This window comes from Bacillus sp. JJ1562 (genome assembly GCF_036962705.1).
Taxonomy (GTDB): domain Bacteria; phylum Bacillota; class Bacilli; order Bacillales; family Bacillaceae_L; genus Ferdinandcohnia.
Genome location: NZ_JBALOQ010000004.1, coordinates 85,056 through 142,726 on the forward strand (window position 1 = coordinate 85,056; position 57,671 = coordinate 142,726).

The window sequence follows — 57,671 nt, forward strand, 5'->3', positions numbered from 1 at the left end:
CCAGTTGAGTCTTCATAAAGTATCTTCTTAGGGCATTGTGCAATATTCATTCATTATAAATTGGGATCGCGTTGTTTGTGGTGGACGATTTTGAGCTTCATGTGAAGTTTTTGGACTCGAATTTTTCATTTACGCAAAAAAATAGTGCTTACCACCTAGGGTAAGCACCACTTCTACTTCTCTTTCTTATAGTTTTACAGTCCATCCAAAAACATCTTCTTTTGTACCGTTTTGAATGTTTGTAATGGTGTCATATAGTTTTTTCGATAAATCTCCTGTTTCACCATTGTTTATGTTCATTTTTTCATTATTATAGAAAAGTTCTCCAACTGGTGAAATAACAGCAGCTGTACCAGTTCCAAAGACTTCCTCAAGGACACCATCATTATAGGCCTCTTGGATTTCATGTATAGAAATTTTCCGTTCTGTTACAGGTATGTTCCAGTATTTTAAGAGTTCAATAATTGACTTACGAGTGATACCATCAAGAATACTACCGTTTAATGCAGGTGTAATAACCTCACCATTGATTTTAAAGAAGATATTCATGCTGCCCACTTCTTCAATATATTGTCTCTCTCTACCATCGAGCCATAATACTTGTGAATATCCATTTTCACCTGCAATTTCTGATGCTAATAAACTTGCAGCATAGTTACCTGCTGTTTTTGCATCACCTGTTCCGCCTGCAACAGCACGTACAAATTTATTTTCTACAGCAATTTTCACAGGATTGATACCTTCTTTATAATAAGAGCCCACTGGGGATAAGATAATCATAAGTTTATAGTTTTTTGCCGGATCGACGCCGAGATGTGCTTCCGTAGCAATCATAAATGGTCGAATATATAATGAAGTACCTGGAAGGTTTGGAACCCAGTCCCTATCGATTTCAATTAGCTTCTTCAAAGCATGAAGTGCAAATTCCTCATCAAACTGCGGCATGACTAAACGCTGGTTCGATTTATTGAATCGTTTCATGTTTTGATCCGGTCGGAATAACAAAATTTCCTCGTCTTTTGTACGATAGGCTTTTAATCCTTCAAATACGGATTGACCATAATGAAACACCGTTGCTGCAGGATCTAAAGGAATTGATTGATATGGAACAATACGAGCATCGTGCCAACCCTTGCCTTCCGTATAATCCCACATAAACATATGGTCAGTGAAGCTTGTTCCAAACACCAATTGATCAAATGGTGGCATTTCCTTCTTCTGAGTTGTAAGGGTGATGTCAAGTTTAAAATCTGTCGTCATGTTAATCCCAGCTTTCATTTAATATACATCTAAAAAAAATATTAATAATCGAAATCTTATATTATTCTGATAATAATATCAACTATTTTATCACAATCTTGTGATAAATGGTGTAAGCAATTTATACAATATTTAAAATTCAGTAGAGAAATTTTGGGAAAACAAAAGGCGAAGCTTACTCTGGTGCCTTTCGCAAGTTTTATTTATTTGCATAATAGCCTTTTACCATTTCGTCCATTACCCAATTTGTACGGGCACCAGATTCTCCATTGCTAGGGCAAACCCCGCTTTTGCCCGTCAATTCAGCTACAATGGTTTCCACAAGCGGTTGGTGAACATGCTGTGGGCGTTCAAAGCTCCACTCTTCTGTTCCGTTCTTAGTTGTCAACACGATTGGCTCATTTCCGAAAGTAGAGAACGTAATCTTCCCTTTGCTACCTACGATTTCATTGACGTCTTCATTTTGAAACGAGGTAAAACACCAATTGCCAAAACCATGGATTCCAGATTCAAATAAATAGGTACCCGTTACAATATCTTCTGCTTCGTAAAGCCCGCCATGATTTGAAGCAAAACCACGAACTTCCTTAATTGGCCCTAGCAAGAAATCTAAAATATCAAGTGTATGGCTCGCTAAATCGAAAAACAATCCACCACCAGAAAGCTCTGGCTGAACCCGCCATGGAAGATTGGTAGGGTCTTCTTTCGCTTTGCGGTATTGTGTAGTTGACACAAATCGTATTTCCCCTACTTCCCCATTTTCGAGTAACTCTTTTATTTTCAAAAATCTTTGTTGTGCTCTTCGATAGTATGCAACATATAATGGAACATTTGCCTCTTTACAAGCCTTATTCATTTCTAAACATTCCTCATAATTTCGAGCCATTGGCTTTTCAACATATACGGGTTTCCCCGCCTGTGCAGCCTTGAGTGTATAATCCTTATGGGATCCCGGTGGTGTTGCGATATAGATGGCGTCCACCTCTGAATCTTGGATTAGCTCGTCCGCGTTATCATACCATTTCGGTACATGATGTCTTTTGGCATAATCTTTCGCTAATTCACCAGTTCTTCGCATCACCGCTACCAACTCGGAATTCGCGATTTTCTGAAATGCTGGGCCACTCTTCACTTCTGTCACATTTCCACAACCAATAATCCCCCAACGAACCTTGTCATAGACCATAATCCGAACTCTCCCTATTGAGTATTCTTTATTTCAAATTATACCCCAAAAAGTTCAACTGGCACAAAAGGCCATCCAACAAGTGACTATGTCGAATGGCCTGAAGCTTCCCTTCTTATTTAACATTAAAACGTTGAGTGATTTCTAAAAGAGATTTGGACAGGTTATGCAGTCTTTTTCCTACCCCGTTGGTATTTTCCATTTGTTGAATTTGATTCTCACTAAAGGCTAGCATTTCTTCAGCGCTCGCTAATGTCTCCTGTGACACAGATGAGAATTGAGTAACAGATTGCTGTAGTTCTGGTACAATGCTTTCGAGTCCAGTTAGTTCTTCCTGCATAACTTCAATGTTTCCACTTACCTCGTAAATCCCTTGCATCAACTCATTAATCGAGATTTTTGAATCATTCGCTAATTGGAGATTGGAATTAATTTGGATCAGCATTTGGTCAAATTCCTTTGAAGCGAGTAAAGTAATAGATTCCATTTTTGTTATTGCATCTGTAATTTCATCAGTTGCTTTCGTTGACTGCTCGGCAAGCTTCTGAACCTCTTGTGCTACGACAGCAAATCCTTTTCCTGCTTCACCCGCACGTGCTGCTTCAATGGTTGCATTTAAGGCTAATAGTTTTGTTTGTTTCGCGATTTCCGTTACTAGTTCAACAAGTGATGTAATCTCAAGTGAATAGTCTTTAACTTCTCGAATGGTTTTTGTGAGACGATTGAAGTCACCTTCAAATGATTGAATTGTTGAAATCAACTGTCCCATGTTTTTTTCACCGCGTCCAGCCGAAAGATTCATATTCTTTGAGCTTCCAATGACAGTTTCCATGTTTGTCATAATATCCTCTATTCGATTTGACATCGTCTTAAAACCATGGACACTCTCTTCAGAGCTACTTGCAGTATGCTCCGCACCTTGTCTTACCGTATCAATCGCCGAGATTAATTGATGGCTAGATTCAAGCGCATCCGTAGATGAAACATTTAATTCATCACCTGTTGTTTCCAATTCTTTCGTTGAAGTCTTCAATTCATTTAGCATACTTCTCATTTGGTCAATCATCGCATTATAGCTCTTATGTAATGAAGTAATTTCTGGAATAGTTGTACGTATATCCACCGAGTGCTTGAGATTCCCTTCCCTTACTTCTTTCATCGTATTCCTTAATGCACTTAATGGCTTAACAATTGTTCGCACTAATAGGATAATCACGATCGTCATCACAATGATACTGACAGCAATCACAAGTAATGTAAAATAAGCCATTTGGTCGATTGGACCCGTATAGGATTTCGTCGGGATGAGGATTCCATAAATTCCACCTATCTCCTTAATATTAAGGAACGAGATCGTGTAATCTTCGCCATTAATCCTCTCATGAATGACACCATTTTTGCGATCAACTAGGTCAGTGATTGTTTTTTCTGAAATAGCTGGAATTGCATCTTTACTCACCTTGAAGGGAACTACTTCGGATTGTTGAATATAGAAAAACTCTGCCTGTATCCCATCTCCTTCAAGCTTCTTTTGCTGCATTCGAACATTACTGTCTAACTGTTGCATAAAATAATCGTCTTGACCTACATAAACAAAACTTAAACTTTCTGCAATAAATCCCATTAACTCTGCTTCACGTACTAATCGATTTTCAATTGTTTCAATTGTCATTTCTTTTGCCTTTATGTAGGAGGTTGTTCCAACCGCCACAACAGATATCACGAGTAAAGAAACAAACAGGATAAATAATCGGGTACTCAGATTAACTCTTTGTAAAAATCTCTGTACGAACCGTATTCTGCCATTATTCTCTTTATCTAGCATTTTCACTTTACGCAACTTTTTTCCCAAGTGCAGAACCCCCAAACTCCATGTCTTTTTACCTATATAATTAAAATTATAAACAAGCATTGTAAATCCTCTGTAAAGATTATGTAAAGGGATTATTTATTGACTCCGTACCTTTCCTTAATTAGTCGAATTTATTATGTGAACCTACTAATTTTCTTTGTACACCCTTATCTAAATTTTTTGATACTATTAATTTAAAACAAGAAGGGATTGATTACAGTGGTTTTGGATTTGGTGAATGTTACATTTCAGCGTGACAATACACTTATTCTAAGGAATATTAATTGGAAAGTTGAACAAGGGGAGCATTGGGTACTATACGGGCTGAATGGTTCCGGAAAAACAGCATTATTGGACTTAATCAATGCCTATCATTTCCCTACAAGTGGCGATGCTTCCGTTCTTGGATTTAAATTTGGAAAAGTGTATCTCGGTGAGGAGCTTCGAAAGAATATTGGCTTTGTATCCTCCTCTTTACAGCAAAAATTCTACCCAACTGATAACGCGTTTGAAGTGGTCTTAAGTGGAGCATTTGCCTCCATCGGCTTGTATGAAACACCAACAGATGAAATGCGGGAAAGAGCAATACGATTACTCGAGGAGCTTGGGTGTATCGGTTATGCAAACAGAGATTATGCAACTCTGTCTCAGGGTGAAAAACAACGAGTGTTAATTGCACGTGCATTAATGACAGATCCGTCAATTTTGATTTTGGACGAACCTACAAATGGATTAGATTTTATCGCAAGAGAACAATTATTAGATTCCATTGAAAGGCTCGCCAGTAACGGTGATTCTCCAACGATTATTTATGTCACCCATCATGTGGAAGAAATTCTTCCGGTGTTTACAAAAACATTGCTTTTAAAAAATGGTGATGTATTTGCTACAGGACAAACCAATCAAATCATTACTAGTGAAATTCTTTCAAACTTCTTCAATCTTCCGGTTCATGTTCATTGGGAAAATGACCGTCCTTTTCTCGTAAAAGGTAAGTAAAAAGTAGCCAGCCCGTTCTGAAACAAGGCTGGCTTTCATTCTATTCTTCTGAAATCAACTCTGAATCACCTGATAGTGGTGAAAACCTTGCATTAAAGAAGCGTAGAGTTGGAGGCTCATAATCCATACGTAAACCACTGATCTGGTCTCTTTTTTCATAGAGGGCCATCACCGAATCGGCTACGACATCCATATGATTATTCGTATACACTCTTCTTGGGATTGTTAATCGAACTAGCTCTAGTTTTGGTTTGTTATGCTCGCCTGTTTCCTTATTTCTGCCTGCTGAAACAATTCCTCTTTCCATTGCCCTAACACCAGAATCTAAATAAAGCGCTGCTGCCAATGCTTGTGCAGGAAACTCCTCCTGCTTTAAATGTGATAAAAATTTTCTTGCATCCAAATAAACAGCATGCCCCCCAATTGGTTGAACAACAGGAATTCCTGCTTCAATCAACTGTTGCCCAAGATAACGGACCTGCTGGATACGATGTTGGATGTAATGGTCATCAATAGATTCATAAATTCCTTGTGCCATTGCTTCCATATCACGCCCTGCCATCCCTCCATAGGACGGCATCCCCTCATATACAACCACCAATTCTCTTGATCTTGCGTAAAGCTCCTCATCATTCATCGCAAGGAATCCACCAATATTCACTAAACAATCTTTTTTTCCGCTCATTGTACAGCCATCTGAATAGGAAAGCATCTCTTTTAAAATATCCTTGATCCGATGATTTTCATAACCCGCTTCTCGTTCCCTAATAAAATAAGCATTCTCTACACAGCGTGTGGCATCGAACATGACATCAATCCCATGACTTTTACAGAGGTTATAAACCTCTCTCATGTTCTCCATACTAACCGGCTGTCCACCCGCCATATTAACTGTCACCGCAACGCATACATATGGAATCCGCTCTGCACCGGCTTCCTGAATAAGTGCCTGCAATTTAGATAGATCTACATTCCCTTTAAAAGGATGCTCCGTCGTTGAGTCATGTGCTTCATCAATAATGATATCAACAAATCTCGCTCCATTCAGCTCCTGATGGGCACGGGTTGTTGTAAAATACATATTTCCAGGAACGACATCACCTGGATTTATTTTTAGCTGGGATAAAATATTTTCCGCTCCTCGCCCTTGGTGTGTTGGCAAAACATATTTATACCCATAAATCTCCCTTACTGCTTGCTCAAGCCTTTTCCAGCTTTTACTCCCCGCATAAGCTTCATCTCCAACCATTAAGGCTCCCCATTGGCGGTCGCTCATTGCACTTGTCCCGCTATCTGTTAGGAGGTCAATATAGACATCTTGTGAATCAATTAAAAAGGTGTTGTAGCCAGCTCGCTCCAATGCTTCTTTTCTTTCCTCATACGTTAGCATCGCTAATGGTTCTACTGCCTTGATTTTATATGGCTCTGCCGTTCTTCTTTTCATCCGAACCCCTCCATTTATTTAGAAAATTCAATCTATATATATATAATGTAAGATATGTTCGGCATTCTTCTCAAGAATCTACGTTGCATGATAAAAGCTTTAAACCATTGAAAAACGCCTTCCTATAGGCATTAAGAAGGCGTCCTTTAATATTATTGAAATATAATTCAAATTAATCTGTTTCATTTTGCAATTTTCATTTCAAACAAACGTTTGTTTAGCGAACTAACCCAACAGCATCAGGCACTTGAAATTTCAATCAAACGTTTGATTAAACCGGTTCAGGTAGTCAATTTTTTAACTGTTATATATGTAAAAAATCCACTTTCACTATATTAGTCTATTTTCTCCAGCGCTAGCTTGCGAATAACCTCTTCATGCTGTGGAAATTCCTTTAGTAGTTCATCCTGAGTAAATAATTCAAAATCCTCAAATTCAAAGCCTGGCGAAACCATACATCCTACAAGTGAAAAGGTATTTTCTTTTTTAACCGAAGACCCGAATATTGAATTTTTAGGTACAAGAACTTGTGGAACCTCTCCTTTGTCAAGATTTAGCCCAAGCTGCATTTCTTTGTATTCTCCAGATTCGTCAATGATGTGGACAGTTAACGGACTACCACCGTGGTAATACCAGAGTTCGTCTGATTGTAATCGATGTAAATGGGATATATCCTCAGATCTCAGTAGAAAATATATACTTGTATACAATTTTCTTTGTTTATCTTGCTCCGTATCAATCATCTCATCTGAAGCAAAAGTTTGCTTATAAAACCCACCTTCTGGATGTGACTCGAGCCCGAGATTTGATATGTAAAACTGTGCGTCTTTTTCGTTCATTTTTTAAGCTCCTTCCAAAAAACTTAAGTACTATTGTACCCTAAATCAGATAAGAACCTGTATGATTTTAACCCTGATGCCGGGTTTTTTTCAAGCAAAATCTCGCACAAATAACCCTTCGTACACTTGATGAAGACCCTTTTACTCAAATCTCTATACGCACTTTGGTCTTCATAACATCGATGAAGACCTTTTGCTCAAAACCTGGACCGCGTTTAGGTCTTCATAACACCGATGATGACATTTTGCTCAAAACCTAGACCGCGTTTAGGTCTTCATAAAACCAATGATGACATTTTGCTCAAAAACTAGACCGCGTTTAGGTCTTCATAAAACCGATGAAGACCTTTTACCCTAGTACCTGAACGCACTTAGGTCTTCATAACACTGATGATGACATTTTACTCAAATACCAGATCGCTCTTAGGTCTTCATAACATCGATGAAGAATTTATAAAGGTAGTTAAGCACTACTTTCTGAAACAAAATACATACAAAACACACGAATGCAAAAACTACGGAGGAATGAATCTGAAAGGAGAATTGGATATGGGTCGTGGAAAAAGCTTTAACCATAAAGAAAAAGGACATCCTGGCAACTTTCCAAACAACAGCATCAGTGAGGAAAAAGACCATAGTCGACAAACTGAACAAATGGAAGGCATTGTCTCACATGAAGCCTTTAAAAACCGAGTAAAAGAGGACGAAATGCCTTAAGAAAATAAAAAAGGATCAAAACAATGCGTCTTGATCCTTTTTTAATTTATCCTAAAACCCTCTCAATTCGTTCGATTGCCCAATCTAGTTCCTCTTTTGTTACGATTAAAGGTGGAGCAAATCGGATGACCGTATCATGGGTTTCTTTACAAAGCAATCCTTCTTGCTTTAAAGCCTCACAATATGAACGAGCAGCTTCTGTTAGTTCAACTCCGATAAATAAACCGCGACCTCGAACCTCCTTGATCTTTGGATTTTTTATCTCTTTTAATCGGTCTAGAAAATAGTCACCAAGTTCAAGAGAACGTTGGGCGAGATTTTCCTCAATTAATACATTCATTGAAGCAATGGATACAGCGCAAGCCATTGGATTTCCACCAAATGTAGAGCCATGTGAACCTGGATTAAACACACCTAACACATCTTTATTTGCGACTACACAGGATATTGGAAAAACTCCTCCACCCAGCGCCTTACCTAATATATACATATCAGGCTCTACTTCATCCCATTCACACGCGAACATCTTTCCTGAACGGCAAAGTCCAGCTTGAATTTCGTCCGCAATAAAAAGAACATTATTTTGTTTACATGTCTCATAGGCTTGCTTTAGGAAACCTTCTGGTGGAATCATTATCCCAGCCTCTCCTTGAATCGGTTCAATCAGAAATGCAGCTGTATTTTCGGTGATTGCATTCTTTAACGCCTCAATATCACCATATGGAATAAGCTTAATTCCCGGTAGCATTGGACCAAACCCACGCTTATACTCGTCTTCAGATGATAACGATACCGCAGTCATTGTTCGACCATGGAAGTTTCCAATACAAGCGATAATTTCTGCCTGATTATCCTGAACTCCTTTTACATCATAAGCCCATCTACGTGCTGCCTTAATCGCTGTTTCAACAGCTTCTGCGCCAGTATTCATCGGAAGAGCCATCTCTTTATTTGTTATTTTACAAATTAATTCATACCATGGCCCTAACTGATCGTTATGAAATGCGCGTGATGTTAATGTTACACGGTCCGCCTGATCCTTTAAGGCTTGGATAATTTTAGGATGACGGTGTCCCTGGTTAACTGCTGAATAAGCACTTAACATATCCATGTATTTGTTGCCTTCTGGATCTTCAACCCATACACCTTCAGCTTTTGAAATCACAATCGGTAATGGGTGGTAGTTATTTGCACCGAATTTTTCTGTTTGTTCAATGATCGTTCTTGAGTCCGTTTTAGTTTGAGTCATCTATTTCATCCTCCTGTTCCAATTAGGAATTTTAATAAAGAAGTGCATCATGCCTATTATCTTATGCAAGATTCATGCCAAACATCTTGAAGAATCAACTTTTATATTACCTTTCTCCTTAAAAGTGCATTTCAATAAGGCTTTACATCTTTATAATAGAATGAAAAAGAAATTTTTATCGTAATGAAATTTCATTCGAACCACACAAAACGAAAAAATTATTTGCATCTAATGATTTTAATCTCTTTTTTCGCAAAAAATTTTTTCATTAATTGATTTGAATATGCAAAAATTGTATGCACCTTTATAATAGAAATAAGAAAAGGTGGCGATCATATGAAACAGATTGAGTTATTAAAAAACAAAGCGACTGAACAATTGGTAAATGAAGTTGACGTTGGCATACATGTTGTAGACGTAGATGGCACAACCATTATCTACAATCAAAAAATGGCTCAAATTGAAGGAATGAATCAAAATGACGTTCTAAACAAAAGGCTTGTTGATGTATTTTCGTTTCATAAAAATGAGGATAGTACGTTGCTTCAAGCCATTAAAAATGGTGAACCAATAAAAAATGCAAAACAGACATATTACAATAATCGTGGGCAGGAAATCACAACCATTAATAACACAATTCCAATTATGTATGGACGAAAGCGAATTGGGGCGATGGAAATTGCGCGCGATGTGACAAAACTAGAGAAACTCCTTCGTGAGAATATGAACCGAAAAAGTGATACACATTATACATTTGACAGCATCATAGGGCGCAGTACTACTATTTCAGAAGTAGTTGAGGCTAGCAAGCGAGCAACCCGGACAAGCTCATCTGTTCTCATCATTGGGGATACCGGTACTGGAAAAGAGCTTTTTGCCCAAAGCATTCACAATGGAAGCAGCAGGTCTTCTGCTCCATTTATATCTCAAAATTGCGCAGCTTTGCCAGATAATCTAATCGAAGGAATCCTGTTTGGTACAAAAAAAGGAGCTTTTACTGGTGCAATTGACCGCCCCGGCTTATTTGAGCAAGCAGAGGGTGGCACTTTACTTTTAGATGAAATAAACTCATTGAATCCAGCATTACAAGCAAAGCTTCTACGTATCATCCAAGAAAAAACACTCCGACGAGTTGGTGACACGAAGGATAAAAAAGTAGACGTACGGATCCTTGCAACGATGAATGAGGACCCCATTGATGCCATATCAGAAGGACGACTTCGCAAGGACTTATATTACAGACTAAGTGTTGTAACGCTTTTTATCCCTCCATTACGGAACCGTAAGGAAGACATCCGAGAGCTTGCGTACACATTTGTAGAAAAGTATAATCATCTGTTTGGGATGAATGTAACAAGGATTAATGATCAGGTTTTACAAATTCTAATGCAATATGACTGGCCGGGAAATGTTCGGGAGTTAGAGCATATCATTGAGGGAGCACTGAATGTCATTACATATGAGGATACCATTTCCTACAATCACCTCCCTATGCATTTTCGAAAAAAGACAAATTCTAAACCAGAAGCTACAAAAACTGAAAGCCAACTAAGCATACAACTAACAGATGTTCAACCTTTGGACAAATACATGGAGGAAGCCGAAACCCTATACTTAAAACAAATACTACAACAGTTTAACTTCAATATTACAAAATCTGCCGAAGTACTTGGGATGAGTCGCCAAAACCTCCAATATCGCTTAAAAAAATATGGAATTAAAAAACCAAACAAGAACCATAGGGACGGTTCTCCTGGTCCCATGCAGCCTTAGTTTATATTTAATCATTTACAATTCTACAATGACCAACATATTCCCACACCTATATACATTTATTGCTCGGGAAATGAGTAGAAATAAGTCGAAGATACAATCTAAGTTAGAGTATAAGGAGAATTTGAAAAGTAAATTGGTTAATACCATGTATGATAATACAAAGGCAGGTGTTTATAGGTGAAACAATATGTATGGTATGCAAGCTACGGCTCGAACATCAACACGGATCGATTTCTTTGTTACGTAAAGGGTGGTAGACCAAAGGGTTCTAATGAAACTGAGGTTGGGTGTAAGGACCCTTCATCCCCAATCGACGAAGGAATATTTACTATTCCTTACCCATTGTATTTTGCGAAAGAAGCAGGAAGATGGGATTCAAAGGGTGTTGCTTTTATTAACGGAATCAAAAATGATACAGCTGTAACCTACAGTAAAAAGTATTCGATCACATCTGAACAATTTCTTGATGTACTGCAACAGGAGAATAGTGGGATCCAGTTTGATATTGATTTAGAGCAGGTGAAAGAAACTGGGTCTATGATTTTCCGTGAAAGGGCTTGGTATGGAAGAATCCTGTATCTTCGCGACGATGGTGGCCATCCAATTTATACATTTACGGCCCCTTGGAATATGAATGATATCAAGTTTAATAAACCTTCCTACGAGTATTTGGAGACGATAATTACGGGGCTTAGGGAGTATTATTCGAAGGATGATATCTATCAGTATCTAAGAAACAAACCGGGTATAGAGGGAAAGTATACTGCTAAGGACCTCGCTAGTTTAATGTAGTAAAAATTCATATTTTTTAATAGAAGAAGGAGCTAGGGCATCCTTCTTTATTTTTGTCCAAATTCGATTCAATCAAATGTTTGTTTGAATTTTAATCTTACAGCCTCAACACATAATCAGTTCAATCAATCGTTTGTTTGAATTTCCAGCCTAACTCCCCCAACCGACTCCTACATTAATCAATCGTTTGTTTAAAAAATGAGTACCCACTTAATGTGGATACTCATTTTAATTGATTTATTTTAAGGAGTTTTCAATTGCTTGTTCAAACACAGAAATGATGTCCTCGTAGTGTTCGATCCCGACCGAGATTCGCACGAGTTCGTTTGTAATCCCCAATGCTTCCTGTGCTTCCGGTGGAAGTGCACGGTGTGAGGTCTTTAACGGATGTGATACAGTAGTTTCTATCCCAGCTAGAGTTGGAACAAGCTTTACCCAGCCGAGGGATCTGAAAAATTGGCTAACATCAACGGTTTTTGCAAGCTCTACGGATACCATTGCCCCAAATCCTGTAGCTTCTTCTTCAAATGGATAATACACTCTCGTAATATTCGGGTTGTTACGTAAAGCATCTGCAAGCTTACGTGCATTTGAGGATTGCACTTGCATCCGAACTGCTAGTGTTTTTAATCCTCGAGTCGTTAACCAGGCTTCAAAAGGGCTCACATTTGTACCAAGATTAACAACCTTTGCACGCGCTTTTGCAACAAGGTCCTCTCTTCCCACAACAACTCCAGCAGTTACATCACTATGTCCACCAATATATTTAGTAGCGCTATGAACGACTAGTTCTACACCAAGTTCGTATGGATTGCAATGGTATGGAGTCGCAAATGTATTGTCTATCACAGTGATCAAATCATTGCGTTTTGCGAGTTCTACAACTGCTTGTATATTTTCAACTCTTAAAAGTGGGTTCGTTATAGACTCAGTATAGAGTAATTTTGTATTTGGCTGAATCGCATTTTCCACTTGCTTAAGGTCAGCAAAAGAAACAAAGGTTGTTTCAATTCCAAGCTGTTGAAGCTCTTCATATAAAAGATGGAAGCTTCCACCATACACATCTTCTGCTGCGACAATATGGTCCCCACTCTTAACCACAGAAAGGATTCCCGCTAAAATCGCAGATAGTCCTGAAGAAGTCGCAATACCTGCAGGTGCACCTTCGATGGCTGCTACCATTTGACCAAGCTCATCGGGATTTGGATTTCCCGTACGCGAATATAAATAATTTCCTTCTCCTTGGAAATAACCCTCTAAATCTTCAAGGTTATCAAAAGTAAAAGCGGATGTTTGATAAATAGGTGTAACTTTGCTTCGAATTGGTAGCTTATCTTTTTTTACACTATGTATTAATTTTGTCTCAAACCTTTTTCCCAACATTTCCACCCTCTTTAATAATAATGTTATTATTCTGAACCCTATTATTAAGGTTGTCAAATAGAATCTTGCAAATCGAAAAACAATTCTGATATACGGTCTCTAAGAACCATTTGTGCTTTACGCGCCTCTACATTCAGTTCGTATAGATCCTCTGATAGATCCTCCCATGGTATTTCCGTATCTTCTTCCATCTCTCTAATTTCCTGTTCAATCCATGAAGAGTGCTTTCGATAAAATTCAGTTGCGATTTGCTCATCTTTAAATTCTTCCGGGACCATGAATTGTAGTTTCCCTAACCATCTTTGGAACTGTTCCTCTCCACCCTTATTGATTCTTTCTTGGAAGATCGTTAATAGTTCTTTTGTCACACTTGGATCAAACTCATTTTGTTCCATCATTTTTTCAAGATTTTCTAAAGTTACAATCGTATAATCGGTATTATCGTGGAATATAGTATCCTTAATAAATTTGAATAGCTTTTTCATAATGGGTTTCTCCTTTTCAATGGGTATGTATTGTTTACATTATACATGTCCTACGATTTTGGATAGAACCTATAGTCTTTGTGATATACCATATTTACGTCTTCCCTGCCAATAAGTTTCAATCCACAAAAAAGAAGCCACATCAGCAGCTTCTTTCTCTAAGATTCCTTATAAATTGATTGATCTGTAAAATTCGTATAAACCAGATAGATTAATATACAAATCGCTGTTGTAATAAACCCCCAGCCCAGAGTGATTTGATCGATTACGAGGTAATTATTACATAATTGATTATTAATATTGATATATAATACACCCATCCCTAAATACTTCACTGTAAAAAAAATGAACACAATGTTTTTTACACGATCACTTAATTTCTTCCAGCTGTCACGTAACGGAACACCCGCTAAGAAAGATAGACTTAAAAATTTCCACACTTCCATACTTGTAATGGTTAATGTCTCGTCCATTGTTTTCGGGATTGTCCAATACACCAAAATCACAATGAATAACAGAATTCCGGGTATTCCGTTTTGATTCCATTTTTCAAAAAACTGCGGGAACTTCTCTTGAAACAGCTTTCCCATGAAAAACCCGGAAATAACGATTGCAGGCATTTGCATATGCATATGGATGATCATAATGGATTCGAGAAGATTAGCAACTGGGGGTAGTGCTAATACGAATAATAGTCCTAGTCCAATTAAAAATTGTTTCATAGCCTATTCCCCCTTCTTATTTTCTAACATCCTATTAACCTTGGTAGCCGCTTCATCAATTTCCTGATAATCCATGACATCAACCAATGAACCATTTGGATCCACTAAATAAAAGGCTGAGTTATGTGCAAAGTTTCCTCTTCCATCTGGTATAACGATTACACCAAATTCATCGAGAACGCTTTTTAATTCAGTTTCATTTGATATCCTCGCCATTCTCCATGTTTCCCCATCGGCTCCAAAATAGGTACGGTATTTACTAAGTACTGCTGGGTCATCCCTTGTTGGGTCAAAGCTTATGCTTAAAAAGACGATATCTTTACCCATGTACTCTCGTGGAATCTGCTCATAAACCTGTGCCATATTCATTTCCAATTGTAGACAAACAGTAGTACACGATGTGTAAATAAATGTGATAAATACATACTTATCTTCAAACTCAGAAATAGGATATGTTCGTCCCTCACTATCTTCGAATGTTACATCTGGAAATGCTGGTTTTTCCTCTATTAGTTGGTTAACTCTTGCTGTTTCAGCAGTAAATGCTTGAAATCCATCGGTTCCCGTATAAAACAGCACACATCCAAATATTAAAATTAACATGCAAGCGAATGTCGTGCGATTCTTTTTAATCACGAAGACCACATCCTATTTCTTTTTTTACCGTTAATTATAGAAAGAGATAGCAGTTTCCTTCGCTATCTCTTTCTATTTAGGTACTCTACCTCGGGATTACCAAGTCTTAAATGGTGGTGATCCTGGAGGTGCATTTACAATCATATCGGTTAATGGTAATACATATGCCATTGCGATTACGAGAACCATTAGCACTACCCATAGTCCCCAACGCTCTGTCCATAGTGGAGTTTTTGAAGCACCTTCTTCTACTTCAGCAATTGGGAATTCTGTTTCGCCTTTTGGTGCAAAGAACATCATGTTAAATGCTGCATATACTTGGATGATTACTGCAACTAATAATAATGTTGCTCCGATACCAACCACCATCATAAATGGCTCCCAGCCTGCAGCTTGTGCGCTACCAAAATATTCTGTGAATGATGTTCTACGTGGTGAACCGTATAGACCAACCCAGTGCATTGAACTAGACATTAGAAGCATACCAATTGTCCAAATGATGGTTTGAATAATACCAATTTTATTCATTGCTTTTGTCATTACACGACCTGAAAGACGTGGTATTAACCAGTAACTAATTCCGAAGAATGTCATTACTACTGACATACCTAGTGTTAAATGGAAGTGCCCTACGACCCACATTGTGTTATGAACTACTTGGTTAAGTTGGTTTGTGCTTTGTACAATACCACCTGCTCCTGCTGGGGCAAAAGCAGCCATTGCGATAAATGGAGAAAGGAAGCGAACGTCACCCCATGGTAGCTTTTTAAGCCAACCTAGTGCTCCTTTTCCACCTTTCTTTCTTCCAGTACGCTCAAATACTACAAACATCGCGTAAGCTGTCATCAAAGATGGGAAACCAATCGCCAAACTCATAAATACGTGTAGGAATTTAACTGATAAACCAATTCCCGGGTCAATAATTTGGTGGTGGAATCCACCTGTGATGTTCATGATCACTAATGCGATAACAACAACACGAGTAAGTGTGTCACTAAAGCGTCTGCCACCAATTATTTTTGGTATGATTACATACCATGCAGAGACGGCTGTTAAATACCAGATGTTAACTGCTGTGTGTCCGAATGCCCAGAATAGTGTACGGGAAACCATTACGTTAATCGTGTCTACCCAACCTAATGACCATGGTAGAATCAAGAATAGTACTTCAACTGCAACAAATGCCGTTGCTCCAACTAATAGAATGAAAGCTCCTGTAGCAAAGAATGAAAGAATTGGAAGATGCTGTCCTTTATGGTTCTTTCTCCAGTTTGCTACTTGAATAAATGCTCCAGTTGATAAGAGCCAAATACCAACGACCACTAGTGCTAACCCGATGTAGAATACTGGGTGTGCAGCCATTGGTGGATAGAATGTGTACATAACAGATGCTTCGTTCATTAAGACTGGAATTACAACAAGTACGATACCAACAATCTTAGTCCAGAAACCAGTCCATGCTAATTTTCTTACCTTAGGTAGTAATCCACCTAAATCGTGTGAAAGACCAGCGTAGAAATAACCAATCATAAAGAATGCTGACATTACAACTACTAATAATAAACCGTGAGCTGTTAATACTTGATAATAATTAAGCCAGCTTGGTAATTCTAGAAGACCTGCACGGTTTAATCCTTGTACTAATCCTAAAAGTCCACCTAATAATAATGCGATAAATGCTACTGATAAATAGGATTTCGAGATTTTTGCATCTTCTGGATTTACACCTAAAACCCTGTTTGCTTTTTCTTTAAAGGTCAAATCTGAATTATTTAATACTGTTGCCAATGGTCTCCCCTCCTTTATTTCACTGTGATAGTTGTAGCCATTAATTGGTGACCCGCACCACAATATTCGTTACAAAGAACTAAATACTCACCTGGCTCATCAAAGGTTTGAGTGATTTTTTGAATATGTCCCGGCATTACCATTGCGTTTAAGTTTGTACCGGCAACTTGGAATCCGTGGACAACGTCTTTAGATGTCATGATAAAGTGAACTTTTGAACCAGCAGGTACTTCAATCTTGCCTGGATTAAAGCTAAAAATTTCTAATGTCATAACAACTTCATATTCGTTTTCGCCGATTTGATATACACCTGGCTTATCAAATGGAGCTGTTTCGTCAACCTTCTGAGGATCAATCGTTTCCATATTACTTGGTGGTCCCATTTCTAATGCGAATGTTTGGTAACCAGTTAGAAGCATGAAACCCATAATCATACCGAAACTAATTGTCAGCCATATTTTTTCATCAAGATGCATTTTCATTTTTATCCCCTCCTAGAATCTAGCCATGAATAGGCCGTAGAGTACTATATACGTAAAAAGAATGACTGCTCCAACAACACCGACTGAAATCCAAGTTCCTACAAATGGTCCTTGAAATTCCCCGTCTGTTTTTTTGTTTCGGTTAACTTTTGAAGCTCCCATCCAACTCAACCTCCTTATGTTCTTCTTACTTACATCATAATTAGGAACCGTTCTCAATGTTGTGAACTGAATCACACATAAAGTGTAATTTTTGATACACCTAATAAAAAAAGGACGAGAAAATAGGCATTTCCCCGTCCATTCAAACCCCCTCTAAATATGACCAAACCCGCTTCATTACTGGATTTCAGATACTTTATCCTCTTTATATCGTTAGCTCAAAATCAAAAATGACAAATTGGTGAACATACTTATTAAAGTGCAAGGCGCCCGTTTATCGGCGACATGCATAAAATAAGCGCTGACAGAAGGCGCTTTTTGCCTTCAAAAGCGATTGGCTTAGACCAGAGAGCCGATGGCGTCTGAAGCTGGACATCAATTTCCACATAAAAAAGACAGCCCCCATCCATTGGAAGCTGCCTATAGTAGCTGATAAACAATAAATCTCTCGTATGTGCTTTTTTTAATCAACTTTGGAATGATAATCTCTTTTTTCATTTGAAATGGAGTGTTATTCTCCAAAAAATAGGTGTAATCCGTTGAACCATAATATAGAATAACCTCTATTTCTCGCGGATCCTTCTCGTATGAACGAAGAATATTGGCAATCGTATGCTTAAAAACCTGGATTGAAAAAGGATTAAAAAAGTAAAACCTATTATCGAATGGATTGATTTCATAATCTTGTGCGGCACAATGGTGAATATCAATTTCCTCTTTGCGGATACCCGCCCTTTTTACATAACGGTCTCGGTTATAAACTGCATCATGATACAAACTTTTATCAATCTCAACACCTACGACAGTTGCAGCAAATAAATGATGAATATAAAAAAGCAGACGGCCCTTCCCACATCCAATATCAACGACCCGATCCGTTTTCTTCAATTGATAATGATCAAACAGAGCAGCTAGCCCTTCATACGGTGTTGGCTCATAGCGATGATAATGAATGGATGAACTAAATCCCTTTTGTCCTCCACTTGTTTTCACATGTAAAAGTGCATCGAAATACTTATCATCCATTGGTAGTCTCCTTACAACGATGTTTGCTACAGTTAAAATTGATACCCATTTATGGCATATGTTAGCTTTTCAGGATTGCGAATTAAAAAGATATGTTTGATTTCCTTTTTTTCTATTTCAAAGCATACCACATTTTCTGGTTTCTGATTTCTTTTTATCAAAATCCCTATCTGTCCATTGACGATGACTAAATCAACTTCAATTTTGTCATCCTGTCCAAACTTTCGAATGAGCCCAAAAATAAATTGAGAAACACGTTCTCTCGTTTTTATTGGTACTAATGCAGCCTTCGCCTTACCTCCTCCATCTGAGTAGAGGACAGCATCATTCGAAAGAATGCTAAGTAATCCCTCAATATTTCCTGTTGTTGCGGCAAGGAGAAAAGATTGAACCAAATGCTGCAATTCCGTCTGATTCACCTGTGAATCGTTTGTCTCATCCTTATAATCTAGCTTTTTCCTTGCTCTACTAAATATCTTCCTGCAGTTCGCTGCCTCCTTTTCAATAAATGATGCAATTTCAACATATTCATATCCAAACGCTTCTCTTAAGACAAAAACAGCTCGTTCAACAGGGCTGAGTTGTTCCATCAAGGATAGGAGAGCATACGAAATATTATCTTGCATTAAGACAGTATGCATCGGATCAACATCATGGATGATTAATGGTTCTGGTAGCCATGGACCTATATATACCTCTCTTTGCCTTCGAGCTGATTTCAAAAAATCAATGGAGCGATTTGTGACCATTTTACAAAGATAGGCTTTTCTATTTTCGACTTGGTCATTATTAGACTTCTCAAAATCGATTAGAACATCATGGATAATATCCTCGGCCTCCGTAATCGTCCCAGTCATTCGATAGGCAATCGAAAACAAGAGAGACTTATATTCCTGGTAAAACTGTTCATCCAACATTTTTTGACAACCACCTTTTATAGTGTGTTTTCAAGGATTAATAGAGCAGCTCTTTTAGCACTTTGAAACGAAGCATCTACAAGCATTCCATCTCCTACCCAGTCTCCTGCAAGATATAATCCAGGTATTTGTTCAACTGATGGAGACGGTCTTTCGTTTTTAGCTACAACTAAACCGTTTGATACGGTCATTCTAGGAAGATATCGTTTATAGACTACAAACTCCTCCCAGCCTGGTTGGACTTTTTCCAAAAATGACTCTAGTTCTCTTTCTGTATCCACATTCGCATCTACATATTTCATCACATGGACAACTTGGTAATCTAGCTTGCTTAGTTTCGCTATTTTGGAATGATTTGAGTAATAAAATGGCTCCTCCAACCCCATCGCAAAATCAATTTTCGGGTTAGGCAATCTTGATAAAATAAGGTCCATACAGGCTACCCTTACTGGAATACATTCTTTTATTTTTGGAGCGTTTTCATGTTCTGATAACATTTTTGCTATTTCATGGGGACTTGATGTTGACAGTACATTACGAGCCCAAATGGTATCTTCATTTGTATGCACTGTGATTTGTGGAAATGAGCCATTTATCCTTTTAATATTTTTGCTGGTCCGAAAATGGACTCCTAACTGGGTTGCCATTTTTTCCAAGACATCTATCATACTTTGCCAGCCATTATTTAAGTAGATCGCATTTCCTAATTGAAGCTGGTTTAGCGCTGCACCTGCACTTAGCAAATCAGGTTCGTTCGAATACGTAGAGAGACGGGATAACATTAAAATGAGTTGCTTGGCTACTTCATCTTTTATATTATGCTGGAGCCACTTACGTAATGGTATGTTTTTAATCCTATTTGTATCTATTTTCTTATATTTAATGAAAAAAGAGAACAGCTCTTTTTTGGCTCTCCAATTTAATAATGGGCTTGTTATTAGGCCATTGGGTGTTGCTGGAATATCATAGATTTTGTTCTTGTGAACAATCTTTCCTTTTGTCGGCACAATGCCCCCGTCTATTTCGATGCCCAATTCACGTAGAATTTCCATCGATTTTCCTTTTGAGTAAAGCGCGTGTGGCCCAAGATTTAAATAAGAATCCATTTTATTCGTTGTTCGTCCTCTCCCACCTAGTGTTTTGGATTTTTCTAAAACGAGCACAGACTTTCCAGCACGCGCCAAGTAGATCGAGGCAGTTAGGCCAGCGACCCCACCACCGATTATGACACAATCCCAAGTTTTTTCTTCAAAGTACATTATACCCACTCCCACTGTTTGATTTATAACCAAGACGATTGAAGGTCTGAATTTGTGACAGAAGGCTTTAATTTTAGGCTTGAAGATTTAGTTGTATGGAAGGTAATCATGTTTAATTGAATGTGTATTTAGATGTTTTTAGAATAAATGAGGGAATCATAAAGTGTTTTGGAGGTTGGTGGTGCGCTAGACCGTTTTGAGGGTGTTTGTTTTCCTTTTATTAGGAGGGTGGTGGCTATCTAGATAGTCCCGAGGGTACTTTATTTCCTTTTATTAGGAGGGTGGTGGTTCTCTCGACAGTCCCGAGGGTACGAACCTTCCTTTTATTAGGAGGCTGATGGTTCTCTCAACAGTCCCGAGGGTATACACTTTCCTATTATTAGGAGGTTGTGGTGCAATAAACTGATTTGCAGGCATGCACTTTCCTTTTTCTAGGAGATTGGTGGTGCGCTAGTTCCGTTAATTAGGAGAACAGTGGGAGTCAATACATTCTCTGAAGTAGCACCTCCCTTTTCCTAGGAGTCTCGTGCTCCCCCTAACTGTTTTGAAAACAAAAACCCCCGCTACATCTAAAAATGTAGCGAGGATCTGTCGATTTCCTATCCAAAATAATTTGGCAATGTGACAATGACCATTAATAGGAAGATTAGTAATATATAATTCACGGAATATAGGAAATTCCAGCGAGCCCATTTCATGTCATCCTTGACTGAAAAACCTTTAATACTCAAGATGATCCATCCGATGTTTAACAATGTCGCAAGAACAACAAAAACCAATCCAAGGTCACTTAAAAAGAATGGCATTGGGAACAGACAGATAACCCAGAACAGAAAATGTTTCTTCGTTACCTCAAAACCACGAACAACTGGGAGCATCGCAACATTCGCGGCCTTATATTCGTCATACTTTCTCATCGCTATCGCATACGTATGCGGCATTTGGAACACAAATAATATCAAAAAGAGCACGATGGGGACAGTATGATGGACAGGCGCAACAGCTGCCCATCCCATTAGTGGCGAAACGGCACCTGATACACTTCCAATCACGGTATTTATCGTAAATCTGCGCTTTGACCACATAGTGTATAACACGACATACGTAAACCAACCTACAAATGTAAAAAAGACGGCTTCATATGTGGTGAAAAATAGGAAAAAGAATCCTAAAACTGTACAGATAATCCCTAAGGCCAACACAAATTTCAATGAAAAATGGCCTGTTACAGTTGGTCGTTTTTTGGTTCGATCCATGACTGTATCGATGTCAACATCGTACCAATTGTTAATGATTAGAGCCCCCGCCATGACAAGTGTGCTTCCAATCATTGTGTATAGAAACAATCCCAAATTTTCCTGAAATGATGCACCCGTAAAGTAAATCGCTAACCAAAATCCTGAAAACACAGGTAGAACATTTGCTAATAAAACTCCTGCCTTAAAAAGAGATCTAAGATCAGCTATGAGGGATGTTTTTTGTAGCTGTATTTCTGTTTTCATTCGTATCCTCTCTCCTGCCTTCTATTCAATCAATACGCCTTGGCGTATTTGCGCCCATATTTTTTAGGCCCACACGATGTGGGTCACAAAGACGAAGACATCAGGACGTGGCGTTCCTAGTCTTTGATCCTATGCTCAAAAAGTTTCCTTTGAAAATCACATGTCTCCGCCGGAGGCTTTTACTTTATTCAGCAAGGGATTGACCTAGCTAAATAATAAACCCTTGTTTTATTTATCCTACCAATTATAAAAGTAGGGAATTCTGCTGAATAAAATTATAGAATATGCTTCAAATATACTATACCATTTTTATAGCCTTTAGGATAAGAAAACCACTTTTTACCTACATTAATAGTAGATACTCTAGTAATTATTTACCAATGTCTTTTTATAGAAAAAACGAAACCCTTCCCCATCTCCATCGTATATAAAGTAGAAAGGTTAGGAAGGTGATTTACAAGAAAATATTATCATTTTAGGGTATAATGATAAAAATAAACATTCTAACTTACGGAGGTACACATTTATATGAAAAAGGTTTTATCAGCTTTAGTAGCGCTTACTCTGATTTTTTCACCACTAGGAAGCTTCGTTTTTCAAGACCAAACAACAACTGTTGAGGCAAGAGGTTATAAATCAGGTAAAAGAGGATTTAATAATAATATTGGAAACACCAATAAATCAAACTTCCAACAACAGAAAAAACAAGATACAAATGCTACAAACAAATCTACTACTCCAACCACTCCTAAAGGTGGGTTCATGTCAGGTGGATTAATGAAAGGTCTTATGCTTGGTGGTCTTGCAGGATTCCTATTTGGTGGTCTTCTAGGTGGAATGGGTATGCTTGGATCATTTTTAGGATTAATGATTAACGTTCTTGCGATTTATGTTCTGATTGTGGTTATTCGTAAAATCTTCGTGATGATTAAAGATCGCAAGAAAAATGAGGCGGATCCATGGCGTCGCTAATTCTTTCCGAACAAGAAATTATTAATGCCATTTGTGTCTATATCGGCTTAAAAAAGCAAGTAAAGCCAAAAGAGGTTGAAGTGGAGCTCATGTATGACGATGACTACGGGTTCTCCGCAGAGGCATATGTACACGATCGAAAACAGGTCCTTATCATGGCAAACCTAATTGAAGCGATTCGTTTATGGCTGGGCGAATTTCTAAACAGAGACCCCTATGCTGGAATTAAGCTTGTGTTAGACGATGAAGAAGGCATTGTTGCCCATATTAATTAAGAAAAGTGCAGGGCGCCGTCTATCCGCGATAGCACAAGATGAGCGCTGACATAAATCGATTTATGCCTTCCGAAGCTTCTGGCTTATGCCTCGAGCTGATGGCGCCTGAAGCTTGACAATAATATTGTAAAAAGCTCATCCAATTGGATGAGCTTTTATTAATCCGCAACGACAATGCGATTTTTTCCACTTTCTTTTGCAGCATAAAGCGCTTGGTCTGCTGCCTTTTTCAAGGAATCTACACTTGTTCCATTATACGGAAACACGCCAACACCAGTACTGATCGAAACGGTGATTTTTTTATCGTCAATGATAAGTGGGTGTTCACGATAGTACTCTTTTAGCGTATCGTATATTTCCATCACACCCCTATCGATGTGAGTTTTGATGAGAATCATGAACTCATCCCCTGCATAACGATAGCCTTCAATCTTATCATTACATAGCGTTTTTATTCCGTCTGCTAGTATCTTTAAATATAAATCTCCCACATCATGACCGAAGCGGTCATTGACTTGTTTTAAATCATCCGAGTCAATCATCATGACTATAATTTCGTCATTTTCGTTTCGTATTAATTGCGCTAAATCCTCATGGAAAGCACGGTGGTTTTTTAAAACCGTTAATTCGTCGGTACGAGACATCGTGTAGATTTTCGCATATAATCGGGCTGTTTCAATCGAGTTAATAACCTGTGCACCGATCATTTGCAACAGATCCTCGTGCTCCTTCCGATAGGCGAAGTTTCTAAAGCTTTGAGTCGAGATGACACCCTTTACCTGGTCATCCATCACAACCGGTACGAAAAGACAGGACCTTGTATCTTCGTCCCCTTCCCCCATTTTTGTATCAAATTCGATATTTTGGTTTTGATGCTTGAGGTGAACGATTTCTCGTGTTTTAATAACCTTTGATGTATAATTTTCACCAAAGTCTACAATACTTGGAGGAGCCTGTTCCCCATTATCCATAATAAAAATAAATTGGATATGCGCATCCCCCGGATTATGCAAGGCAATATAAAATGCATCCGCCGGCATAACACGTGAAACCATTTCATAGGACTTTTGAAGAAGAACGCTTTCATTTAAAGTTTTGCTGCAAATTTGGGCAAATTCATGAAGGATACGGTAATGTTTGTTCATCCAATGCATATTTTCCATTTGTTCGTTCATTTGTTGGAGTTGGGTTAAAAGGGTATTGGTAATCTCGAGCTCTTCTTGTTCCTGACAGTTCTCGTCAAAAAAGCTACGAGTCTCGTCAGAAATCAATTGCTTTTCTGAACCAACCTTTTTGATTAGTCCACTTAATTTTTTAAGTACGTTCAGATTCTGGATGGTTTTCTCCATGTGTAATCACTTCCAAAATTTTTATATCCAAAAATCTAGTAAAATAGTAGCAACAGAATAATATAATGGTATAAAAAAAGACTAATCAAATACCGATTAATCTTCGTTCTTACGATACGAGTAATACTCGGCAACTGGCTGGCATGTCCAAAAAGTGAATGATCAACAAGTTAGGTGAATTCCTGCCTATTGAACACTATTGGACTTAGCCCCTATAGTTTTGCGTCTTCATCTTTCAATGAATTTGCCTTTACTTTATTCAATTATCTCACTAAAGAAAGAGTATTTTAAATTGTACTATAATTATATTTCTATTTTCACGTTAGGTCAATGAAATTGACCTAATATTTTTCTAAAAATGTGAATTTTTTCCTACTACCAATGTCCTAGTTTCTTTTTCGTGACTTTTTGGAATGATACAACCCATACTTTTTCACCTTGACTATTATGAATGTTATTGTATTTTTCGCCGATTCGTGTATAATAATGCCGGATTACATAAATCCTATCATATTAATTTAATAGAAAGAAGGGGGTTGCTATGAACAGTATACCTATTATCCAATTTAATAATGTAACGAAACAATATGACAATGATCCACCTGTCCTCAACAATGTTAGCTTTGAAATTGAAAGAGGGAAATTTTATACCCTTCTTGGTCCTTCTGGATGTGGAAAAACGACGATATTACGTTTGATTGCAGGATTTATTGAACCCTCAGATGGAGAGGTTTATTTTAATGGAAAAAAAGTAAACACCACACCTGCTAACAAGCGTCAGGTTAATACGGTATTTCAAGACTATGCCTTATTTCCACATCTTAATGTATATGAAAATGTTGCCTTTGGCTTAAGAATAAAGAAGATGAAGCAATCTGATATCGATAAAAAAGTGAAAGAAGCTTTAAGCTTCGTCAATCTTACCGGCTATGAAAATCGCGAAATTAAAGAAATGTCTGGTGGTCAGAGACAACGTGTCGCGATTGCGCGCGCGATTGTCAATGAGCCAGAGATTATTTTATTGGACGAGCCATTATCTGCGCTCGATTTAAAGCTTCGTACAGAAATGCAATATGAGCTTCGCGACCTTCAGAAGCGCCTTGGCATTACCTTTATCTTTGTCACACATGACCAGGAGGAAGCTCTTGCTATGTCTGACGAGATTTTTGTATTGGATAAAGGAAAAATTCAACAAAGTGGCACCCCGATTGATATTTATGATGAACCAATTAACCGCTTTGTCGCAGATTTTATTGGAGAATCGAATATCGTTTCAGGAAAAATGCACAAAGACTTTTTAGTTGAATTCGTTGGAAAAACATTCGACTGTGTCGACCAAGGTTTTTCAGACAATGAACGAGTTGAAATTGTCATTCGTCCTGAAGACCTACAAATTACCTCTGTTGAAAAAGGAAAGCTTCAGGTTGTTGTAGATTCTCAGCTTTTCAGAGGTGTTCACTATGAAATTTGCGGCTTTGATAAGGACGGAAATGAATGGCTTGTACACTCTACCAAAAAAGCTAAGGTTGGCGATGAAATCGGACTTTACTTCGATCCTGAGGCAATTCATGTTATGCGTCTTGGTGAAACAGAAGAAGAATATGATCGTCGCTTAGAGGCATATGTGGACGGGGAAAGCCATGGAAAATAAGCTCACCCGTAATTTATATTTTATCCCTTATGCACTATGGATTCTTATGTTTGTTATTGCACCGATTACACTTGTCCTCTATTATTCATTTTTCGATATAGAGGGAAATCTATCTTTAATAAATTATAAAACGTTTTTCACGCCAATTTACTTAAAAATGACATTAAGTTCATTTTGGTATGCGTTTTTAATAACAGCTGTCACTTTATTGGTTGCATACCCCACAGCCTATTTAATCACAAGAACGAAGCATAAACATCTTTGGCTGCTTCTCATCATTGCTCCGTCTTGGATCAATCTACTATTAAAAGCATATGCTTTTATCGGGATTTTTGGTGCTTATGGGACTGCCAATGGGATTCTTGAAGTGCTAGGTATTGGGCCTAGACAGCTATTATTTACTGATTTCAGTTTTGTGTTTGTGTCCGTTTATATTTTTATTCCATTTATGATTTTACCGATCTTCAATTCATTGAATGAGTTAAATCCGAGTCTATTAGATGCTTCTCGCGACCTGGGTGCCTCTAAATGGACAACGTTTCGACGTGTGATTTTTCCACTAACGATTCAAGGAGTAAAATCAGGCTGCCAGGTTGTATTCATTCCTGCTCTATCATTGTTCATGCTAACACGATTAATTGCAGGAAACAAAGTTATTACACTTGGTACTGCGATTGAACAACAGTTTCTCGTCACACAGGATTGGGGCATGGGTTCAACCATTGCCGTCTTCCTCATTATTTTCATGGTTTTAATTATGGTGGCGACTGGAAACCGCAAGAAACGAGGTGCTAAAAAATGAGAGATAAACTAGCCATTTCTTCAAAAGTATATCTATTTATTATTTTCTTCATTTTATATGCACCCATTCTCTATTTAGTGTATTACTCCTTCAATAGCGGTGGCACGATGAACAATTTCGAGGGTTTTACCTTGGATTGGTATAAGGAGCTATTTGGAGATACAAGATTACTCATCATTGTGTTAAATACATTTGTGATTGCCTTGCTTTCAGCCCTCTTCTCAACGATTATTGGGGTGATAGGTGCAATTGGGATTCACTCTGTAAAACAAAGACAAACTCAGAATACTTTATTATCATTAAATAATGTTTTAATTGTTAGCCCCGACGTTATCATTGGTGCGTCTTTCTTAATTTTGTTAACAATGGCTGGAATTAAATTAGGCTTTTATTCTGTGTTGCTTTCACATATCGCCTTCAGTATTCCAATTGTCGTTCTAATGGTATTGCCAAAATTAAAGGAAATGAGCCCAACTTTAATCGACGCGGCAAAGGACCTTGGAGCAAGCCAGTGGCAGGTCCTAACTAAGGTCATTGTCCCTTATATCACACCAGGGATTTTCGCCGGATTTTTCATGGCACTTACGTATTCATTTGATGATTTCGCCGTTACATTTTTCGTGACTGGTAATGGTTTCTCAACACTTTCTGTTGAAATCTATTCCCTCGCACGCCGCGGAATCTCATTGAATATTAATGCATTGTCAACTTTATTATTTATCTTTACAATGCTGCTTGCTGTCGGCTATTACTTTATCGCACAACGTGGTAGCACACGTGGATTGGGGGTTCGAAAATGACGAAACTCATCCGTGCTTTCTTGGCAATCGTTCTTGTCTCAGTTGGTCTACTGTATCTTATCCACCATTTAAATTCGTCTCAGGGTCTCGCAAGTGGAAACACATTGACGATTTATAACTGGGGAGATTATATTGACGAAGAATTAATCGACCGCTTCGAAGAGGAATCCGGAATCAAGGTCATTTATGAAACCTTTGACTCCAACGAAGCGATGATGACAAAAATCGAACAAGGTGGGACAACGTATGATATCGCGGTTCCTTCTGAATATATGATTGATAAAATGCGCCAAGAGGACTTGCTCATCCCCCTTGACCATTCGAGGCTCCCAAATTTATCAAACATTGATGAGCGTTTCATGGATCTTCCGTTTGATCCAGACAATCAATACTCTGTTCCGTATTTCTGGGGAACAGTTGGAATCGTGTTTAACCCGACAATGCTAGATGGTAAAGAGTTTACAAGTTGGAATGACCTTTGGGACCCTTCCTTAAAAAATGAAATTATTTTGGTGGACGGTGCCAGAGAAATCATGGGGATGGGGCTTAACTCCCTTGGTTACTCACTAAATGATACAAATCTTGATCACTTAATAGAAGCAAAAGAAAAACTCATGACTCTTACACCAAATGTCAAAGCTATCGTTGGTGACGAAGGTAAAGTCCTTATTCAAAATCGCGAGGCTGCAATTGGGATTGTTTGGTCTGGGGACGCTGCTGATATTATGTGGGAAAATGAAGATCTAGATTATGTGGTTCCAAGCGAAGGCTCTAACCTATGGTTTGATAATATGGTTATTCCAAAGACCGCGAAAAATATTGATGGTGCCCACCAATTTATTAATTTTATGTTGGATGCGGAAGTCGCAGCGCAAAACACAGAATATGTGAGCTACTCCACTCCAAACAAAGAAGCACTTCAGTATATGCCTGAAGATATGGTGACTGATGAGCGTTTTTATCCATCACCTGAATTAACAGAGAGGCTCGAGGTTTATGAAAACCTAGGGAAAAAGAATCTCGCCATCTACAACCAGCTTTTCTTAGAATTTAAAATGGGCCAAAACTAAAATAAATGCCTGTATCCACTCGATACAGGCATTTTCTATGTTTATTTTTCTTCACTTACCGCTTTATCCTTCTCTAATAAAACAATTAAACCCGGTAATAACACTCCGCGAATCAAGAAGGTATCTAACAGAATCCCGACAGCTACTATAAAGCCAAAGACAAATAATAATTGGACGGGCTGTGTCATTAGAACAGCAAAGGTTGCAGCCAAGATGATACCCGCTGACGAGATAACTCCACCTGTTTTGGATACGGCAATTTGTACGGCTTCTTTGACAGAATGGGTTCTTCTCTCTTCCTGATATCTTGATATAAGCATGATATTATAGTCAATTCCTAGTGCAACAAGGAATACGAATGCATATAATGGGACACGATTACTTATCGTATCGATATCAAAGAATAGGTTTGTTAAGAACATTCCTAATCCTAACGCCGCAAGGAAAGAAACCAATATAGTTCCCATCATATAGATTGGCATTTTAATTGATTTAGTAAGGACGATTAACATACCGAAAATTAAAATCGTTTCAAGTATGACAATCAAAATGACGTCACGATTATTTGTTGAACGATCGTCCACTTTTGTTGCTGTTTCACCGGCAAAGTAAAGTTGTCCATCTAAACCAGCATTTGCTAAGATTGTGTCAGAGTTATTAATCAACTTCTCCATTGTATCCATGGTTTTGACATCATATGGTCCTTCTTCAAATGTTAAGCTAAAGTTTAATACCTTATTTTCATCTGCAGTCCCATTAATTCTTACATCACTCACAAGCTCCTGCTCTAATAGCTCATTTTGTAATGCATCCAGTTCTTCCATCGTTACAGCCTCTTTACCTTCATACAAGACCGTTGTTGGTGCAAGATCACCCTTCGCAAATTTCTCCTCAATCAATTCATAGCCTTGCCTTGATGGCATGTCTTCTGGAAAGGACTTCATTGTATCAAATTCATATTTGAGATTGAACATGTTCGCTGCGGAGATTAGCAGGAAGATGGTCATTATCACAACGGATAGACCAGGCTTTTTGATAACCATTCTACCAATTTTGCTCCAAAGCGAATTGTCTTTAACTTTTTCATCCCCAACCTTCGGAACCTTTGGCCAGAAGGATTTTCTTCCGAATAGTGTAAATAAAGCCGGTACTAATGTAACTGAAGCAAGCATAATTACAACCATAGTAGTAGCAAAGGTTGGCGCAAAATTACTATAATCTCCAAGATCCGCAAAGAAAAGTACTAGCATTGCTGCCAAAACAGTACCACCTGAGAAAAAGACCGGCATCCCTACCTCTTTCATGGCTACTCTCATGGCATCATATTTACTGTCATATCCCTTGAGCTCATCACGAAAACGGGAGAAAACAAATAATGAATAGTCAATCACTGCCGCAAATAATAATATCGACGCGATTGAAATGGTTTGGTTACTTAATTGTAGTCCAGCCTTCCCTAATATACCGAGCATTTGCATGACAACTTCATACACAAAAATCGCAGCTAACAACGGTATTATTGCGAGTAGTGGTGAACGATAAATTACAATTAACAAAATCAAAATTAAGCCCACTGTTGAAAGTATTAAAACAAGGTCTGCCCTTGAGAATAAATCAAGCGAATCCGTCGCAATCCCCGCAGGACCTGTCACATACAGAGTTAAATCTGTATTTTCCTCAACAACTTCAAGGATTCTATCCTTTGAATCCCGGATTTCCTTCGTTTCAAGTGACGCATCAAAGACCATTGGAAGCAAAGCTGTTGTTTGGTCTTCTGAGAAAAATCCAGCGGCAGCCTGTGGAGGTAACGAGGCTAACGGAACAACCTGCTCCACCCCCGGAATCTTTGCTTCCTCGATATGATTGAATACATTAACAAGGTCTGCGTATTCCAATTGACCTTCTTTCGCTTGAAAAACTAAAATTCCTGGCGTTCCATCGCTATCCTTGAAATACTCATCTACCTTATTTTTTGCAAGTACAGATTTTGCATCCTCTGGTAGAGAATCGATCCTTGAAACCTCATAATCCTTTGCATTCGGCGCAAAAACCGCTAATACAATCGTAATGATTAGCCAGGTCGCTAATGTAATCCACATTCCTTTTTTCGTGGTGACTTTATCTGTAATGGTTTGTAGCATTTTTTTCATAAATTTCCCAACCCCCAAATGTGGTTTTTTAAGGTGACGCACTTGTCACTTTGCAGCAAAAAAATTGACACTATTGTCACGTTAATTATCATTTATAAGTGACACCTGTGTCAATTAGGAATCTATGAAGATTCCATGACAAATAATTTCCTTTATCGACCCGACCCACACATCATGTGGAATGCCAAAATGATTTGGAATCGCGATTGATTGAAAAATGTATCCCAAAATCAAAGGTTCCGGTACGTTTGTGTTTAGTTTGTTTTCATTCTTTCCTGCCTGAATAAAGCCATTCATATATTGGTACATCTTAAGATGATAGCTTTCAAGCTTCTCTAGGTTTTCTTTTACTTTCGAATTTATATGGGTCGGAACACGTTTTCCAATTTCTATTAATTGATGAAGCTCCGGATTCTTAAACATGATATTGAGAAGAAAATCGAATTTAGCATGAAACCCTTCAATTGAGTTGATTTCCTTTAACTCATGGAGAAATTGCTCCATTTTAAAAAGCATATATTCCGTAATTAATTCTTCCTTGTTTTCAAAATATTTATAGATTGTCCCACGGGAAACCTGTAATTGATCTGCAACCAAACTAAACTGGAACCCTTCATAGTGATACACGAGAAGCAGCTCCTCAGTTGTTTGATAAAGTTCCTCAGTTGTAAATTTACGTTCACGAGCCATGACCTTCACCCCACCCTCATTATAGAATAAGATGTACAAAAAGAGAATGAGTTGGCTTTGAATTGGATTTCATCACCCTTTTATGGACTAGTACAGTTCCAATTTTGTCCCACTCGACACTGCTCATTTTATTTAAACAAACGCTTGATTGAATTTGAAAACCGTTGATAGAATTGAAAAAACCCATTAAACAAACGTTTGTTTGAAAATGAGTTTTTCGAAAAATGGCCGATTAGTACAGATTGATTTTATCTACTTTACTAAGCTAATTCATAATATCCACAAACAACATGTCCCACTGCTTTTGCTGCGACAAGGAGTGCATCCTCATCGATATCAAATTTAGGATGATGATTGAAATACGGGTCCTTTTCCCCCTTTGGCGTACATGCGATGTAGAAGAAACAGGAAGGGAATTTTTCTGCATAATAGGCAAAATCTTCAGATGGTGCCATCGGAGGAAATTCCTTCACTTCTTTAATGTCTTTGTCATTTGCATTTTTTAGAAACTCTGCGACTTTTTCAGTTAGTTCAGGATCGTTATTTAGTGGCGGATAATCATTTTCATATGTTAACTCACATGTTACTCCAAATTCTTCTTCAAGTCCTTTTGCAAGTCTCTTCACTTCTTGTTCAATTTTTTTCTTTGTTTCATCCGTCATATAACGAATATCACCTTCAAGCTCTACGCTATCTTTGATGACATTAAAAGTTCCTTTTCCATCAAATGAACCGATCGTAATCACACCATTTTCAAACGGACTTAAGCGACGACTAATGATCGTTTGAGCGGCTGTTACAAAATGAGCACCTGCCACAATCGCATCATTCGCCAGATGTGGTGATGAGCCGTGTCCACCTCTACCTTGAATTTTTAATTTCATATAGGCCCTGCCGTTGAAAGAGAATCCTGCATGATACCCAACCACTCCTGCCGGACCAAGTGGAAGCAGATGGATACCGAAAACATTATCTAAATCATCAAGAACCCCGGATTCTACAATACTTTTCGCCCCACCTGGTGGAACCTCTTCTGCATGCTGGTGGATAATTTTAATCGTTCCTGGTATTTCATCTTTTAATTGAATTAAGCAATCCGCTAGTACTAACAAGTATGCTGTATGACCATCATGACCACATGCATGCATGACACCTTCATTTTTTGATTTAAATTCCACATCCGCTTCTTCAACAATGGGAAGTGCATCAAAATCCGCACGTAGTCCAATGTTTTTACCAGACTTTCCACCTTTTATCGTTACGACTATTCCATAGCCATTTCCAACATTAGATTGAATCTCTACATCTTTACCTTCATAAAAATCAAGAATGTATTGAGCGGTTTTTTCTTCTTTAAACGAAAGCTCTGGGTTTTCATGTAAGTGTCTGCGAATTTCAATGATTTCATCCTTACGCGATTCTAACATTTCCATTAATTGATCTCTCATCATGCAGTACTCCTTTTCAATATATGAAAACACCAAAATCATGGGTGTTCTCAGCTATAAAATTATTCTATCACAGGCTCTTTAGTTGTTACTTTAGATGTACGATTCGGTTTTACTGCCTTATCTGTTTTTCCTGCATCTTTTGGTACCATGAACATAATTGATAAAATCGACAAAATACCGAAGATGACATTGACAATGATCCCCACTGATGCCGCCCATTCAAGATTGCCAGTCGCTGCTATTGCCGCGTAAGCCGCTGTAGAAATTGCAACCCCGAATGCACTACCTAGTGAACTTGCCATTTTATAAACACCAGCCGCTTCACCAACTTTACCAGCCGGTGCATTAGATACAGATGTATCTGTTGATGGAGTTGCATAAATACCTAGTCCAAGACCAAATAATGCAAATCCAATGAACACAACAATTGTGTAAGAAAAGCCCGGTAAGAATGTTAAGCCCATTATCCCTACTCCAACCGTCGTAATGGCAGCACCCCAAATCATTGGTTTTTTTGCGCCAACCTTTTGTAGAATTTTTTCACCGACACGAATCATTGCGAGTACAGTTACTAAATAGCCTAGTGACAACATTCCTGATTGGAATGAACTAAAACCTCGCCCAACTTGTACATATGTATTCGCTACAACTAATGTACCTGCAATGGCATTCAGTAAAAAGTTAGAAACGGTGGCACCCGTATATGGTGCATTTTTAAATACGGCAAAGTCAATAAGAACGACATCTTTACTCTTCTCTACTTTAATAAAAACAAGTAGACCTATAATTGTAACAGCCACAAGGCCGAGTGATATCGGACTGGCCCATCCTAATTCTGATCCATACGTAATAAATACATTCAAAGCAATCATTGTAACGATAAAAATAGCTAATCCTGTGTAATCAAATCTAAAACGTCCTGAAGATGGTTGTTTACTTTCTGGTGTATCTTTCAGTAAAAACATACCGGCGATTGCAAAGATTATTGAAAAGATGAAAATCCATCTCCATCCTAATGATGTGGCAATTGCACCACCTGCAAATGAAGCAACCCCTGAGCCTCCCCAGGAACCGATCGACCAAAAACTTAATGCTCGTTGGCGCTCTGCACCCTCGAAATATTCCTTCATTAATGCAATGGTTGAAGGCATAATACATGCAGCTGAAATACCTATAATCACACGTCCAATAATAAGCAATGAGGCGCCTTGAGTTATGACTAGACAAAGTGAACCAATAATACTTAAAACAAACCCAATATTGGCAATCTTTTTACGCCCTATTTTATCGGCAAGACCACCTGCAGCAACGATAAACATTCCTGAAAATAAAGCCGATAAACTTATAGCAATATTCAGTGTCCCAAGTGAAATTCCTAAATCTTTTTGTACGGCAGGTACTACATTCACCATTGCTTGGGCAAACAGCCAGAATGTAATAACTCCGAACACAATGCCGATAATCATTTTATTTGTACCCTTATAACCTGTTTCCATGATAATTAACCTCCTTTGATATTATAATTCCCCTACTGAATGACTTAATTCTGCCCGAAACTCAAAAATAAATCGGAAATAAAAAAAGAGCCAGTATCCAAATGGATACTGGCCCCTTCACACTATTAGGATATGCCTCCTGAAACAGCTTCTTTATTATTTAGGTTCTTTCTGCGCGAGTTTCCTTTTCTCTGATCTGTGTCAAGACGTTTTTCTAACGCCCTTGAAAGAAGGGATAATGCGTAATTGACCACAAAATACATAAGTGCTACTAAAATATATATTGGAATGATATAGCTATCACCATTTGGACCAGCATATATACCTTGGGCATTATGTAATAATTCCGGTAATGCAATAATGACAGCGAGTGAAGTATCTTTTAGTAGGGCAATAAATTGACTAACTAATGGTGGTATCATTCTTTTTAATGCTTGGGGAAGAATAATATGCCACATTGTTTGCACATAGTTTAGGCCAGAAGACCGTGCAGCCTCAATTTGTCCCTTACTAATGGAATTTAATCCACTTCTGACAATTTCTGAAATCATCGCAGATTCAAACACAGTTAGTCCGACTATGGCAGCAGTCATAACACTCATTTTAATTCCTATTTGCGGTAGTCCAAAATAAGTGATAAAGATAATTAATATTAATGGCAAATTACGTAATGCCTCAATAATAACAGCAACAATTTTTGAAAAGATAGGTATTTTTGCGTACCTTAATATTCCGAGTACGCTACCTATAATAAAGCTTAAAACAATCGCAATAATAGCAACCTCTAATGTAACTAGAAAACCTTCCATTAAATATTTGATATTATGTGCAGAGTATGCTCCTTTAAAATCCATTGTCTATCCCCCCTTTTAGTAGCTCCTTGCCAATCTTCGTTCAAGATGATTGACAAATAAGCTTAATGGGATGGTTAGTACTAAAAAAAACATTCCAACAAATATATACGTATCGAAAATTTGGAAGTTTTTTTGAGCAATAATATCACCGAAATACATCAATTCTCCACCGGCAACTACAGTCAAAATCGATGTGTTTTTTACAAGGTTAATAAATTGATTGCCGATTGGTGGGATCACAATTTTTACAGCCTGAGGTAAAATAATCAATCTCATCGTTTGAAGATAGGTAAGCCCTGACGAACGAGCTGCCTCCATCTGGCCTTTATCAACAGATTGAATTCCAGCCCTAACTGCTTCAGCAATAAATGAAGCAGTGTAGATGGAAAGTCCAATTGTTCCCGCAACAAAACCACTTAAATCTACGTATTTACTTAATCCAAAGTAAAAGAAAAATACGATGATAATGAGCGGAATATTTCGAATGAACTCAACAAAGCATGCGCCAAAAAAGTTTAAGATTTTGAATGGTGCTATCCTCATCACAGCAACTATTACTCCTAATACAAAACTGCCCATTAGTCCGATAACACTAATCTTTATCGTATTAAAAAAACCTTGCATAAATACATCAAAATTAGTTGTTAAAATAGAGAAGTCTAGCATTTTCACCATCCTATGTGTTTGACATGTTCATGATTCAAGAAGGATGAGTAAAGTTTACTCATCCTTACTTTGATTATTCTTTTATCCATTTAGATTTAATGGTATCGTATTCGCCACTATCTTTTATTTTCTTTAGGAATTCATTTACATAGTCAGTGAATTCATCATCCCCCTTGATGATGGCGATACCATATGGTTCTTCTGTAAATGTTCCACCCACTACTTCATAGTTGTCGTCTTGTGCAGCCATACCATATAGAATGGAGTTATCTGTTGTAAGTGCGTCACCTTTACCAGCTTTTAATGCCGTAAATGCTTCTGCATAGTTTTCAAATTCCAGTAATTCAACGTCTGGTGCAGCTTCTTTAACATTAGGACCAGATGTTGCCCCTTTTACAACTAGCACCTTAGAACCCTTCCCTAGATCTTTAACACTTTGGATGTCGCTTCCTTTTTTCACAAGTAACGACTGACCAGCATCAAAGTAAACATCTGAGAAATTTACTTCCTTTTTGCGATCTTCCGTAATTGTCATTGTTGCGATGATTGCATCAATATCTCCATTTTGGAGTTTTGGAATACGCGTTTTCGAGGTGATTTCTACCAACTCGACCTTATTTTCGTCACCTAAAATTTCCTTTGCAAGTGCCTTTGCAATATCAACATCAAACCCTGTCACCTCACCACTTGCTGGATCCTTATAACCGAATAAATTCGTATCGTATTTAACACCTACAACGAATTTATCCCTGTCTTTAATCTTTTCTAATGTGCTCGTACTTTCATCACCTGAAGATTTGCTTGTTCCACACCCTACCATTAATGCAGTAATTAATGTAAACATAAAACTTAAAAACAGAATTTTCTTTACTTTTTTCATATAATCATCCCCTTATATATTAATGATTTAGTACCCTTCGTAAAAAGTCCTGTGCCCGCTCAGTTTGAGGACGTGCAAAAAACTCAACAGGCTTTCCTTCCTCCACGATTTTTCCTTCGTCCATAAAAACGATCCGATTGGCTACTTCTCGTGCAAACCCCATTTCATGGGTTACTACCACCATTGTCATGCCATCATTCGCTAATGATTTCATAACATCTAGCACTTCCCCAATCATTTCAGGATCCAGTGCGGAGGTAGGTTCATCAAAAAGCATCACGTTCGGCTTCATCGCAAGCCCTCTTGCGATTGCTACCCTTTGCTGCTGTCCACCAGATAATTGCGATGGGTAAGAATTTGCCTTTTCTGGTATTCCTACCTTTTCCAAATAATACATGGCTGTTTCCTCAGCCTTTTTCTTATCTTCACCAAGTACTTGAATAGGTGCCAATGTAATGTTTTGCAAGACTGTTTTATGAGGATATAGATTAAAATGCTGAAACACCATTCCAATATTCCGACGCAATTCATTAATATCTGTCTTTTTGTCATTTACTTTAATACTGTTTACCTCTAATTCACCATCTGATATCATCTCCAGACGGTTTATACATCGCAGCATGGTACTTTTTCCTGAACCAGATGGTCCAATGACGACAACTACTTCCCCTTGCTCAATTTCTAAGCTAATATCTTTTAAAACTTGGAAGTTTCCGAAATACTTATCAACTTGTCGAAATGAAATCAATACAACTCCCCCCAATATGTATGTGCATTACAAGGTATGAAACAACTTGTTGATTTATACAACTTTTTAAATTATTGTAATGATTCTAAACATTTATTATTGTTGTTTCGACATAGATTTAGTAATACCTCTTTTTTATTTGATATTTTTTAAGGTCTTTTTTAAAAAAAGCATAATACTAGGGGATTTAATATACCTGGGGGGACAACTTCCATAGAAGTACATATTAATGGCCTGTATCCAACACAATACAGGCCATTAATAGCTTATCTCTCTTTATTTATCGCTTTATATAAACTCAACTTTAGGGACTAGTACAGCAGACATTTAGCCTAGATCCAGACTACTAAATTTATTCAATCAAACGTTTGAATGAATTTACAAACCGTTGATACTACAAAGAAAACCCATTAATCAAACGTTTGTTTGAAAATGGGTTTTCGCAGAAATGTTCGATTAGTACAGATTGATTTTATAATTATCGGGGATAGAAACCTATGGAAGCATTTTTAGTTTATTTGCATATCGTTTTTCATTAAAAGGAACTTGATTTTTTAAAATATCGTACATTTCTTCAACAAGCACCCTACCTATCATTTCCTTTGACTCTATTTCGGAGAATCCCATCTCTATTAACCGTTCCAATGTTTGTTTTGTACTCTTTGGCTCATTTATATTAATTTGATTATCTACAATTTCTATTACTTTTGATTTTAACTTATAGTTTACCATTGATTTGTCCTCCTTTATCTGTAGTTTATTAACAAAGGATTCTGTCTTCACCCCATTACTTTGTTATTTTAAAACTAACTTCGCGACTGCTTCGCAGTGAACAGTGTGTGGGAACATGTCTACTGGCTGTACTTCAACCGTTTCATAGCCACCATCTTCTAGTATTCTTAGGTCTCTTGCCAGTGTTGCCGGGTTACAGGAAACATAAACAACTTTCTTCGGTTTCATTCTTAAAATAGTTTGTAATAGCGCATCATCGCAGCCCTTACGTGGGGGGTCAACTACGATTACATCCGCTTTAACTCCATCCTTATCCCAGTTTGGGATTACAACTTCCGCTTCTCCTACCGCGAACTCTGCATTATGGATATTATTTAATTTCGCATTTCGCTTTGCATCCTCAATTGCTTCAGGAACAATTTCGACACCGTATACTTTCTTTGCTTTTTGCGCTAAGAAAAGCGAGATTGTCCCTATCCCACAATACGCATCAATAACGGTTTCTTCACCAGTTAACCCCGCATATTCCAATGCTTTATCGTAAAGAACCTTTGTTTGCTCGGGATTGACCTGATAAAATGATCGAGCCGAGATTGCAAATTTGATATCTCCAATATTGTCGTAAATATATTCTTCGCCCCAAAGGACATTTGTTTCAGTACCGAATATCACATTCGTCTGTTTGGGATTAATATTTTGTACGATAGATTTTACACCAGGTAACTGAGTAGTAATATCTGAGATGACTTTACTTTTATTTGGAAGCTCCTTTGTTCTCGTGATGAGAACAACCATAATTTCTCCAGAGACAAGGCCATAGCGTGCCATGATGTGGCGAAGGGTGCCCTTGTTGTTTTTTTCATCATATGCTTGAATCCCATGATTCTCACAAATTGTTTTTACTGTTTGCACAACCAAATCGTTTTTCTCTTGTTGAATAAGGCACGCTTCCATATCAATGATTTCATGGCTTCGCTGCTGGTAAAACCCTGCCACAAGGCCACCTTCTCTGTCTGCTACAGGTACCTGTGCCTTATTCCGATAACGCCACGGATTTTCCATTCCGAGAACAGGATGTACCTTGATACCTTGAAGCTTTCCGATTCGAGTCAATACTTCCTGGACCTGTTTTTGTTTTGCTAACAGCTGACCTTCGTAGCTAAGATGCTGGAGCTGGCATCCTCCGCATTCTTTATAAATCGGACACGGAGCTTCCATTCGATATTTGCTTTTTTCATAGAGCTCAATCAGCCGCCCATACCCGTAGCTTTTTTGGACCTTTGTAATTTTGATTTTTGCTTTCTCGTCGGGTAGGCCGTTCGGAACGAAAATCGGAAATCCCTCGATTTTTGCCACTCCCGCTCCATCATGAGTAAGATCCTCAAATGTGACATCATAGTATGTATTTTTTTCAACTGGAGGTTTCAGTTTTGTCATTGTGTATTCTTCCTTTGCGTTCAAATTGCTGAAATGATTGTAACATACTCGGGGGGAGCTATGCCAATGCAGTTCCAATACATGCGTGTCACTTTTCCGATCTGCAATCTCAAATCGGGCACGATTGCGACACATGCTCAGAAACCAAACAAAAAAATCTGGCCTTCGCCAGATTTTTCCCATCTACTCCATCTTCTCTGCTATTTCCTTTGAAACCAATACATTAATATGCTTATAAAGGTTCACAAACTCACCAGGGAGCAACCCGCCGTATTCCCCATCGAGATTGATTTGCATTTTTTCTGTAGGGTTTACCTTAACGCGATTTGCTTTTGTGTAAATCACATGTGGATCATTGATATGCTCTCCGCGTATCGCAAGTGTCGCCACCTTGATAAAATCCGCTAGATTTACCTTTTTTAAAATCAACAAATCAAACAAGCCGTCATTGAGCGATGAATCTGGTGCAAGCTTTTCAAAGCCACCAACAGAATTTGTTAAGGAAACGAGGAATAACATGATTTCGCCTTCATATAGCTTTCCGTCATACTCGATGCTAACCTCAGTTGGACGAATCGACGGTAGCATCTCCATCCCTTTTAAATAATACGCAAGCTGCCCGAGCATCGTTTTTAGCTTACTTGGTACCTCATAGGTTAACTCAGTTAGCCTTCCTCCGCCTGCAATATTGACAAAGTATTTATCATTTATCCGGCCAATATCAATCGGAACAGAATTTCCTTCTACAATCACATCACAAGCACCATCTATGTTGCGAGGTACCCCGATTGCGCGTGCAAAGTCGTTTGTTGTTCCAACTGGAATAATCCCTAGGGTTGGGCGGTAATCCTGTTCTGCTAGGCCGTTCACAACCTCATTGATGGTTCCATCGCCACCTGCAGCTATAACAAGGTCATACCTTCTTTCAACCGCGATTCGTGCAGCATTTGTTGCATCTCCCGATCCAGTTGTTGCATGGCATGAGGTTTCATACCCTGCTCTTTCTAACTTCACTAACACCTCAGGTAGATGCCGTTTAAATAACTCTCTTCCAGAGGTTGGGTTATATATAATACGAGCCCTTTTCATTTTCATCATCCTAAATAAGATAGTCAATCATCTATGTTCCATGATAGCTTATCCAATTAATTTAATCAATTTAGACACTAGCAAAAAAATCCATTTTCCCATAAATGCCTCTTTCAACATATTATTCAAAAAAACACTATTAGGTTGCCCATCTTGTTTAAACACTTTCATTTTATAAAGGCACGCTTGGCCAAATCCAAAGCGCACATGTCTAATCGTTCCTACATTTTCTCTACTAGATTCACCGTTACAAGGTCACTATTAAAAATGGACAATTTATAGGTTCCTTCCCCTAACTTTTTCGTACCCTTATACAATTTTTCTGTATTGCTTTCCTCGTAAACTTCATCAATACCACCTCGTTCGGTTGTATCAATGTTATCCCACGCAATATTTCCATTCTCTAGCTCATTATTGGAAACAGCAGACAACAGAATATTACTTTTTTCGTTCACATGAACCGATACATTAGATGCTCCGTCTACCACCCAATTATTTTCAAGGGACCCTGGATAAAGTGAAACATGATTATGCTGGCCACGAACCTCTAAATGAATTGAACTAGGCACAATAATCGTCGGTTCCATTGTCGTGTATGTAGAAAAGGGGCCCGCTTGATCGGCTGGTTCTTTCAATGTCACGTACATCGTATCACCAACAACCTTCGTAAATACATAATCCTTTGCTTCCGAAATGATGGGTTCTGCCTTCGGATGAACCGTTGCCTTGTATACGCCAAACACATGTAGTTCATTTGCAGCAGATCCTTCAATTTTACTTGTTACTCCGTTCGTTTCAAGGACCACACGTTTGATGTCATCAACCAATTTTTCCTCCACAGCCGGCAAATCCATTGAACGATGCTCAGCTCCTATCACACCTTGAACTTCATCAACCAGCCCCACAGACGACAACAGAGTAAATCCTATCCCAATCGTTCCGATAATCCCTACAAACATGATACTTAAAAAGTCATATTTTACGATTGGATTTTCCTGTTTTGACAAAAAGAGATAAACGACAATCTCAATTCCTAGCACTATCAAAATGATTGGCCACCACACTAGCAGTGGCTCGATCATTTGCATTTCTTTTATTTGTGATATAAAAAGGAGAACACCAAGTAAAACCAAAGACAATCCCATTGATACAGAACCAACACGCCATTTTCTCATTACGCATTCTCCTTCCGTTTTTTACTTCCTACCATAAGCTTCAAGCCACCACCGATTAATAAAATACAGATGATTGTGCCCTGGAAGTATGTGTAGTAGAAGTGTTGAACATCAAAATGAAATACTCTCGCAACCATTGGGCCAACCGTTGGTAAAACAACATTTACAAGTAAATAGTAGAGACCTAATGCTATAAGTCCGAATCCAACCCATTTTTGATGGTTTACAATGTAGGAAACAACAGGTACATCCTCAAGCTCCTCTTCGCCATGCTTTGACACCTTCTGAAGGGCATCGAAGAAGCTATAAAACCAAATGATTGGGATTAAAAACAGGAATAATGACAGGCGAAGCACATCTAAAATATAGATTGCGAATAAAAAGGCAGCCATCAGCTGTATACCCCGTTTTTGCAATCCAAGATACAAGTGCCCAGCCCCTGGGAATATCGCTAAAACTGTTGCTAGCGTTTTACTTTTACGTCCTTGCTCACGTCTAGTTTCCTCAAAATCCTCTAAAATCGTCTTATCGACCAATTCTTCTCCACGCTGTTTCTTACCAACAAGCTGCACCGCATCAAACATGTTGTATACCCAAATAACTGGGAGAATCCCAAGAAACACCATGAATGCCCCTTGATTCGTAAATACTGAAATAAACACAACCATCGTTCCTAATCCAAAAAATCCAATAAGAAACGTCAAACCACGGTTAATCAAGCCGAGCTGAAAATGCCCTAATCCCGGGATAAATGAAAGAATAATCGTATAGAAACGATCTGAATCATCAGTTCGGACTGCCACGATCTGCCCTTCTTCTGTTTGGATTACTTGCTGCTTTTGATTATGCTTGTTATTTCGTAACAGGAAGATAATCATATCGAATACGTTAATAACCGCTACAAAAAATGCAACGATGAGTCCAACTAAAAATGGATCCTCGTACCCTACCATAAATGTCCCAAAGATTCCTATTAAAATGGAACCAACCGTTCCCGCTCCATAGATAAACCCTCTTATTTTTCGATTCACATAAAAATGTCCAACACCTGGGATAAATGACAGAAAAAATGCTAGCACTGGATTATAACTCATTTTTCTCCCTCCTCTTGATTTGCTCCAATTATGTCAAAAAACGATAACGCCTTATCCATCAAACTATTTGTTACTGATTGTTTCTGTTCTGAAAAACTAGATGCCTCAACTGTACCGACAATTCCTGTAATATTCTGGAACACCCCGGTCGACATTAGTGTCAATGTCACAGCTGCTGCAACTCCATAATGAAAAATTGAACTTTGTAAAAACGATTTCCCTTGCTTTTTCTTTTTCATCGGAAGCTTTGTGGCTACCTCATCTGTGAAGCTTTCATTTTCAAGGTCAGGTAATTCCTCCGCTTGGGCTTCTACTAATTCACGATAGATTTCTAAACATTGATCACAGGAAAATAGATGATTTTCGAGTTCTTCCCGCTTTGGTTCTTCTAACTTATCCTTTATATACAACAACCACTCTTCATTGCTGAAATGCCTCATTTAAAAATCATCCTCCTTCCAATGTTTCTTCATCCAATTTCGGGCTCGGTATAGCTTTGTTTCCACTGTTTTTACCTCAACCTGTTGTTCCTCAGCGATTTGTTTATAGCTTTTTTCTGCTATGTAATAGGCTTCGATCACCTTACGATAATTTGCTGGCATATCGTGCAGCCGGTTTTTAACCAGTGCTCTTTGTTCCTTTCGTAAAAGTGGGATTACGACAGTTTCCTCCGACGAAGAGAGTGTTGGAATTTCATCCGGCTCAAGAATCATTTCTTGTTGCCGCTGTTTTTTCCGCTTTACATCAATTGCATGGTTCACTGCAATACGGGTAATCCATGCCTTAAAACCTTGTGCACTGTATTGAGGGAGAGCATAATAGATTTTTAGAAATACTTCCTGTGAAGCATCCTCGGCATCCTTTTCATGACGTAGAACCGGATAAATAGCCTTAAATACTAGATTCTTATATTTTTCAACGAGTAAACGAAAGGCATGCTCATCGCCTGCTTTTGCCTTCTCAATCAGAACCTCATCTTGAATTGCACTCTCCCCCTTTCTCTCTTGTCTACCCTTATAGACGAACTTACACCTACTATACCCTACAGTTTTTTGAAAAAAATATTAAAAAGTGCATAAACATGAAAAAAGACCCTCAAAAATGAAGGTCTGCCGAATAAGTTATTTATTTCGATGAACGATTTTATAGATTAAGGCTGCGATTAAGGTTGATGGTAAATTTATGGGGCTACCTTGAAGATTGAATTGTAATTGCTGTTCTTCAAACGGCATCTCTTCGTACATTTCATTATGTGTTTTTTTCGTTCTCTTTATTTCTTCCTTCGTCTCCACTATATTTCGGTACTGAATCGGAATCATAATTAAAACATAAAGAAGAAGAACACCACCGATTATATACCAAATAAAACCTTCACCCATCCTCATTTCCTCCTTGGCAAAAAAACTTATACCTAGTTTACGAATTGCATCCTTAGAAGGTTTCATAAATATGGAATTTTTTGTTCAACGGTATTTTATTTATCCGGTTCTACTTCCATCCGTTTAGATAGCTTGTGTAATTGGTATCTTCATAAGCAAATGTCGAAATTTATCGAGGAAAAATCAAGGCATTATGTTAAAATATGTATATACTAGAGATTTTCATCATAGGAGGAGGACCATATTATGAAATATAATAGTAAAAATTTCATAGCAATATTTGCTGTTGTATTGGTACTTTTATTGGCAGCTTGTACAAGCTCATCTAATGAATCAAGTTCTGCGGAGGAGGACCAGTCACAAAATAACAGTTCATCTCAAAATACAAATGACGATTCTTCTAATGTAGATTCAACCGAAGATATTGCAAACTCTGACAACACAGACACAAACAACAATAATACTAATGAAAAAGTGAATACAACAAAAAATGAATCTGTAAAAAAAGAAAACTCGTCTACGAACACTTCCGTGAATTTGAAAGAAGAGTATCTCAAAAAATTAAATGATACAAAATCAGAGACAGATAAAATGGAAGCAACAGATACTTCAACATACTCTTTAAAAAAAGTGGAAGATGATCGATGGAAGCTTTGGGATACATTGTTAAATGAAGTTTACGGGGTCCTAAACGAGCAACTTTCAGCTGAAGAAATGGACCAATTGAGACAAGAGCAACGGGATTGGATAAAATTTAGAGATGATACTGCATTAGAAGCATCGCATAAATTTAAAGGTGGTACACAGGAACATTTAGAATATTCAGCTGTGGCAGCAAATCTTACTGAAGAAAGATGCTTTGAATTAGTTGAAGGTTATATGTGATAATTTAATTTAAAATAGAATCGCACGAATGATAAAAGGCATTGCTAGTCAGCAATGCCTTTGTGTTACCGATATTAAAGTTTATTACACAATTTTTGCATAAATACAGGTATTCCTTATTTCATTGGTTCCAGGTGAGATGTCATCGTTTATTAATATACCTTCTAAAACAAACCCTATCTTTTGCGGAATCGCCCTACTTTTGATATTTTCTTCATCACACCTAATCTCAACTCTTCTTGCATTCAACTCACGGAAAGCAAAATCAGCAATGCCTTTAACCGCTTCTGTCATATACCCTTTTCCACTATAACGACTATCAATCCAGTATCCTATTTCAAACTTAGGAACATCCCAGTTAATCCTATGTAGTCCAGAAGAAGCAATGAATTCCCCTGTCTCTTTTAAAAATACTAATAATCTTAAGTCCTCTCTTTTTAAGAAGGATATATGCGATGATCTGATATTCAATTCAACATCCTGTTCAGATTGCTCATTTTGAGCAAAAGGCATCCAGGGTTTAAGTTCAGTTATGGAAGCCTTAATTGCATCATATACTGCCTTTCCATCTCCTGGTTTTGGCATTCGAATTACTAATCTTTCAGTCGTAAATTCTTCTGGAAACTCTATAAGCATTGGATTCATTCAATTCTCTTCTTTTCCAAAATCCGCCAATTTTTTATATCATAAGTCATTAACCCACTTTAATCAATACATAAAATTGTGTTATTTTAGAATCGACTTACTGTATTTATCACACGCTCATTGATAGGGTCCCGGCCAAGGGATAGGGGGTGTATCAATAAACACCTATCGTGGTACATGCTCGTCGCGCTTTCAAGTCAAGCGTGTACCGTTAAACCCTTCTTGCGGGACATGCTTATCACGTTTTCAGCCAAGCGTGTACCGATAGAACCCGATTGCGGGACATGCTCATCACGATTTCAGCCAAGCGTGTACCGATAGAACCCGATTGCGGCACACGCTCATCACAGTTTCAACCAAGCATGTACCGTTAAACCCTTCTTGCGGGACATGTTCATCGAGTTTTCAGCCAAGCGTGTACCGATAGAACCCGATTGCGGGACATGCTCATCGCGATTTCAGCCAAGCGTGTACCAATAGAACCCGATTGCGGGACATGCTCATTGCGATTTCAGTCAAAGGGTGTACCCATAGATGTGCCTCCTTAGGAGGGGTTCTAGTCACACTCGCACCACTACGAAAAAGAGACCTACTCCTCAGTAGGTCTCTTTCACCAATTATAGCTTATTCATTTCTTCAACAAGGATTTTGTTCACCATTTGTGGGTTGGCTTGTCCTTTTGTTTGTTTCATGACTTGGCCGACTAGGAAGCCGATTGCTTTGCCTTTTCCACTCTTAAAATCTTCTACAGATTGTGGGTTGTTACCGATAACCTCAACGATGATTTTCGTTAGGGCAACTGCATCAGAGATTTGAACAAGTCCTTTTTCCTTCACAATCGTTTCCGCTTCTCCACCTTTTTCAATCAACTCTTTAAAGACGGTTTTCGCAATCTTAGAGGAAATCGTTCCATCCTCGATTATCTTGATCATACCTGCAAGACTTGCTGGAGTTAAGGCAATTTCATGTAATTCCTTCTGCTCTGCATTTAGGTAACCAGAAACCTCACCCATAATCCAGTTAGAGGCTTGCTTTGCATCAGCACCATTCGCTACTGTTTGTTCAAAAAAGTCTGAGGTTTCTTTCGTAACAGTAAGTACAGCGGCATCATATTCAGGTAGCCCAAGTTCTTCAATGTAACGCTTTTTACGAGCATCTGGAAGCTCTGGAATTTCAGCACGAACTCTTTCCATCCACTCATCGTCAATATAAAGCTCCACTAAATCCGGCTCAGGGAAGTAGCGGTAGTCATCTGAACCTTCTTTAACACGCATTAAGATTGTTGATTTTGAAGATTCATCATAGCGACGAGTTTCCTGTTCAATCACGCCACCTGCAGTTAAAACCTCCGCTTGACGAATTTCTTCATATTCAAGACCATTTTTAACGAATGCAAATGAGTTTAGGTTCTTTAATTCTGTCTTTGTTCCAAATTCTTTTTGACCGACTGGACGCAATGAAATGTTGGCATCACAACGAAGTGAGCCCTCCTCCATTTTACAGTCAGATACACCCGTATACTGGACAATTGATTTTAATTTTTCCAAGTAGGCATATGCTTCTTCAGGTGTGCGGATGTCTGGCTCAGAAACAATTTCAATTAATGGTGTTCCTTGACGATTCAAGTCAACCAATGAATAGCCTCGACCAGAGTGAGTGAGTTTACCCGCATCTTCTTCTAGGTGAAGACGAGTAATCCCAATTTTTTTCTTTTCACCGTTCACTTCAATTTCGATCCAGCCATTCTCCCCAATTGGCTTATCAAATTGAGAGATTTGGTAGGCCTTTGGATTATCCGGATAAAAATAGTTTTTACGGTCGAACTTTGTTTCCTGGTTAATCTCACAATTTAAAGCCATCGCAGCCTTCATTGCCCACTCAACGGCTTTTTTATTTACAACCGGAAGAACACCTGGGTATCCTAATTCAACGACACTTGTTAATGTATTTGGAGCAGCTCCGAATGCGTTAGGCGCACTTGAAAATATTTTTGATTCGGTTTTAAGCTCGACGTGAACCTCCAACCCGATTACTGTTTCAAACTTCATTTTTGTTTTCCCCCCTTACAATTGTGGTTTTTGTTTATGATGATCGGTTGCTTTTTCGAACGCATCTGCAACACGATAAATTGTGCTTTCATCAAAATGCTTTCCGATAATTTGAAGCCCTAGCGGTAATCCGTTTGAGAAACCGCATGGAACTGATATTCCTGGTACACCCGCTAGGTTCACTGGGATGGTGAGAATATCATTTGCATACATTGTAAGTGGGTCCTCCATATTTTCACCAATTTTAAACGCTGGTGTTGGTGTAGTAGGTCCAATGATGACATCATACTTTTCAAATACATCTTCAAAGTCTTTCTTAATCAATGTACGAACTTTCTGCGCTTTTTTATAGTAAGCATCGTAGTAACCTGAGCTTAACGCAAACGTTCCGAGCATGATACGACGTTTTACCTCGTCACCGAAGCCCTCGCTTCTCGATTGTTTATACATTTCAATCAGATTTTCAGCATTGTCTGTACGGTATCCATAACGAACACCGTCAAAACGCGAAAGATTCGCAGATGCTTCTGATGAAGATAGTAAGTAATAAGTAGCAAGTGCATATTTAGAATGTGGGAGTGAAACCTCTTCCCATGTCGCACCTAGTCCCTCAAGAACTTTTAAGGCATCGAGAACAGATTGACGAACTTCCTCATTCACACCTTCTCCAAGGTATTCCTTCGGCACCGCAATTTTTAGACCCTTAACATCACCGGTTAAGGCTGATACATAGTTTGGTACGTCGACATTTGCGGATGTGGAATCCATTGGGTCAACACCAGATATCGCCTGTAAAAGGTATGCATTGTCCTCTACAGTGCGAGTAACCGGTCCAATTTGGTCTAATGACGATGCAAAAGCGATTAAGCCAAATCGCGATACTCTTCCGTACGTAGGCTTTAATCCAACCACTCCACAAAAAGCTGCAGGCTGGCGAATTGAACCACCTGTATCTGAACCAAGTGAGAATAAGACTTCTCCGGCTGCAACTGAGGCTGCCGATCCCCCACTAGATCCTCCTGGAACACGTTCGAGGTCCCATGGGTTTTTCGTTACCTTGAATCCAGAGTTTTCATTTGAAGAACCCATAGCAAATTCATCCATGTTAAGCTTACCAACCGTAACCGTTTGAGCCTTCTGAAGCTTTTGGACAACTGTCGCATCATAGATTGGATCAAAGTTTTCGAGAATTTTACTTGCCGCTGTCGTACGAAGACCTTTTGTGACGATATTGTCTTTAACACCGATCGGCATACCAAATAATAGACCTAGCTCATCGCTATTTTCGAGCGCTTCATCTAATTGCTTTGCATAATCTCTTGCATTTTCTTCATTTAATGTTAAAAAAGCTTGTACTTTATCATCAACTGCGTTGATTCTCTTGATTGATTCGTCAACAAGGTCTGATACTGAAATTTCTTTTTTATGTAAAAGTGAATGTATTTCTGAGACTTTACGATCAAAAAGTGACATCTTTTCTCCCCCCTTTATTCAATAATTGCTGGTACACGGAATTGGCCATCCTTCGCATCTGGTGCATTTTTTAATACTTCTTCAACTGGTAGTCCTTCTTTTGCAACATCTTCACGCATTACATTCTTCACGGAAAGAACATGTGAAGTTGGCTCCACATTTTCTGTATCTATTTCATTTAATTGCTCAGCAAACGAAATAATCCCATCTAGCTGTTGTTGGAACATTTTTGCTTCGTCCTCTGTCAATGCCAAACGTGCTAAATTCGCAACATGTTTTACTTCTTCAATCGAAATCCTCGACATTTCCCTTCACCTCCACCGTCCATACAATATACTGATAATATCAAAAATAACACGCTCTCGGCAACAATTCCTCCCTCATTCTTCCCGATTTTGAGAAGAACCATAGCCTAAAATCTAGCCGGGCAGATTATTTTTCTTTTAGATAGGGAATTTGTTATAGTAAGATTGCAATTACAGGATGTGGAGGGAAGAAAATGGAAAAAATTACTTCTGTTGAAAAGTTTAATGAGATTATTCAATCTGAGGGGACAATTGTAAAATTTGATACAACATGGTGCCCAGATTGCCGACGCTTGGAAATGTTCATACCCGAAATTATGGAGAATTATAACCAAGTTAAATGGTACACCATGGACAAGGACGAGTTCCCAGAAATCGCTGAAAAATATGATGTCATGGGCATCCCAAGTCTTCTTTATTATAAAGGTGGAGAAAAGCTTGGTCACTTACACAGTGCAAACGCAAAAACTCCGGAACAAGTTAATGAATATCTTGAAGGGTTAGGGATCTAATCTTTAGTAGGCCGTTTCCTGCGAATGTGCAGTAACGGCCTTTTATTTTTGTATTTAATCTATGTTTCTATGCTTTTAGTCTTGTAATTTATAATCTATCATGAAAAAATTTGTTGAACTTTTTTAAGAAAAAAGCTATATATTTGTTATTTTTCACCAATACTGAGAAAATAAGTTGTATAAATTTTTTATAGAAATGGGAGAATCAGAATGAACGTTAAAATCAATCGCAATGCGGCAAAAGTAATGAAGAGCATGCTCGAAAGTGGAGAATCAGAAGGGAAAATGCTTCGTGTCGTCATCACGGAACATCACGGCAACCATGCTCATTATGCTCTTCAATTTGATAACCCAACCGAGCATGATGAAATTGTTAAAACCGATAAAGACGTTGAGGTCCTTCTTGATACGAGAGATGCGGAATTTTTAGATGGCATATGGATCCAATTTTACTATGTTCCTGAAGAACAATTTGTAATCACAAACCCGAAAAAAGGTCATCATCACCATTAAAACCGAGTATATATGGCGCGGAGAATCCTCCACGCCTTTTTTTCTATTATAAAGTCAAGAGACATTCCTACCACTTTAAATGACGATTACATTATCATTTCTATAAAATGTAAATAGTATGTATGTTTACTGTAAATCAAGACTTTTCACAAATAATCTATTGTATATTGTTACTAGATTGGAAGCTTAGCCATCCAATCAAAAAATAGATTATCTGGAGGTATTGTAACCAATGAAAAAGAACTTATTGTTTAAAATGGGAGCTTCTCTACTAGCAATTTTCTTAATGACGGCATGTAGCAGCCAAGATACGGATACTGACCAAGAACAGCCAGATACTGAACAATCAGAAACAGAAGACGATATTGATGAAGGTACCGAAGAAGGCACTGAATAATCCTGCAAGCATTATTTCAGATACTAAAGTAAAATCAGCTAACAGCTAGGCAAAATAAGCGCCCTCTCAAATGAGAAGGCGCTTATTTTTTACAGCATTTCTGAAGTTGTTTTTGCTTGCATGTGAAGGATTAGGTAGTCTGGGCCACCAGCTTTTGAGTCTGTTCCAGACATATTGAAGCCACCAAATGGTTGATAGCCTACAATTGCACCTGTACATCCACGGTTGAAGTAAAGGTTACCAACATGGAAGTCTTCTTTCGCTTTTTCGATATGTGCACGGTTGTTTGAGATCACCGCACCTGTTAATCCGTACTCCGTGTTATTGGCTATTTCAATCGCATGGTCGAAGTCACGAGCTTTACTGAACGCCACAACAGGACCAAAGATTTCTTCTTTCATGATACGTGCGTCCTCATCTACATCTGCGAAGATTGTTGGTTGGATGAACCAGCCTTTAGAATCATCGCCTTCTCCACCATGAAGAAGTTTTCCTTCCTTCTTCCCAATTTCAACATAGCTCATAATCTTGTCAAAAGCACCTTGGTCATTAACTGGTCCCATATAGGTTCCCTTTTGAGTAGGGTCACCTACTGTTAATTCTTTTGTTAACTCAACAGCACGGTTTAGAACCTTATCATATACATCTTCTACAACAACCGCTCGTGAACAAGCTGAACATTTTTGTCCAGAGAATCCAAATGCAGATGCAACAATTGATTTAGCCGCTAATTCTAAATCTGCTTCTTTATCGACAACAATTGTATCTTTACCGCCCATCTCCGCGATGACGCGTTTTAGCCAGATTTGGCCTTCATTTAATTTGGATGCACGCTCGTAGATTCGTAGACCAACATCACGTGAACCTGTAAAGCTGATGAAGCGCGTTTTTGCGTGATCTACTAAGTAGTCACCTACCTCAGAGCCACTTCCTGGGACAAAGTTAACAACCCCTGCAGGAAGTCCTGCTTCTTCAAGTACTTCCATGAACTTTGCAGCAATGACTGGAGTTGTACTAGCTGGTTTTAGTAATACAGTGTTACCTGAAACTAAAGCAGCTGTTGTCATACCGGCCATAATCGCAAACGCAAAGTTCCATGGAGAAATAATAACTCCTACACCTAATGGGATGTAAGTAAAACGATTATGTTCAATTGGACGGCTCTCTACTGGAACTCCATCCTTTAATTTTAACATTTGACGTCCATAGTACTCCATGAAGTCGATCGCTTCTGCAGTATCTGCGTCTGCTTCATTCCATGGCTTACCCGCTTCTTTTACGAGTATTGCGGAAAACTCATGCTTACGGCGACGAACAATCGCTGCAGCTCTAAAAAGAATATCAGCACGCATTTCTGGGCTTGATTTTCTCCATGTTTGGAAAGTTTCATGGGCAACCTGCATGGCCTTTTCAGCTAACTCACGGTTAGCTTTTGAAACACGACCAATTACTTCTTCCTTGTTTGCAGGGTTAACAGAGACGATTTTCTCTTCGGTTGAGATGCGTTCACCACCAATGATTAGGTCGTAATCATTGCCTATATAAGCTTCAACAGTTTTAAGGCCGGCCTCAAACGCTTTCTTATTTTCTTCAATTGAAAAATCAGTAAATGGTTCATGTTTATATGGTACTACCATTCTACTTCGCCTCCCTGTATAGTCTTAAAACGTGACAATATCATTCTACTAAAATAAAACGCTTTCTTCAAATACAAAAGATCAAAAAAACAAGATCTAACTCAATTGGTCAGATCTTGTATTTCCAGTTTAATTATAGACATGTACCATCGGTTCGCTTTCACCAGCATCCCGTACGATGACACTTTCTGCACCACTTTCAGATTCTATATAGACCCGAAGTGAAATATAGCTATCAAAATGCTCCATGATTAGGCCTGTTACATATTGAGTAAATCCAATAACCTCTGATTTTCCGTAGAATTGCATTGGAATGGTTAACGTTAGCTCCTGTAATTCTTCATCCTTGTAAAAACCTTTTCCGACAACTGCTGTGAAATTTGGGAAAAAATCCGCAATCGCATCAGAAAAGTTTTGTACCATTAACGAATCCTCACGATAATTGTTTTTTGCTTCGTTGGATGGGAAGAAATAATACTTTTCATTAATCGTATCCCATTTTCCTATCTGGGAGGAGTTCGCATCTACTTTTGCTTTCATAATAAAATTCCCTGGAGCAACAGAGCTAACCGCCTGCTGTTTAAATAAAGCGACAACTATAGGGACATCACGGATACTTGAATATTTATTCTCGGTTCGAATTCGGTTAATGATTTCCTCGGCTGCTTTTTTACCTTCTCTTTCGATATCTGCATCGGAAATCTTTATATCTCTCGGATAGCCCCCCATCGAAGCAGGAAGATTATAATAGTGATGGGAGTTCATGCCGATCCCAATGACAATCCCTCCAACCTCTAATTTATCCTCATTATTTTTAATTAAATAATTTTGCTCCGTAATTGCCCCAATATAAATCGGGCTCTTTTGCATCTCCGCCTCATATTCTGGGTCCTCATTCGAGGTGTCAAAAATCGGATTTAGTCCTTCATTTGGCAATTCTTTTTTGGATTCTTTTGCAGTTTCATAAGCTTTTTGTTGAGCATCAGATCTTTTTCGCTTTAGCCAATCTTGAACCGTTCCTTTTTCTAAATACTGACCTTCCTGAAAAAAGTATTTGTTTGATGGGAAAGAATCCTGAGCAATCCGCATCAATCCTGTCTCAAATTCATCAATATCCAACCGATTGTTAATATAAGCTGAGACAATCCCCCGTGCTTTTCCTGTTTTATATGGGATTACCGCTTTATAATAGGAATCTGAAATATTATATCTAGGTATAATCGCTTTTTCTCCCTTTTTATCTGAATCCTGAACGACCTCTGTCTCTTGGCCAAATTTCGGGGCGCATCCAGATAAGAGAAGCAACAACGCTAAACCTAAAATGTATAGGTTTCTCAAGTTCGAACACCTCTTATTTCCTTAGTTCTTGTACCAGTCTATCCTCATCCCAAATCTCAATTTGCAAATCCTGTGCTTTTGTAAGTTTTGAGCCTGCTGCCTCACCTGCAATTAGAAGATCTGTGCTTTTACTTACACTTCCTGTAACTTTCCCCCCAAGAGCCTCAATCTCTGCCTTTGCTTCATTTCTACTTAATTGCTCAAGCTTACCTGTGAGAACGATGGTCTTTCCAGCAAAGTATGAATCACTATCTTCTACTGATACAAGCTTAGGGCCCTTATATTCCATATTTACCCCATATTCACGTAGTTCATTTAAAAGGTCGTGAGCCTCTGGTTGCTCAAAATAAGTGACAACTGCATCTGCCATTTTTTCACCAATTTCATTGATTGCCGTCAGATCATCTCTAGTAGTAGCCTGTAGCTTCTCCATTGTTTCATAATACTGTGCCAGGGTCTTTGCAGCTTTTGCCCCCACATGGCGAATTCCTAACCCAAATAAAAGCTTTTCTAAGGAATTAGATTTCGATGCCTCAATGGCAGTGAGCAAATTATCTGTTGATTTTTCACCCATTCGTTCAAGGTTAATTAGCTGTTTATGCGTTAATGTGTAAATATCTGCAACATCGGTGATTAGCTTTTCATCAAATAATTGTGAAATAACCTTTTCTCCGAGGCCATCAATATTCATTGCATTACGAGAAACGAAATGAATTAAACCTTCCCTAATTTGGGCAGGACATTTCGGATTGATACAGCGTAAAGCTACTTCTCCGTCAAAGCGTACTAACTCACTGTCACATTCAGGACAATGTGTTGGCATGTAGAACTCCGACTCTTCACCCGTCCGTTTTTCAACAAGAACATTCACAACCTCCGGAATGATGTCTCCCGCTTTTTTCACAACGACCGAATCCCCAATTCGGATATCCTTTTCACGGATTAAATCCTCATTATGAAGGGATGCACGCTGAACGGTTGTACCCGCAACACGAACTGGCTCTAGGATCGCTGTTGGTGTAATGACCCCGGTTCTACCAACGCTTAATTCGATATCGATTAATTTTGTAACGACTTCTTCTGCAGGAAACTTATAGGCAATCGCCCAACGAGGACTTTTTGCTGTAAAACCAAGCTCATCCTGTTGGTCGAATGAATCAACCTTTATCACAATCCCATCAATATCATACGCAAGTGATGGACGCTTTTCTGTCCATTCCTTAATGTAATCAAGGATTTCCTCAACGTTCGCACATTTTCTACGTTCCGGGTTTGTTTTAAACCCTACTTCATCAAGCAAATCAAGGCCTTCACTATGTGAGTCTGCACCTAAATTTGTTGTATCTGCAATGGCATATAAAAAGATATCTAGATTGCGGCTTGCGGCAATTTTCGGGTCAAGTTGCCTTAATGAACCAGCTGCTGCATTCCGTGGATTCGCAAACGGTTCTTCTTCGTTCTCAAGTCTTCCGGCATTTAGCTTTTCGAATGATTTACTTGGCATAAACGCTTCTCCGCGCACCTCAATATCAAGTGCCTTCTTTAAGCGAAGAGGTATGGATCGAATTGTCTTTAAGTTAACGGTAATATCTTCTCCAATTGTCCCGTCACCACGAGTTGAGCCTTGGACGAAGCGCCCTTGCTCATAGCGAAGCGACACAGCAAGACCATCGATCTTCAGCTCACACACATAGGAAATCGAATCACCAACCGACTGTCTGGCACGGCGGTCAAAATCACGTAAATCCTGCTCATTGAATGCATTGCCTAGACTTAGCATTGGAATTCGGTGCTCTACTTTTTGAAAGGATTCAAGAACCTGCCCACCAACGCGGACAGTAGGGGAATCACCCGTCTTGAATTCTGGGAACTCCTCCTCAAGCTGTATTAACTCCCGCAATAACCGATCATATTCTGCATCGGGTACAGATGGCTTATCCAACACATGATATTCATAATTGTACTGATTCAAAAGCTCATGCAGTTCATGAACTCTTTCTTGCACTGCCACATTGTCCATACATCCAAACCTCTCTTTTATCAAATTCGCCCAGGCGAATTTGCGCCCGATTTTTTTCGAGCAAGCTCGAAATATTTCCCTTGAAAAATCGTGGCATCCGCCGGAGGCATTAACTTTATTCAGTCGGGGGTCGAACCCCAAACTGAATTGATTAGTTCTCTTGCATTCTTCTTAACTTAAGCATGGGACTTTTGCTGAATAAAGTTAATTTGACTTTGTGATTGGAGCAAATTTTGCAAGCAATCGTTTGATTCCGGTTGGACTAGGGAATGCAATATCCAATTCCTTCGATTCCCCTTCTCCTTTTACACTAACAACCGTACCAATTCCCCACTTTTTATGCTCTGCCTTGTCGCCAACCTTCCAGCCAATTTCGTCGCCACCAGTTGATTGAACAATTGGTTTTGAGAAGACTCTTCGTTCAGGCTGTCTTGAAGGTGAAGATGATGAAGAAAACGGAGTACGCATTTGCTGTCTACGCTGTGCACCTAAATCTTCAAGAAGCTCTTCTGGTATTTCCGCAATAAAACGGGACACTGGATTCATAGAAGTCCGACCATATAGAGTTCTCATTTGAGCATTCGATATATATAGCTCTTCCTCTGCCCTTGTGATTCCCACATAAGCAAGTCGGCGTTCTTCCTCCATTTCAGCCTCTTCCA

At 38.5% G+C, this 57,671-nt stretch carries 56 protein-coding genes and 1 riboswitch (1 of these 57 only partly in view); of the genes, 14 read left to right on the forward strand and 42 right to left on the reverse strand.

Annotated elements, in window-relative coordinates; translation table 11 throughout:
- Positions 1-186: 186 nt before the first annotated feature.
- From V7097_RS03120 to V7097_RS03130, 3 genes are all read right to left on the reverse strand, one after another.
- A complete protein-coding gene (locus tag V7097_RS03120) occupies positions 187-1,278 on the reverse strand; it encodes a branched-chain amino acid aminotransferase (RefSeq protein ID WP_438824187.1) in 1,092 nt (363 codons plus the stop codon).
- 181 nt (positions 1,279-1,459) lie between these two features.
- Positions 1,460-2,446: a Gfo/Idh/MocA family protein gene (locus tag V7097_RS03125; RefSeq protein WP_335702133.1), complete on the reverse strand. Its 987-nt coding sequence runs from the start codon at positions 2,444-2,446 to the stop codon at positions 1,460-1,462.
- Positions 2,447-2,561: 115 nt separating this feature from the next.
- Complete coding sequence (locus V7097_RS03130; protein WP_438824189.1) at positions 2,562-4,271, reverse strand: methyl-accepting chemotaxis protein; 1,710 nt, start codon at positions 4,269-4,271, stop codon at positions 2,562-2,564.
- Between the two features lie 246 nt (positions 4,272-4,517).
- Here V7097_RS03130 and V7097_RS03135 point away from each other — a divergent pair, with 246 nt between their 5' ends.
- Positions 4,518-5,297 (forward strand): ABC transporter ATP-binding protein, encoded by a 780-nt coding sequence (locus tag V7097_RS03135; protein WP_335702135.1) that lies wholly within the window; start codon positions 4,518-4,520, stop codon positions 5,295-5,297.
- A gap of 40 nt (positions 5,298-5,337) precedes the next feature.
- Here the strand turns inward: V7097_RS03135 and V7097_RS03140 are convergent, their stop codons facing one another.
- Complete coding sequence (locus V7097_RS03140; RefSeq protein ID WP_335702136.1) at positions 5,338-6,741, reverse strand: tyrosine phenol-lyase; 1,404 nt, start codon at positions 6,739-6,741, stop codon at positions 5,338-5,340.
- 335 nt (positions 6,742-7,076) lie between these two features.
- Positions 7,077-7,580: a cupin domain-containing protein gene (locus tag V7097_RS03145; protein ID WP_335702137.1), complete on the reverse strand. Its 504-nt coding sequence runs from the start codon at positions 7,578-7,580 to the stop codon at positions 7,077-7,079.
- A 549-nt stretch (positions 7,581-8,129) separates the two neighbouring features.
- Here V7097_RS03145 and V7097_RS03150 point away from each other — a divergent pair.
- Positions 8,130-8,297 (forward strand): hypothetical protein, encoded by a 168-nt coding sequence (locus V7097_RS03150; protein WP_335702138.1) that lies wholly within the window; start codon positions 8,130-8,132, stop codon positions 8,295-8,297.
- A 46-nt stretch (positions 8,298-8,343) separates the two neighbouring features.
- Here the strand turns inward: V7097_RS03150 and V7097_RS03155 are convergent, their stop codons facing one another.
- A complete protein-coding gene (locus tag V7097_RS03155) occupies positions 8,344-9,546 on the reverse strand; it encodes an ornithine--oxo-acid transaminase (RefSeq protein ID WP_335702139.1) in 1,203 nt (400 codons plus the stop codon).
- Between the two features lie 336 nt (positions 9,547-9,882).
- Between V7097_RS03155 and V7097_RS03160 the strand changes: the two genes are divergently transcribed.
- Together V7097_RS03160 and V7097_RS03165 are read left to right on the forward strand one after the other, a co-directional pair.
- Positions 9,883-11,319, forward strand: coding sequence for a sigma-54 interaction domain-containing protein (locus V7097_RS03160; protein WP_335702140.1), 1,437 nt, complete (start codon positions 9,883-9,885; stop codon positions 11,317-11,319).
- A gap of 180 nt (positions 11,320-11,499) precedes the next feature.
- Complete coding sequence (locus V7097_RS03165; protein WP_335702141.1) at positions 11,500-12,114, forward strand: hypothetical protein; 615 nt, start codon at positions 11,500-11,502, stop codon at positions 12,112-12,114.
- Positions 12,115-12,351: 237 nt separating this feature from the next.
- Here V7097_RS03165 and V7097_RS03170 read toward each other — a convergent pair whose 3' ends face one another.
- The 11 genes from V7097_RS03170 to cyoE form a co-directional block, all read right to left on the reverse strand.
- On the reverse strand, positions 12,352-13,497 hold the full coding sequence (locus V7097_RS03170; protein WP_335702142.1) for a trans-sulfuration enzyme family protein: 1,146 nt from the start codon (positions 13,495-13,497) through the stop codon (positions 12,352-12,354).
- Positions 13,498-13,550: 53 nt separating this feature from the next.
- Positions 13,551-13,982, reverse strand: a complete 432-nt coding sequence (locus V7097_RS03175) for a hypothetical protein (RefSeq protein WP_335702143.1) — start codon at positions 13,980-13,982, stop codon at positions 13,551-13,553.
- Between the two features lie 158 nt (positions 13,983-14,140).
- Positions 14,141-14,704, reverse strand: a complete 564-nt coding sequence (locus V7097_RS03180) for a hypothetical protein (RefSeq protein WP_335702144.1) — start codon at positions 14,702-14,704, stop codon at positions 14,141-14,143.
- Between the two features lie 3 nt (positions 14,705-14,707).
- A complete protein-coding gene (locus V7097_RS03185; RefSeq protein WP_335702145.1) occupies positions 14,708-15,340 on the reverse strand; it encodes an SCO family protein in 633 nt (210 codons plus the stop codon).
- Positions 15,341-15,436: 96 nt separating this feature from the next.
- Complete coding sequence (locus tag V7097_RS03190; RefSeq protein ID WP_335702146.1) at positions 15,437-17,128, reverse strand: cbb3-type cytochrome c oxidase subunit I; 1,692 nt, start codon at positions 17,126-17,128, stop codon at positions 15,437-15,439.
- Between the two features lie 14 nt (positions 17,129-17,142).
- Positions 17,143-17,610, reverse strand: a complete 468-nt coding sequence (locus V7097_RS03195) for a cytochrome c oxidase subunit II (protein ID WP_335702147.1) — start codon at positions 17,608-17,610, stop codon at positions 17,143-17,145.
- A 12-nt stretch (positions 17,611-17,622) separates the two neighbouring features.
- Positions 17,623-17,772 (reverse strand): cytochrome c oxidase subunit 2A, encoded by a 150-nt coding sequence (locus V7097_RS03200; RefSeq protein WP_335702148.1) that lies wholly within the window; start codon positions 17,770-17,772, stop codon positions 17,623-17,625.
- 420 nt (positions 17,773-18,192) lie between these two features.
- Positions 18,193-18,798, reverse strand: coding sequence for an SAM-dependent methyltransferase (locus V7097_RS03205; RefSeq protein WP_335702149.1), 606 nt, complete (start codon positions 18,796-18,798; stop codon positions 18,193-18,195).
- Positions 18,799-18,830: 32 nt separating this feature from the next.
- Positions 18,831-19,715, reverse strand: a complete 885-nt coding sequence (locus tag V7097_RS03210; RefSeq protein ID WP_335702150.1) for an RNA polymerase sigma-70 factor — start codon at positions 19,713-19,715, stop codon at positions 18,831-18,833.
- Between the two features lie 17 nt (positions 19,716-19,732).
- Positions 19,733-20,974: a phytoene desaturase family protein gene (locus V7097_RS03215; RefSeq protein ID WP_335702151.1), complete on the reverse strand. Its 1,242-nt coding sequence runs from the start codon at positions 20,972-20,974 to the stop codon at positions 19,733-19,735.
- Between the two features lie 599 nt (positions 20,975-21,573).
- On the reverse strand, positions 21,574-22,476 hold the full coding sequence (gene cyoE, locus V7097_RS03220; protein WP_335702152.1) for a heme o synthase: 903 nt from the start codon (positions 22,474-22,476) through the stop codon (positions 21,574-21,576).
- A 528-nt stretch (positions 22,477-23,004) separates the two neighbouring features.
- Between cyoE and V7097_RS03225 the strand changes: the two genes are divergently transcribed.
- Both V7097_RS03225 and V7097_RS03230 read left to right on the forward strand, forming a co-directional pair.
- Positions 23,005-23,448 (forward strand): hypothetical protein, encoded by a 444-nt coding sequence (locus V7097_RS03225; protein WP_335702153.1) that lies wholly within the window; start codon positions 23,005-23,007, stop codon positions 23,446-23,448.
- Positions 23,436-23,723 carry a YxcD family protein gene (locus tag V7097_RS03230; RefSeq protein ID WP_335702154.1) on the forward strand — a complete coding sequence of 96 codons (288 nt, stop codon included), beginning with the start codon at positions 23,436-23,438 and terminating at the stop codon, positions 23,721-23,723. The genes V7097_RS03225 and V7097_RS03230 overlap by 13 nt, the downstream gene beginning before the upstream one ends.
- A 158-nt stretch (positions 23,724-23,881) precedes the next feature.
- Here the strand turns inward: V7097_RS03230 and V7097_RS03235 are convergent, their stop codons facing one another.
- Entirely contained in the window at positions 23,882-25,072 is a 1,191-nt protein-coding gene (locus V7097_RS03235; RefSeq protein WP_335702155.1) for a sensor domain-containing diguanylate cyclase, read from the reverse strand.
- 197 nt (positions 25,073-25,269) lie between these two features.
- Positions 25,270-25,331, reverse strand: a riboswitch (cyclic di-GMP riboswitch).
- Between the two features lie 282 nt (positions 25,332-25,613).
- Here V7097_RS03235 and V7097_RS03240 point away from each other — a divergent pair.
- From V7097_RS03240 to V7097_RS03255, 4 genes are read left to right on the forward strand one after another with little or no spacing between them, the layout of a single operon-like run.
- The gene (locus tag V7097_RS03240) at positions 25,614-26,723 is read left to right on the forward strand and encodes an ABC transporter ATP-binding protein (protein ID WP_335702156.1); all 1,110 of its coding nucleotides are present in this window, start codon (positions 25,614-25,616) and stop codon (positions 26,721-26,723) included.
- Positions 26,713-27,525: an ABC transporter permease gene (locus V7097_RS03245; RefSeq protein WP_335702157.1), complete on the forward strand. Its 813-nt coding sequence runs from the start codon at positions 26,713-26,715 to the stop codon at positions 27,523-27,525. Before V7097_RS03240 ends, V7097_RS03245 begins: the two co-directional genes overlap by 11 nt.
- Positions 27,522-28,325 carry an ABC transporter permease gene (locus V7097_RS03250; protein WP_335702158.1) on the forward strand — a complete coding sequence of 268 codons (804 nt, stop codon included), beginning with the start codon at positions 27,522-27,524 and terminating at the stop codon, positions 28,323-28,325. The genes V7097_RS03245 and V7097_RS03250 overlap by 4 nt, the downstream gene beginning before the upstream one ends.
- Complete coding sequence (locus V7097_RS03255) at positions 28,322-29,395, forward strand: ABC transporter substrate-binding protein (RefSeq protein ID WP_335702159.1); 1,074 nt, start codon at positions 28,322-28,324, stop codon at positions 29,393-29,395. Before V7097_RS03250 ends, V7097_RS03255 begins: the two co-directional genes overlap by 4 nt.
- A gap of 41 nt (positions 29,396-29,436) precedes the next feature.
- Here the strand turns inward: V7097_RS03255 and V7097_RS03260 are convergent, their stop codons facing one another.
- From V7097_RS03260 to V7097_RS03335, 16 genes are all read right to left on the reverse strand, one after another.
- Positions 29,437-31,545: an MMPL family transporter gene (locus tag V7097_RS03260; RefSeq protein WP_335702160.1), complete on the reverse strand. Its 2,109-nt coding sequence runs from the start codon at positions 31,543-31,545 to the stop codon at positions 29,437-29,439.
- Positions 31,546-31,659: 114 nt separating this feature from the next.
- Complete coding sequence (locus V7097_RS03265) at positions 31,660-32,235, reverse strand: TetR/AcrR family transcriptional regulator (RefSeq protein WP_335702161.1); 576 nt, start codon at positions 32,233-32,235, stop codon at positions 31,660-31,662.
- Positions 32,236-32,495: 260 nt separating this feature from the next.
- Positions 32,496-33,683, reverse strand: coding sequence for an amidohydrolase (locus tag V7097_RS03270; RefSeq protein WP_335702162.1), 1,188 nt, complete (start codon positions 33,681-33,683; stop codon positions 32,496-32,498).
- 62 nt (positions 33,684-33,745) lie between these two features.
- Entirely contained in the window at positions 33,746-35,185 is a 1,440-nt protein-coding gene (locus V7097_RS03275) for an MFS transporter (RefSeq protein WP_335702206.1), read from the reverse strand.
- Positions 35,186-35,307: 122 nt separating this feature from the next.
- Positions 35,308-36,036: an amino acid ABC transporter permease gene (locus V7097_RS03280; RefSeq protein ID WP_335702163.1), complete on the reverse strand. Its 729-nt coding sequence runs from the start codon at positions 36,034-36,036 to the stop codon at positions 35,308-35,310.
- Positions 36,037-36,051: 15 nt separating this feature from the next.
- Positions 36,052-36,702, reverse strand: a complete 651-nt coding sequence (locus tag V7097_RS03285; protein WP_335702164.1) for an amino acid ABC transporter permease — start codon at positions 36,700-36,702, stop codon at positions 36,052-36,054.
- A 73-nt stretch (positions 36,703-36,775) separates the two neighbouring features.
- Complete coding sequence (locus tag V7097_RS03290) at positions 36,776-37,582, reverse strand: transporter substrate-binding domain-containing protein (protein ID WP_335702165.1); 807 nt, start codon at positions 37,580-37,582, stop codon at positions 36,776-36,778.
- Between the two features lie 19 nt (positions 37,583-37,601).
- On the reverse strand, positions 37,602-38,330 hold the full coding sequence (locus tag V7097_RS03295) for an amino acid ABC transporter ATP-binding protein (protein WP_335702166.1): 729 nt from the start codon (positions 38,328-38,330) through the stop codon (positions 37,602-37,604).
- A 495-nt stretch (positions 38,331-38,825) separates the two neighbouring features.
- Entirely contained in the window at positions 38,826-39,062 is a 237-nt protein-coding gene (locus V7097_RS03300) for a hypothetical protein (protein ID WP_335702167.1), read from the reverse strand.
- A 63-nt stretch (positions 39,063-39,125) separates the two neighbouring features.
- Complete coding sequence (rlmD, locus tag V7097_RS03305; protein WP_335702168.1) at positions 39,126-40,499, reverse strand: 23S rRNA (uracil(1939)-C(5))-methyltransferase RlmD; 1,374 nt, start codon at positions 40,497-40,499, stop codon at positions 39,126-39,128.
- Positions 40,500-40,682: 183 nt separating this feature from the next.
- On the reverse strand, positions 40,683-41,588 hold the full coding sequence (locus tag V7097_RS03310; RefSeq protein WP_335702169.1) for a diacylglycerol kinase: 906 nt from the start codon (positions 41,586-41,588) through the stop codon (positions 40,683-40,685).
- 221 nt (positions 41,589-41,809) lie between these two features.
- A complete protein-coding gene (locus V7097_RS03315) occupies positions 41,810-42,763 on the reverse strand; it encodes a hypothetical protein (protein WP_335702170.1) in 954 nt (317 codons plus the stop codon).
- On the reverse strand, positions 42,763-43,857 hold the full coding sequence (locus V7097_RS03320) for a hypothetical protein (RefSeq protein WP_335702171.1): 1,095 nt from the start codon (positions 43,855-43,857) through the stop codon (positions 42,763-42,765). The genes V7097_RS03315 and V7097_RS03320 overlap by 1 nt, the downstream gene beginning before the upstream one ends.
- Entirely contained in the window at positions 43,854-44,297 is a 444-nt protein-coding gene (locus V7097_RS03325) for a hypothetical protein (protein WP_335702172.1), read from the reverse strand. The genes V7097_RS03320 and V7097_RS03325 overlap by 4 nt, the downstream gene beginning before the upstream one ends.
- The gene (locus V7097_RS03330; protein ID WP_335702207.1) at positions 44,298-44,840 is read right to left on the reverse strand and encodes an RNA polymerase sigma factor; all 543 of its coding nucleotides are present in this window, start codon (positions 44,838-44,840) and stop codon (positions 44,298-44,300) included.
- A gap of 138 nt (positions 44,841-44,978) precedes the next feature.
- Positions 44,979-45,236 carry a DUF3949 domain-containing protein gene (locus V7097_RS03335; RefSeq protein ID WP_335702173.1) on the reverse strand — a complete coding sequence of 86 codons (258 nt, stop codon included), beginning with the start codon at positions 45,234-45,236 and terminating at the stop codon, positions 44,979-44,981.
- A 246-nt stretch (positions 45,237-45,482) separates the two neighbouring features.
- Here V7097_RS03335 and V7097_RS03340 point away from each other — a divergent pair, with 246 nt between their 5' ends.
- Positions 45,483-46,121, forward strand: coding sequence for a lysozyme inhibitor LprI family protein (locus V7097_RS03340; RefSeq protein ID WP_335702174.1), 639 nt, complete (start codon positions 45,483-45,485; stop codon positions 46,119-46,121).
- Positions 46,122-46,205: 84 nt separating this feature from the next.
- Here the strand turns inward: V7097_RS03340 and V7097_RS03345 are convergent, their stop codons facing one another.
- From V7097_RS03345 to gatC, 4 genes are all read right to left on the reverse strand, one after another.
- Positions 46,206-46,766 (reverse strand): GNAT family N-acetyltransferase, encoded by a 561-nt coding sequence (locus V7097_RS03345; protein WP_335702175.1) that lies wholly within the window; start codon positions 46,764-46,766, stop codon positions 46,206-46,208.
- Positions 46,767-47,383: 617 nt separating this feature from the next.
- Positions 47,384-48,814, reverse strand: a complete 1,431-nt coding sequence (gene gatB, locus V7097_RS03350; protein WP_335702176.1) for an Asp-tRNA(Asn)/Glu-tRNA(Gln) amidotransferase subunit GatB — start codon at positions 48,812-48,814, stop codon at positions 47,384-47,386.
- Between the two features lie 15 nt (positions 48,815-48,829).
- Entirely contained in the window at positions 48,830-50,287 is a 1,458-nt protein-coding gene (gene gatA / locus V7097_RS03355; RefSeq protein WP_335702177.1) for an Asp-tRNA(Asn)/Glu-tRNA(Gln) amidotransferase subunit GatA, read from the reverse strand.
- A gap of 14 nt (positions 50,288-50,301) precedes the next feature.
- Positions 50,302-50,592, reverse strand: a complete 291-nt coding sequence (gene gatC, locus V7097_RS03360) for an Asp-tRNA(Asn)/Glu-tRNA(Gln) amidotransferase subunit GatC (protein ID WP_335702178.1) — start codon at positions 50,590-50,592, stop codon at positions 50,302-50,304.
- A 194-nt stretch (positions 50,593-50,786) separates the two neighbouring features.
- Between gatC and V7097_RS03365 the strand changes: the two genes are divergently transcribed.
- The 3 genes from V7097_RS03365 to V7097_RS03375 all read left to right on the forward strand — a co-directional run bounded on the left by V7097_RS03365 (position 50,787) and on the right by V7097_RS03375 (position 52,014).
- Positions 50,787-51,104 (forward strand): thioredoxin family protein, encoded by a 318-nt coding sequence (locus tag V7097_RS03365; protein WP_335702179.1) that lies wholly within the window; start codon positions 50,787-50,789, stop codon positions 51,102-51,104.
- A 210-nt stretch (positions 51,105-51,314) separates the two neighbouring features.
- Positions 51,315-51,617: an iron-sulfur cluster assembly accessory protein gene (locus tag V7097_RS03370; RefSeq protein WP_335702180.1), complete on the forward strand. Its 303-nt coding sequence runs from the start codon at positions 51,315-51,317 to the stop codon at positions 51,615-51,617.
- A 232-nt stretch (positions 51,618-51,849) separates the two neighbouring features.
- Complete coding sequence (locus V7097_RS03375; protein WP_335702181.1) at positions 51,850-52,014, forward strand: hypothetical protein; 165 nt, start codon at positions 51,850-51,852, stop codon at positions 52,012-52,014.
- Between the two features lie 89 nt (positions 52,015-52,103).
- Here the strand turns inward: V7097_RS03375 and pruA are convergent, their stop codons facing one another.
- The 4 genes from pruA to pcrA all read right to left on the reverse strand — a co-directional run.
- Positions 52,104-53,651 carry an L-glutamate gamma-semialdehyde dehydrogenase gene (gene pruA / locus V7097_RS03380; RefSeq protein WP_335702182.1) on the reverse strand — a complete coding sequence of 516 codons (1,548 nt, stop codon included), beginning with the start codon at positions 53,649-53,651 and terminating at the stop codon, positions 52,104-52,106.
- Positions 53,652-53,780: 129 nt separating this feature from the next.
- On the reverse strand, positions 53,781-54,989 hold the full coding sequence (locus tag V7097_RS03385) for a CamS family sex pheromone protein (RefSeq protein WP_335702183.1): 1,209 nt from the start codon (positions 54,987-54,989) through the stop codon (positions 53,781-53,783).
- 13 nt (positions 54,990-55,002) lie between these two features.
- Positions 55,003-57,009, reverse strand: coding sequence for an NAD-dependent DNA ligase LigA (gene ligA / locus V7097_RS03390; protein ID WP_335702184.1), 2,007 nt, complete (start codon positions 57,007-57,009; stop codon positions 55,003-55,005).
- Positions 57,010-57,213: 204 nt separating this feature from the next.
- Positions 57,214-57,671, reverse strand: the 3' end of a protein-coding gene (pcrA, locus tag V7097_RS03395; RefSeq protein ID WP_335702208.1) for a DNA helicase PcrA. 1,771 nt of this gene lie beyond the right edge of the window; the window shows 458 of its 2,229 coding nt (coding positions 1,772-2,229); the start codon falls outside the window, past its right edge — the gene reads right to left on this strand; its stop codon occupies positions 57,214-57,216.

Bases quoted from the DNA above. Each gene is read 5' to 3' on its own strand.
- V7097_RS03120 (WP_438824187.1), bottom strand. From the start codon at position 1,278: ATGAAAGCTGGGATTAACATGACGACAGATTTTAAACTTGACATCACC.
- V7097_RS03125 (WP_335702133.1), bottom strand. From the start codon at position 2,446: ATGGTCTATGACAAGGTTCGTTGGGGGATTATTGGTTGTGGAAATGTG.
- V7097_RS03130 (WP_438824189.1), bottom strand. From the start codon at position 4,271: ATGCTAGATAAAGAGAATAATGGCAGAATACGGTTCGTACAGAGATTT.
- V7097_RS03140 (WP_335702136.1), bottom strand. From the start codon at position 6,741: ATGAAAAGAAGAACGGCAGAGCCATATAAAATCAAGGCAGTAGAACCA.
- V7097_RS03145 (WP_335702137.1), bottom strand. From the start codon at position 7,580: ATGAACGAAAAAGACGCACAGTTTTACATATCAAATCTCGGGCTCGAG.
- V7097_RS03150 (WP_335702138.1), top strand. From the start codon at position 8,130: ATGGGTCGTGGAAAAAGCTTTAACCATAAAGAAAAAGGACATCCTGGC.
- V7097_RS03155 (WP_335702139.1), bottom strand. From the start codon at position 9,546: ATGACTCAAACTAAAACGGACTCAAGAACGATCATTGAACAAACAGAA.
- V7097_RS03160 (WP_335702140.1), top strand. From the start codon at position 9,883: ATGAAACAGATTGAGTTATTAAAAAACAAAGCGACTGAACAATTGGTA.
- V7097_RS03170 (WP_335702142.1), bottom strand. From the start codon at position 13,497: ATGTTGGGAAAAAGGTTTGAGACAAAATTAATACATAGTGTAAAAAAA.
- V7097_RS03175 (WP_335702143.1), bottom strand. From the start codon at position 13,982: ATGAAAAAGCTATTCAAATTTATTAAGGATACTATATTCCACGATAAT.
- V7097_RS03180 (WP_335702144.1), bottom strand. From the start codon at position 14,704: ATGAAACAATTTTTAATTGGACTAGGACTATTATTCGTATTAGCACTA.
- V7097_RS03195 (WP_335702147.1), bottom strand. From the start codon at position 17,610: ATGAAAATGCATCTTGATGAAAAAATATGGCTGACAATTAGTTTCGGT.
- V7097_RS03200 (WP_335702148.1), bottom strand. From the start codon at position 17,772: ATGGGAGCTTCAAAAGTTAACCGAAACAAAAAAACAGACGGGGAATTT.
- V7097_RS03205 (WP_335702149.1), bottom strand. From the start codon at position 18,798: ATGGATGATAAGTATTTCGATGCACTTTTACATGTGAAAACAAGTGGA.
- V7097_RS03210 (WP_335702150.1), bottom strand. From the start codon at position 19,715: ATGTTGGATGAACAGTTTTACCAGGAATATAAGTCTCTCTTGTTTTCG.
- V7097_RS03215 (WP_335702151.1), bottom strand. From the start codon at position 20,974: ATGTACTTTGAAGAAAAAACTTGGGATTGTGTCATAATCGGTGGTGGG.
- cyoE (WP_335702152.1), bottom strand. From the start codon at position 22,476: ATGAAAACAGAAATACAGCTACAAAAAACATCCCTCATAGCTGATCTT.
- V7097_RS03225 (WP_335702153.1), top strand. From the start codon at position 23,005: ATGAAAAAGGTTTTATCAGCTTTAGTAGCGCTTACTCTGATTTTTTCA.
- V7097_RS03230 (WP_335702154.1), top strand. From the start codon at position 23,436: ATGGCGTCGCTAATTCTTTCCGAACAAGAAATTATTAATGCCATTTGT.
- V7097_RS03235 (WP_335702155.1), bottom strand. From the start codon at position 25,072: ATGGAGAAAACCATCCAGAATCTGAACGTACTTAAAAAATTAAGTGGA.
- V7097_RS03240 (WP_335702156.1), top strand. From the start codon at position 25,614: ATGAACAGTATACCTATTATCCAATTTAATAATGTAACGAAACAATAT.
- V7097_RS03245 (WP_335702157.1), top strand. From the start codon at position 26,713: ATGGAAAATAAGCTCACCCGTAATTTATATTTTATCCCTTATGCACTA.
- V7097_RS03250 (WP_335702158.1), top strand. From the start codon at position 27,522: ATGAGAGATAAACTAGCCATTTCTTCAAAAGTATATCTATTTATTATT.
- V7097_RS03255 (WP_335702159.1), top strand. From the start codon at position 28,322: ATGACGAAACTCATCCGTGCTTTCTTGGCAATCGTTCTTGTCTCAGTT.
- V7097_RS03260 (WP_335702160.1), bottom strand. From the start codon at position 31,545: ATGAAAAAAATGCTACAAACCATTACAGATAAAGTCACCACGAAAAAA.
- V7097_RS03265 (WP_335702161.1), bottom strand. From the start codon at position 32,235: ATGGCTCGTGAACGTAAATTTACAACTGAGGAACTTTATCAAACAACT.
- V7097_RS03270 (WP_335702162.1), bottom strand. From the start codon at position 33,683: ATGAGAGATCAATTAATGGAAATGTTAGAATCGCGTAAGGATGAAATC.
- V7097_RS03280 (WP_335702163.1), bottom strand. From the start codon at position 36,036: ATGGATTTTAAAGGAGCATACTCTGCACATAATATCAAATATTTAATG.
- V7097_RS03285 (WP_335702164.1), bottom strand. From the start codon at position 36,702: ATGCTAGACTTCTCTATTTTAACAACTAATTTTGATGTATTTATGCAA.
- V7097_RS03290 (WP_335702165.1), bottom strand. From the start codon at position 37,582: ATGAAAAAAGTAAAGAAAATTCTGTTTTTAAGTTTTATGTTTACATTA.
- V7097_RS03300 (WP_335702167.1), bottom strand. From the start codon at position 39,062: ATGGTAAACTATAAGTTAAAATCAAAAGTAATAGAAATTGTAGATAAT.
- rlmD (WP_335702168.1), bottom strand. From the start codon at position 40,499: ATGACAAAACTGAAACCTCCAGTTGAAAAAAATACATACTATGATGTC.
- V7097_RS03310 (WP_335702169.1), bottom strand. From the start codon at position 41,588: ATGAAAAGGGCTCGTATTATATATAACCCAACCTCTGGAAGAGAGTTA.
- V7097_RS03315 (WP_335702170.1), bottom strand. From the start codon at position 42,763: ATGAGAAAATGGCGTGTTGGTTCTGTATCAATGGGATTGTCTTTGGTT.
- V7097_RS03320 (WP_335702171.1), bottom strand. From the start codon at position 43,857: ATGAGTTATAATCCAGTGCTAGCATTTTTTCTGTCATTTATCCCAGGT.
- V7097_RS03325 (WP_335702172.1), bottom strand. From the start codon at position 44,297: ATGAGGCATTTCAGCAATGAAGAGTGGTTGTTGTATATAAAGGATAAG.
- V7097_RS03335 (WP_335702173.1), bottom strand. From the start codon at position 45,236: ATGGGTGAAGGTTTTATTTGGTATATAATCGGTGGTGTTCTTCTTCTT.
- V7097_RS03340 (WP_335702174.1), top strand. From the start codon at position 45,483: ATGAAATATAATAGTAAAAATTTCATAGCAATATTTGCTGTTGTATTG.
- V7097_RS03345 (WP_335702175.1), bottom strand. From the start codon at position 46,766: ATGAATCCAATGCTTATAGAGTTTCCAGAAGAATTTACGACTGAAAGA.
- gatB (WP_335702176.1), bottom strand. From the start codon at position 48,814: ATGAAGTTTGAAACAGTAATCGGGTTGGAGGTTCACGTCGAGCTTAAA.
- gatA (WP_335702177.1), bottom strand. From the start codon at position 50,287: ATGTCACTTTTTGATCGTAAAGTCTCAGAAATACATTCACTTTTACAT.
- gatC (WP_335702178.1), bottom strand. From the start codon at position 50,592: ATGTCGAGGATTTCGATTGAAGAAGTAAAACATGTTGCGAATTTAGCA.
- V7097_RS03365 (WP_335702179.1), top strand. From the start codon at position 50,787: ATGGAAAAAATTACTTCTGTTGAAAAGTTTAATGAGATTATTCAATCT.
- V7097_RS03370 (WP_335702180.1), top strand. From the start codon at position 51,315: ATGAACGTTAAAATCAATCGCAATGCGGCAAAAGTAATGAAGAGCATG.
- V7097_RS03375 (WP_335702181.1), top strand. From the start codon at position 51,850: ATGAAAAAGAACTTATTGTTTAAAATGGGAGCTTCTCTACTAGCAATT.
- pruA (WP_335702182.1), bottom strand. From the start codon at position 53,651: ATGGTAGTACCATATAAACATGAACCATTTACTGATTTTTCAATTGAA.
- ligA (WP_335702184.1), bottom strand. From the start codon at position 57,009: ATGGACAATGTGGCAGTGCAAGAAAGAGTTCATGAACTGCATGAGCTT.